The 55,632-nt window shown below is 29.6% G+C and carries 78 protein-coding genes and 6 pseudogenes (1 of these 84 only partly in view); 17 read left to right on the plus strand and 67 right to left on the minus strand.

The genetic code is table 11. From position 1 onward, the window contains the following. From bpSLO_RS04790 to bpSLO_RS04815, 6 genes are all read left to right on the plus strand, one after another. On the plus strand, positions 1-1,095 hold the full coding sequence (locus tag bpSLO_RS04790) for a plasmid maintenance protein (protein ID WP_246989882.1): 1,095 nt from the start codon (positions 1-3) through the stop codon (positions 1,093-1,095). A 9-nt stretch (positions 1,096-1,104) separates the two neighbouring features. After that, positions 1,105-1,665 (plus strand): DUF226 domain-containing protein, encoded by a 561-nt coding sequence (locus bpSLO_RS04795; protein ID WP_246989883.1) that lies wholly within the window; start codon positions 1,105-1,107, stop codon positions 1,663-1,665. Continuing rightward, positions 1,641-2,405, plus strand: coding sequence for a ParA family protein (locus bpSLO_RS04800; RefSeq protein ID WP_246989884.1), 765 nt, complete (start codon positions 1,641-1,643; stop codon positions 2,403-2,405). The genes bpSLO_RS04795 and bpSLO_RS04800 overlap by 25 nt, the downstream gene beginning before the upstream one ends. Positions 2,406-2,488: 83 nt before the next feature. Then, on the plus strand, positions 2,489-3,058 hold the full coding sequence (locus bpSLO_RS04805; protein ID WP_246989885.1) for a chromosome replication/partitioning protein: 570 nt from the start codon (positions 2,489-2,491) through the stop codon (positions 3,056-3,058). Positions 3,059-3,098: 40 nt separating this feature from the next. After that, positions 3,099-3,530, plus strand: a complete 432-nt coding sequence (locus bpSLO_RS04810) for a DUF1640 domain-containing protein (RefSeq protein WP_246989886.1) — start codon at positions 3,099-3,101, stop codon at positions 3,528-3,530. Positions 3,531-3,765: 235 nt separating this feature from the next. Then, complete coding sequence (locus bpSLO_RS04815) at positions 3,766-4,851, plus strand: ERF family protein (protein WP_246989887.1); 1,086 nt, start codon at positions 3,766-3,768, stop codon at positions 4,849-4,851. 67 nt (positions 4,852-4,918) lie between these two features. On the opposite strand, the gene bpSLO_RS04820 is transcribed toward bpSLO_RS04815, so the two are convergent. The 28 genes and pseudogenes from bpSLO_RS04820 to bpSLO_RS04960 all read right to left on the minus strand — a co-directional run bounded on the left by bpSLO_RS04820 (position 4,919) and on the right by bpSLO_RS04960 (position 23,772). Beyond that, the gene (locus bpSLO_RS04820) at positions 4,919-5,272 is read right to left on the minus strand and encodes a BBA14 family lipoprotein (RefSeq protein WP_025407608.1); all 354 of its coding nucleotides are present in this window, start codon (positions 5,270-5,272) and stop codon (positions 4,919-4,921) included. Position 5,273: 1 nt separating this feature from the next. Further along, a complete protein-coding gene (locus bpSLO_RS04825; RefSeq protein WP_246989888.1) occupies positions 5,274-5,609 on the minus strand; it encodes a BlyB family putative holin accessory protein in 336 nt (111 codons plus the stop codon). After that, positions 5,606-5,821, minus strand: coding sequence for a BlyA family holin (locus bpSLO_RS04830; protein WP_246989868.1), 216 nt, complete (start codon positions 5,819-5,821; stop codon positions 5,606-5,608). The genes bpSLO_RS04825 and bpSLO_RS04830 overlap by 4 nt, the downstream gene beginning before the upstream one ends. Positions 5,822-5,886: 65 nt before the next feature. Next, complete coding sequence (locus bpSLO_RS04835) at positions 5,887-6,801, minus strand: DUF685 domain-containing protein (RefSeq protein WP_246989892.1); 915 nt, start codon at positions 6,799-6,801, stop codon at positions 5,887-5,889. A gap of 16 nt (positions 6,802-6,817) precedes the next feature. After that, positions 6,818-7,423: a DUF735 family protein gene (locus tag bpSLO_RS04840; RefSeq protein WP_025407611.1), complete on the minus strand. Its 606-nt coding sequence runs from the start codon at positions 7,421-7,423 to the stop codon at positions 6,818-6,820. A gap of 14 nt (positions 7,424-7,437) precedes the next feature. Next, entirely contained in the window at positions 7,438-8,319 is an 882-nt protein-coding gene (locus bpSLO_RS04845) for a DUF276 domain-containing protein (protein ID WP_025407612.1), read from the minus strand. Further along, positions 8,316-8,648, minus strand: a complete 333-nt coding sequence (locus bpSLO_RS04850) for a hypothetical protein (RefSeq protein WP_025407613.1) — start codon at positions 8,646-8,648, stop codon at positions 8,316-8,318. The genes bpSLO_RS04845 and bpSLO_RS04850 overlap by 4 nt, the downstream gene beginning before the upstream one ends. Before the next feature lie 47 nt (positions 8,649-8,695). Next, positions 8,696-9,238 carry a DUF777 family protein gene (locus bpSLO_RS04855; RefSeq protein ID WP_025407614.1) on the minus strand — a complete coding sequence of 181 codons (543 nt, stop codon included), beginning with the start codon at positions 9,236-9,238 and terminating at the stop codon, positions 8,696-8,698. Positions 9,239-9,241: 3 nt separating this feature from the next. After that, positions 9,242-10,216, minus strand: a complete 975-nt coding sequence (locus bpSLO_RS04860; RefSeq protein WP_041178816.1) for a DUF693 family protein — start codon at positions 10,214-10,216, stop codon at positions 9,242-9,244. A gap of 4 nt (positions 10,217-10,220) precedes the next feature. After that, positions 10,221-10,856: a DUF792 family protein gene (locus bpSLO_RS04865; RefSeq protein ID WP_025407616.1), complete on the minus strand. Its 636-nt coding sequence runs from the start codon at positions 10,854-10,856 to the stop codon at positions 10,221-10,223. 4 nt (positions 10,857-10,860) lie between these two features. After that, positions 10,861-12,198 carry a DUF759 family protein gene (locus bpSLO_RS04870; protein WP_246989874.1) on the minus strand — a complete coding sequence of 446 codons (1,338 nt, stop codon included), beginning with the start codon at positions 12,196-12,198 and terminating at the stop codon, positions 10,861-10,863. Beyond that, entirely contained in the window at positions 12,195-12,431 is a 237-nt protein-coding gene (locus bpSLO_RS04875) for a DUF1322 family protein (RefSeq protein WP_025407617.1), read from the minus strand. The genes bpSLO_RS04870 and bpSLO_RS04875 overlap by 4 nt, the downstream gene beginning before the upstream one ends. 16 nt (positions 12,432-12,447) lie before the next feature. Next, positions 12,448-12,870 (minus strand): DUF1473 family protein, encoded by a 423-nt coding sequence (locus bpSLO_RS04880; RefSeq protein WP_025407618.1) that lies wholly within the window; start codon positions 12,868-12,870, stop codon positions 12,448-12,450. 22 nt (positions 12,871-12,892) lie between these two features. After that, on the minus strand, positions 12,893-13,312 hold the full coding sequence (locus bpSLO_RS04885) for a DUF1463 family protein (RefSeq protein ID WP_025407619.1): 420 nt from the start codon (positions 13,310-13,312) through the stop codon (positions 12,893-12,895). Positions 13,313-13,315: 3 nt separating this feature from the next. Further along, entirely contained in the window at positions 13,316-14,443 is a 1,128-nt protein-coding gene (locus bpSLO_RS04890) for a DUF787 family protein (protein ID WP_025407620.1), read from the minus strand. Beyond that, positions 14,444-14,992 (minus strand): DUF764 family protein, encoded by a 549-nt coding sequence (locus bpSLO_RS04895; RefSeq protein WP_051480059.1) that lies wholly within the window; start codon positions 14,990-14,992, stop codon positions 14,444-14,446. Further along, entirely contained in the window at positions 14,989-15,357 is a 369-nt protein-coding gene (locus bpSLO_RS04900) for a hypothetical protein (RefSeq protein ID WP_025407621.1), read from the minus strand. Before bpSLO_RS04900 ends, bpSLO_RS04895 begins: the two co-directional genes overlap by 4 nt. Then, positions 15,348-15,725: a DUF1506 family protein gene (locus bpSLO_RS04905; protein ID WP_025407622.1), complete on the minus strand. Its 378-nt coding sequence runs from the start codon at positions 15,723-15,725 to the stop codon at positions 15,348-15,350. The genes bpSLO_RS04900 and bpSLO_RS04905 overlap by 10 nt, the downstream gene beginning before the upstream one ends. Then, entirely contained in the window at positions 15,725-16,120 is a 396-nt protein-coding gene (locus bpSLO_RS04910) for a DUF3890 domain-containing protein (RefSeq protein ID WP_025407623.1), read from the minus strand. Before bpSLO_RS04910 ends, bpSLO_RS04905 begins: the two co-directional genes overlap by 1 nt. Before the next feature lie 23 nt (positions 16,121-16,143). Beyond that, positions 16,144-17,121, minus strand: a complete 978-nt coding sequence (locus bpSLO_RS04915) for a hypothetical protein (protein ID WP_246989875.1) — start codon at positions 17,119-17,121, stop codon at positions 16,144-16,146. 9 nt (positions 17,122-17,130) lie between these two features. Next, complete coding sequence (locus tag bpSLO_RS04920; RefSeq protein ID WP_025407626.1) at positions 17,131-17,694, minus strand: DUF228 domain-containing protein; 564 nt, start codon at positions 17,692-17,694, stop codon at positions 17,131-17,133. A gap of 34 nt (positions 17,695-17,728) precedes the next feature. After that, entirely contained in the window at positions 17,729-18,538 is an 810-nt protein-coding gene (locus tag bpSLO_RS04925; protein ID WP_246989893.1) for a DUF228 domain-containing protein, read from the minus strand. Further along, on the minus strand, positions 18,538-19,101 hold the full coding sequence (locus bpSLO_RS04930) for a DUF228 domain-containing protein (protein ID WP_025407628.1): 564 nt from the start codon (positions 19,099-19,101) through the stop codon (positions 18,538-18,540). Before bpSLO_RS04930 ends, bpSLO_RS04925 begins: the two co-directional genes overlap by 1 nt. Before the next feature lie 12 nt (positions 19,102-19,113). After that, positions 19,114-19,776: a DUF1357 family protein gene (locus bpSLO_RS04935; RefSeq protein WP_246989835.1), complete on the minus strand. Its 663-nt coding sequence runs from the start codon at positions 19,774-19,776 to the stop codon at positions 19,114-19,116. A gap of 1 nt (position 19,777) precedes the next feature. Then, positions 19,778-20,996: pseudogene (locus bpSLO_RS04940) on the minus strand (anti-CBASS protein Acb1 family protein). A gap of 170 nt (positions 20,997-21,166) precedes the next feature. Next, a pseudogene (gene bdr / locus bpSLO_RS04945) lies at positions 21,167-21,799 on the minus strand (Bdr family repetitive protein). A 41-nt stretch (positions 21,800-21,840) separates the two neighbouring features. Beyond that, positions 21,841-23,194, minus strand: a pseudogene (locus bpSLO_RS04955) (PBSX family phage terminase large subunit). 11 nt (positions 23,195-23,205) lie between these two features. After that, positions 23,206-23,772, minus strand: a complete 567-nt coding sequence (locus bpSLO_RS04960) for a DUF603 domain-containing protein (RefSeq protein ID WP_246989843.1) — start codon at positions 23,770-23,772, stop codon at positions 23,206-23,208. 166 nt (positions 23,773-23,938) lie between these two features. On the opposite strand from bpSLO_RS04960, the gene bpSLO_RS04965 reads away from it, so the two are divergent. Continuing rightward, the gene (locus bpSLO_RS04965; protein WP_246989846.1) at positions 23,939-24,364 is read left to right on the plus strand and encodes an Mlp family lipoprotein; all 426 of its coding nucleotides are present in this window, start codon (positions 23,939-23,941) and stop codon (positions 24,362-24,364) included. Between the two features lie 466 nt (positions 24,365-24,830). Then, positions 24,831-25,590, plus strand: a pseudogene (locus bpSLO_RS04970) (tyrosine-type recombinase/integrase). A gap of 247 nt (positions 25,591-25,837) precedes the next feature. Here bpSLO_RS04970 and bpSLO_RS04975 read toward each other — a convergent pair. From bpSLO_RS04975 to bpSLO_RS05010, 8 genes are all read right to left on the minus strand, one after another. Continuing rightward, positions 25,838-26,656 carry a DNA adenine methylase gene (locus bpSLO_RS04975; RefSeq protein ID WP_246989850.1) on the minus strand — a complete coding sequence of 273 codons (819 nt, stop codon included), beginning with the start codon at positions 26,654-26,656 and terminating at the stop codon, positions 25,838-25,840. Next, the gene (locus bpSLO_RS04980; RefSeq protein ID WP_246989852.1) at positions 26,653-27,069 is read right to left on the minus strand and encodes a DUF261 family protein; all 417 of its coding nucleotides are present in this window, start codon (positions 27,067-27,069) and stop codon (positions 26,653-26,655) included. Before bpSLO_RS04980 ends, bpSLO_RS04975 begins: the two co-directional genes overlap by 4 nt. Positions 27,070-27,134: 65 nt before the next feature. Then, positions 27,135-27,431 carry a hypothetical protein gene (locus tag bpSLO_RS04985; RefSeq protein WP_246989896.1) on the minus strand — a complete coding sequence of 99 codons (297 nt, stop codon included), beginning with the start codon at positions 27,429-27,431 and terminating at the stop codon, positions 27,135-27,137. A gap of 39 nt (positions 27,432-27,470) precedes the next feature. Continuing rightward, positions 27,471-27,638, minus strand: a complete 168-nt coding sequence (locus tag bpSLO_RS04990) for a hypothetical protein (RefSeq protein WP_246989897.1) — start codon at positions 27,636-27,638, stop codon at positions 27,471-27,473. Continuing rightward, on the minus strand, positions 27,619-27,885 hold the full coding sequence (locus tag bpSLO_RS04995) for a single-stranded DNA-binding protein (protein WP_246989898.1): 267 nt from the start codon (positions 27,883-27,885) through the stop codon (positions 27,619-27,621). The genes bpSLO_RS04990 and bpSLO_RS04995 overlap by 20 nt, the downstream gene beginning before the upstream one ends. Further along, entirely contained in the window at positions 27,860-28,054 is a 195-nt protein-coding gene (locus bpSLO_RS05000; RefSeq protein WP_025407653.1) for a hypothetical protein, read from the minus strand. Before bpSLO_RS05000 ends, bpSLO_RS04995 begins: the two co-directional genes overlap by 26 nt. Before the next feature lie 25 nt (positions 28,055-28,079). Further along, the gene (locus bpSLO_RS05005) at positions 28,080-28,604 is read right to left on the minus strand and encodes a DUF244 domain-containing protein (protein WP_281506684.1); all 525 of its coding nucleotides are present in this window, start codon (positions 28,602-28,604) and stop codon (positions 28,080-28,082) included. Position 28,605: 1 nt separating this feature from the next. Further along, positions 28,606-29,448, minus strand: coding sequence for a YqaJ viral recombinase family protein (locus tag bpSLO_RS05010; protein ID WP_246989899.1), 843 nt, complete (start codon positions 29,446-29,448; stop codon positions 28,606-28,608). A gap of 270 nt (positions 29,449-29,718) precedes the next feature. Between bpSLO_RS05010 and bpSLO_RS05015 the strand changes: the two are divergent. From bpSLO_RS05015 to bpSLO_RS05035, 7 genes and pseudogenes are all read left to right on the plus strand, one after another. After that, positions 29,719-30,791 (plus strand): annotated as a pseudogene (locus tag bpSLO_RS05015) (plasmid maintenance protein). Positions 30,792-30,892: 101 nt separating this feature from the next. Beyond that, positions 30,893-31,084: a DUF226 domain-containing protein gene (locus bpSLO_RS08090; protein ID WP_348648860.1), complete on the plus strand. Its 192-nt coding sequence runs from the start codon at positions 30,893-30,895 to the stop codon at positions 31,082-31,084. 13 nt (positions 31,085-31,097) lie between these two features. After that, positions 31,098-31,196, plus strand: a complete 99-nt coding sequence (locus bpSLO_RS08095) for a DUF226 domain-containing protein (RefSeq protein WP_348648861.1) — start codon at positions 31,098-31,100, stop codon at positions 31,194-31,196. 120 nt (positions 31,197-31,316) lie between these two features. Continuing rightward, positions 31,317-31,520 carry a hypothetical protein gene (locus bpSLO_RS05025; RefSeq protein WP_246989903.1) on the plus strand — a complete coding sequence of 68 codons (204 nt, stop codon included), beginning with the start codon at positions 31,317-31,319 and terminating at the stop codon, positions 31,518-31,520. A 1,147-nt stretch (positions 31,521-32,667) separates the two neighbouring features. Next, positions 32,668-32,823, plus strand: coding sequence for a chromosome replication/partitioning protein (locus bpSLO_RS05030; protein WP_246989901.1), 156 nt, complete (start codon positions 32,668-32,670; stop codon positions 32,821-32,823). 2 nt (positions 32,824-32,825) lie between these two features. Next, positions 32,826-32,925: pseudogene (gene bdr, locus bpSLO_RS08130) on the plus strand (Bdr family repetitive protein); the annotation flags it as partial. 584 nt (positions 32,926-33,509) lie between these two features. Beyond that, positions 33,510-34,601: an ERF family protein gene (locus bpSLO_RS05035; protein WP_246989890.1), complete on the plus strand. Its 1,092-nt coding sequence runs from the start codon at positions 33,510-33,512 to the stop codon at positions 34,599-34,601. Positions 34,602-34,668: 67 nt separating this feature from the next. On the opposite strand, the gene bpSLO_RS05040 is transcribed toward bpSLO_RS05035, so the two are convergent. From bpSLO_RS05040 to bpSLO_RS08135, 28 genes are all read right to left on the minus strand, one after another. Next, the gene (locus tag bpSLO_RS05040) at positions 34,669-35,022 is read right to left on the minus strand and encodes a BBA14 family lipoprotein (protein ID WP_025407608.1); all 354 of its coding nucleotides are present in this window, start codon (positions 35,020-35,022) and stop codon (positions 34,669-34,671) included. A gap of 1 nt (position 35,023) precedes the next feature. Continuing rightward, a complete protein-coding gene (locus tag bpSLO_RS05045) occupies positions 35,024-35,359 on the minus strand; it encodes a BlyB family putative holin accessory protein (protein WP_246989891.1) in 336 nt (111 codons plus the stop codon). After that, positions 35,356-35,571, minus strand: coding sequence for a BlyA family holin (locus bpSLO_RS05050; RefSeq protein ID WP_246989868.1), 216 nt, complete (start codon positions 35,569-35,571; stop codon positions 35,356-35,358). Before bpSLO_RS05050 ends, bpSLO_RS05045 begins: the two co-directional genes overlap by 4 nt. Before the next feature lie 65 nt (positions 35,572-35,636). Then, entirely contained in the window at positions 35,637-36,551 is a 915-nt protein-coding gene (locus bpSLO_RS05055) for a DUF685 domain-containing protein (protein ID WP_246989892.1), read from the minus strand. 16 nt (positions 36,552-36,567) lie between these two features. Next, on the minus strand, positions 36,568-37,173 hold the full coding sequence (locus bpSLO_RS05060) for a DUF735 family protein (protein WP_025407611.1): 606 nt from the start codon (positions 37,171-37,173) through the stop codon (positions 36,568-36,570). A gap of 14 nt (positions 37,174-37,187) precedes the next feature. Next, on the minus strand, positions 37,188-38,069 hold the full coding sequence (locus bpSLO_RS05065; RefSeq protein ID WP_025407612.1) for a DUF276 domain-containing protein: 882 nt from the start codon (positions 38,067-38,069) through the stop codon (positions 37,188-37,190). Beyond that, positions 38,066-38,398, minus strand: coding sequence for a hypothetical protein (locus tag bpSLO_RS05070; protein WP_025407613.1), 333 nt, complete (start codon positions 38,396-38,398; stop codon positions 38,066-38,068). The genes bpSLO_RS05065 and bpSLO_RS05070 overlap by 4 nt, the downstream gene beginning before the upstream one ends. Before the next feature lie 47 nt (positions 38,399-38,445). Beyond that, positions 38,446-38,988, minus strand: a complete 543-nt coding sequence (locus bpSLO_RS05075) for a DUF777 family protein (RefSeq protein ID WP_025407614.1) — start codon at positions 38,986-38,988, stop codon at positions 38,446-38,448. A gap of 3 nt (positions 38,989-38,991) precedes the next feature. Beyond that, positions 38,992-39,966: a DUF693 family protein gene (locus bpSLO_RS05080; RefSeq protein ID WP_041178816.1), complete on the minus strand. Its 975-nt coding sequence runs from the start codon at positions 39,964-39,966 to the stop codon at positions 38,992-38,994. 4 nt (positions 39,967-39,970) lie between these two features. Continuing rightward, positions 39,971-40,606: a DUF792 family protein gene (locus bpSLO_RS05085; protein WP_025407616.1), complete on the minus strand. Its 636-nt coding sequence runs from the start codon at positions 40,604-40,606 to the stop codon at positions 39,971-39,973. A 4-nt stretch (positions 40,607-40,610) separates the two neighbouring features. Next, positions 40,611-41,948 (minus strand): DUF759 family protein, encoded by a 1,338-nt coding sequence (locus bpSLO_RS05090; RefSeq protein WP_246989874.1) that lies wholly within the window; start codon positions 41,946-41,948, stop codon positions 40,611-40,613. Then, on the minus strand, positions 41,945-42,181 hold the full coding sequence (locus tag bpSLO_RS05095) for a DUF1322 family protein (RefSeq protein WP_025407617.1): 237 nt from the start codon (positions 42,179-42,181) through the stop codon (positions 41,945-41,947). Before bpSLO_RS05095 ends, bpSLO_RS05090 begins: the two co-directional genes overlap by 4 nt. Positions 42,182-42,197: 16 nt before the next feature. After that, positions 42,198-42,620, minus strand: a complete 423-nt coding sequence (locus bpSLO_RS05100; RefSeq protein WP_025407618.1) for a DUF1473 family protein — start codon at positions 42,618-42,620, stop codon at positions 42,198-42,200. Positions 42,621-42,642: 22 nt separating this feature from the next. Next, entirely contained in the window at positions 42,643-43,062 is a 420-nt protein-coding gene (locus bpSLO_RS05105) for a DUF1463 family protein (protein ID WP_025407619.1), read from the minus strand. Between the two features lie 3 nt (positions 43,063-43,065). Continuing rightward, positions 43,066-44,193 (minus strand): DUF787 family protein, encoded by a 1,128-nt coding sequence (locus bpSLO_RS05110; RefSeq protein ID WP_025407620.1) that lies wholly within the window; start codon positions 44,191-44,193, stop codon positions 43,066-43,068. Further along, positions 44,194-44,742 (minus strand): DUF764 family protein, encoded by a 549-nt coding sequence (locus tag bpSLO_RS05115; RefSeq protein ID WP_051480059.1) that lies wholly within the window; start codon positions 44,740-44,742, stop codon positions 44,194-44,196. Beyond that, complete coding sequence (locus bpSLO_RS05120; RefSeq protein ID WP_025407621.1) at positions 44,739-45,107, minus strand: hypothetical protein; 369 nt, start codon at positions 45,105-45,107, stop codon at positions 44,739-44,741. Before bpSLO_RS05120 ends, bpSLO_RS05115 begins: the two co-directional genes overlap by 4 nt. Beyond that, positions 45,098-45,475 carry a DUF1506 family protein gene (locus bpSLO_RS05125; protein WP_025407622.1) on the minus strand — a complete coding sequence of 126 codons (378 nt, stop codon included), beginning with the start codon at positions 45,473-45,475 and terminating at the stop codon, positions 45,098-45,100. The genes bpSLO_RS05120 and bpSLO_RS05125 overlap by 10 nt, the downstream gene beginning before the upstream one ends. After that, the gene (locus tag bpSLO_RS05130) at positions 45,475-45,870 is read right to left on the minus strand and encodes a DUF3890 domain-containing protein (RefSeq protein ID WP_025407623.1); all 396 of its coding nucleotides are present in this window, start codon (positions 45,868-45,870) and stop codon (positions 45,475-45,477) included. The genes bpSLO_RS05125 and bpSLO_RS05130 overlap by 1 nt, the downstream gene beginning before the upstream one ends. Before the next feature lie 23 nt (positions 45,871-45,893). Beyond that, a complete protein-coding gene (locus bpSLO_RS05135) occupies positions 45,894-46,871 on the minus strand; it encodes a hypothetical protein (protein WP_246989875.1) in 978 nt (325 codons plus the stop codon). A 9-nt stretch (positions 46,872-46,880) separates the two neighbouring features. Then, positions 46,881-47,444: a DUF228 domain-containing protein gene (locus bpSLO_RS05140; RefSeq protein ID WP_025407626.1), complete on the minus strand. Its 564-nt coding sequence runs from the start codon at positions 47,442-47,444 to the stop codon at positions 46,881-46,883. A gap of 34 nt (positions 47,445-47,478) precedes the next feature. Then, positions 47,479-48,288: a DUF228 domain-containing protein gene (locus bpSLO_RS05145; RefSeq protein WP_246989893.1), complete on the minus strand. Its 810-nt coding sequence runs from the start codon at positions 48,286-48,288 to the stop codon at positions 47,479-47,481. Next, positions 48,288-48,851, minus strand: coding sequence for a DUF228 domain-containing protein (locus bpSLO_RS05150; RefSeq protein WP_246989833.1), 564 nt, complete (start codon positions 48,849-48,851; stop codon positions 48,288-48,290). Before bpSLO_RS05150 ends, bpSLO_RS05145 begins: the two co-directional genes overlap by 1 nt. A gap of 12 nt (positions 48,852-48,863) precedes the next feature. Then, on the minus strand, positions 48,864-49,526 hold the full coding sequence (locus tag bpSLO_RS05155) for a DUF1357 family protein (RefSeq protein ID WP_246989835.1): 663 nt from the start codon (positions 49,524-49,526) through the stop codon (positions 48,864-48,866). 1 nt (position 49,527) lies between these two features. Then, positions 49,528-50,745, minus strand: coding sequence for an anti-CBASS protein Acb1 family protein (locus tag bpSLO_RS05160; RefSeq protein WP_246989837.1), 1,218 nt, complete (start codon positions 50,743-50,745; stop codon positions 49,528-49,530). Between the two features lie 164 nt (positions 50,746-50,909). Continuing rightward, positions 50,910-51,476, minus strand: a complete 567-nt coding sequence (gene bdr, locus bpSLO_RS05165) for a Bdr family repetitive protein (RefSeq protein ID WP_246989839.1) — start codon at positions 51,474-51,476, stop codon at positions 50,910-50,912. A 41-nt stretch (positions 51,477-51,517) separates the two neighbouring features. Then, a complete protein-coding gene (locus bpSLO_RS05170) occupies positions 51,518-52,078 on the minus strand; it encodes a hypothetical protein (RefSeq protein ID WP_348648862.1) in 561 nt (186 codons plus the stop codon). After that, the gene (locus bpSLO_RS08135; protein WP_432432493.1) at positions 52,027-52,200 is read right to left on the minus strand and encodes a DUF603 domain-containing protein; all 174 of its coding nucleotides are present in this window, start codon (positions 52,198-52,200) and stop codon (positions 52,027-52,029) included. The genes bpSLO_RS05170 and bpSLO_RS08135 overlap by 52 nt, the downstream gene beginning before the upstream one ends. 166 nt (positions 52,201-52,366) lie before the next feature. Here bpSLO_RS08135 and bpSLO_RS05180 point away from each other — a divergent pair, with 166 nt between their 5' ends. Together bpSLO_RS05180 and bpSLO_RS05185 are read left to right on the plus strand one after the other, a co-directional pair. After that, entirely contained in the window at positions 52,367-52,792 is a 426-nt protein-coding gene (locus bpSLO_RS05180) for an Mlp family lipoprotein (RefSeq protein ID WP_246989846.1), read from the plus strand. Positions 52,793-53,257: 465 nt separating this feature from the next. After that, the gene (locus bpSLO_RS05185) at positions 53,258-54,016 is read left to right on the plus strand and encodes a tyrosine-type recombinase/integrase (protein WP_246989879.1); all 759 of its coding nucleotides are present in this window, start codon (positions 53,258-53,260) and stop codon (positions 54,014-54,016) included. Between the two features lie 248 nt (positions 54,017-54,264). Here bpSLO_RS05185 and bpSLO_RS05190 read toward each other — a convergent pair whose 3' ends face one another. The 3 genes in view from bpSLO_RS05190 to bpSLO_RS05200 are tightly spaced (at most 19 nt apart) and all read right to left on the minus strand, a layout consistent with a single transcriptional unit that may run on beyond the window. Then, the gene (locus bpSLO_RS05190; protein ID WP_246989880.1) at positions 54,265-55,083 is read right to left on the minus strand and encodes a DNA adenine methylase; all 819 of its coding nucleotides are present in this window, start codon (positions 55,081-55,083) and stop codon (positions 54,265-54,267) included. Then, positions 55,080-55,496 carry a DUF261 family protein gene (locus bpSLO_RS05195; RefSeq protein ID WP_246989852.1) on the minus strand — a complete coding sequence of 139 codons (417 nt, stop codon included), beginning with the start codon at positions 55,494-55,496 and terminating at the stop codon, positions 55,080-55,082. Before bpSLO_RS05195 ends, bpSLO_RS05190 begins: the two co-directional genes overlap by 4 nt. Before the next feature lie 19 nt (positions 55,497-55,515). Continuing rightward, positions 55,516-55,632 carry the final stretch of a hypothetical protein gene (locus tag bpSLO_RS05200; protein WP_025407651.1) on the minus strand. 225 nt of this gene lie beyond the right edge of the window, so 117 of the gene's 342 nt are visible here — the last part of the coding sequence; its start codon lies off the right edge, out of view; its stop codon occupies positions 55,516-55,518.

Below are 55,632 nucleotides of genomic sequence, written 5' to 3' on the forward strand. Positions count from 1 at the left end.
ATGGAGAGCATAAAAAAAATTACCAACAAACACCAACACAAATTAATAGTTTTAGTATCTACATTAGATTACGTGAACTTGAACCTTAAAAAATACACTCAAAGCAACATACTTTATTACTTTAATAACAATATGAAAAAAAATGACCAAAAACCTATCAAACTTAAAACTCTACAAAGTTATCTATATAAATTAGAAAAAGAATTTAAAGTGACAATTAATTATCACAGACATTTGGGAGTTAATATGGGAACTGAAGTTCATTATAAACTTAAATACTCTAAAAAAGAATGTCATCACATAATCAATAAACACTTTAGAGATAAAAAAGAAGAAAGATACAAAAAACGTGTCAGTGCATATATTGAAAAGACTTGCATTAAAAATAGTAGTGTAGAAAAATGGGAGTGTTTTAATAATTCTTATAATAATAAAGAAGAAGATAAAAACATAAAATACATAGAAAGATTACAAGTAGAAAAATACGCTAGGAAATGCAAATTTAAATCAAATGCTTTCTTTTCTATTTTGAATTTAGAAGCGAAAAAAGATTTTAAAATTCAATCATTTAAAGCCATTAAAATAGCTGAAAATTATAGTTACGAAAAAACAAATAGCATTAAACCAAATAACAGTAGGCTTAAGAATAAACAAAAAGAATTAAGTAAGATATTAGATGAGATAAAAGCTAATCTAAAGAATGAGGGATATGACAGCAAACAATTAAAGATCCAAATACAAAACGTGTATGAACAATATAAAAACAAACCCCACTTTATCATAGAAAGAGATAAATACATCGATTTAAAGAAGATAATAGGGAAACTTAAAGAAATAGTTGAATGTGATAATAAAAACGTGAAAGAAAATGAAAGAGACATTAGGAATAACGTATTTAGCATACTTCTTGATCAGTTAAGAGACAAATTGAACACATCGGTTTTGGTACCAATATTAAAGAATTATTTAAGCAAACAGAACAAATTAGAATATAACAAGGTATTTAGTAACCATTACTACTGTGAACTTTTAGAGTTAATGGAAAATAATAAAGATTATTTAAAATCAGGGGAATCTAAAAAAGTTACAAGTTAAGGATTAATTATGGAAAGTGTGTTAGAACGCCTTAAAGAAAAAAAGTTAGAAATTAAGGATAAGAGAGATAAACCTATCTTTATCAAGATAGAAAATAAAAATAGCAAAACTTTATATCATACAAAAATTATGATGGATTTATTTTCATTTGGCATTAATAAAAATCAACAGTACAAATTTTTTATTGCATTTAGAGGATTATTTAATAGAGAAAAGATAGAATTTTTCAGTTTGTTTGCTTTGAGAGATGATGATAAATTCTTGGGTATTTATTATGGTTGTAGAAAACCAATAAAGAATGTAGTTAGAAGATATGAAGAAAATGGTGTCATGAAGGCATCTACATTTTCAAAAGTTTATTACATAGAATTTAGATTTAAGAAGGGTAGTGTTTTTTGCTATTTAAGAGGAATTTCTTACTTACTTAGAAAAGATAAAACAGATACAAAATATTACAAATCTTTAATTGAAAAACTCACAAACTTAGAGCAACTAGTATATGAATTTTACAGTAAAAAGCTATCAGATGGAGGTCTTATAAACAAATGGATAGAAAAAAAGCAAGAGTAATAACAATCGCATCAATTAAAGGTGGTGTTGGGAAAAGTACAAGTGCTATTATACTTTCTAACCTACTAGCAAACAAGTACAAGGTACTTTTAATCGATATGGACGACCAAGCAAGTATCACAAGTTATTATTCTGATGAACTAGAAAATAAAAATATTGAGGTTTTTAAAATAAATATAGGAGAAGTTATAAAGAATAACTTAGATATTAGTAGAACTATTATTAGTATTGGTAATAATTTGGATTTAATACCTAGTTGTGTAAATGTGGATGATTTAAACACAGATTTTTATTGTGAAAATCGTCATTTGTTTATTGAAGGAATGTTAAAGAATAAGCTAAGTTCTGTAATAACTGATTATAGTTATATAATAATTGATACGAATCCTAAAAGGAATTTTACATTAAAGACATCTTTGATAAGTAGTGATTATGTAATATCTCCTATGACAGCTGAAAAATGGTCTGTCGAAGCATTTGAGGTTTTGAGAGAATTTGTAAAAGAAGTAGCGGGTATACCTGTTTTAATAATTATAACTAGATTTAAAAAGAATATTACACATAAAACTTTATTGAATATTGTAAAGTCTCAAGATGAATTTTTAGGAGTTATAAGTGAAAGAGAAGATTTAAATAAAAGGATAGGATGTAATGAGAAATTTGATTTTACAAAAGATTATATTATTGAATATGTTAAAGTATTAGATTTGTTTTTGTCTAAAACACAGTTGTTGGTTTAGCAAGGAAAAACTGTCCGATGCATCGGACAGTTTTTCTAAAATATAAATTATTTATAAATTAATAGGTTAAAAGGAGATGTGTTATGAGCAAAAAAGTGGTTGATTTAAAAATCAAAAACAGAATGCCCCAAAAGGATCTGAACTATATCCTTGATACAAATAATCAAAATAAAAGAAAAGAAGAGTTTGATAATTTAGTAATCCGATTACAGAATAATATTAAAACAGAAATATATAATAGTATTGACACTATGAAAATCTTAAAAAAGATTAATGAAAATAAACTTTATATAGAAGGTGGTTTTAATTCTTTTAGGGATTTTTTGTCTGCGTTTAGGCTTGCAAAATCTCAAGCTTATCAGTATATAAAATTAGCGATAGCCATTGAATCAGGTTTTATAGAGGAGGAATTTATAACTGTTAATGGGATACAGGCTTCTATAAGATATATACAAACTAAAGGAAGTATATCAATAAAGAAATCAAGACAAAATCCAATAAAGCCATTAAGATTTCAGCTTAAGAATCAAGATAGTTATGATTTTTATAAGCAAAATGCCAAGTTTACAAGTTTCTTAATGGATGAACTTTTTAAAGACAAAAAAGATTTGCTAGAAGAGTTTATGAAAAAATTTAAAAGTTTAAAAGGCTAAGTATGAAGAGTTTTTAAATAAGGGCTTTACTGAAGAAGCTGTGAATTTCATTTTACTTCATAATGATAATTCTAATTTTGAAGTCTTAAGGGAAAAGATGAATTCATTAGAACAACAAATCATTAATGTAGAGAATAACTTAAAAAAGGATATTGAATTTGCTAAGATAGAATTTAAAAGGGATATATCTGATTTAGATAACAAGATGGACAATATAGAGAAAAATTTATTTAAAGAAATACAAAATAACAATGTGATATTGCGAGAAGAAGTGAAAAGCACCATTCTTGTCTTAAGAGAAGAAATGAAAAATAATCATACAATACTGTTAGAAAAGCTTGATATGTCAAATAAAGTTTTATTAGAAAAGCTTAGTGTAGGAAATAGAATGCTCACTATTATTATAGCAGTAGGAATACCAATAGTTATATCTATTGTTATGTCTCTAATAAGTAAGTTCTTTATAGGATAAAAATTTTACTTATAAATAAGGATTGATTTTATTTTAGATTTATTGTATGCTACCTATTGTCAGTAGTGCTATCATTTTAGGACTACCTATAATGTTCGGCATTAATAGCCTTTAGAGCTTAATTAAGAACTCTTAAATAGAATTCTTAATTAAGCTCTAAATTTTTGTTTGTAATTTGACAAAAACTAATATTTGCTGTATATTTGGTTTTATTAATACATTATAGGAGTTAATCATGACAAATAAAATAACAAGAACTAAAATTCAAAATACAAAAACTAAAATGCGCAGAGCAGTTAAGAAACAGAGTAAACAGTCAGTAAGAAAAGTAACAGATATAAGAGTAAATAATCAAAATTCAGTAACAAATGAAAATCAATCAAAGATAAACTTTCTAAAGTCTTTGCATAGTCTACAAATGCATTTAAGTGGTGTTGCTAAGAATCTTAATGGATATGGATATAAGTATCAAGATTTTAATGAGATAATAAGAGAAATAAAGAATGTTATAAAGATCAATAATCTAGACATTGGTTTTATGCAATATCCAACTATAAAGAATTTTGATGGTGATTTAGTTAATGTTATTACAACAACATTTTACAGTCCCAAGAGTGGATATAGCGAGTCATTTGATACACCTATTTACAGCGAAGAATTAACGTCCACTGGAGTAAAGAATCAAAATACATTACCTCAACTTGTAGGTTCATGCATAACATATTTTAAAAGATATGCTCTTGTAGCATACCTTTTAATTGAGAGTGAAGTTGACACTGATGCTAGTTCCTTAGAGCATGTTCAAGAAGCTAATGGAGAAAGAGTTAGTAGTGTGGATGTTTCACCTGTAAATTCTTTAAATAAAGATAAAGATATTAATACTAAAAGAGTAACTAAAGGTGAAACAAAACAGCAATCTGTAAGTCATAAATCTGTAATTAGTCTTGATAAACTTCCTAAACGTATACCCGCTAAGTATCATTATTACAAGAAATTGCTTCAAGCATCTAAAAGGATGCATTCGGTATTAGATGATGCACCTTTTGATAGTTTAGAAATGATAGATAAGTTTTTAATACAATTAAAGAATGATGATGATTCGAGTATACTCAAGTTTTTTGAAACCAAACCAGAGCTTAAAACTATAAAGTATTGGACTGAGCTTATAAATAATTATTTAAAGAGAACAGAGTCTGATCCAGAAGTAATTGAAGGTTTTTCTAAATTTTTAACATATAGAGAGCCAAAATATGGCCAGAGTCCACTCAAATTATTTGGATATATAGCTAGTGATAATAATTTTGGGTATCTATGTGAGTAAACAGGACCTCTATTCCATTTATTTTAAAAGATAAGCCCTTAGGTGAGGGCTTATCTTTTTTATTTATTTAATTTTGTAATTTTGAATATCTTTTGTACACCATTTGGGCAATGGGTTTAATTATACTAATATATTCTTTAAACAGATTGATATTAAACATTAAATCATCAATTGTACTCTCAGATTTCAGTGTTGATGTATCAAAGTAAGTAAACTTAGGATACTTTGGGTCATTAACCTTTTTCTTTGTTCTAGTTAAGAATACTTGTAAGTACATAACATAATCAGATAACTTAGCTTCGTATACACTTAGTTCTTTAATAGTTTGGGTTTTAGGAGGTGTTGGCTCCTCTGTTAGTGACGCAATAGATGTACATGAAAAGATAACTGTTAAAAGGGTTAGTTTTATAAGTTTACTCAAATTATGCCTCCTTTAGCATTTTGATGTAAGTGCTCATTATCTTGTTACGTTTAGCTCTAAGTTGTGATGTGTATTTTGTAAGCTCATCGTGATCATCAGCATTTTCTATGATTTCAATGTTAATCCTTAGTATCTCCTCAATTTCACGTAGTAGTTTAATAGCTTCCCTCCCTTCCATTTGATATATGCTAGCTTCATATAGAACGTAAAAGTAATTAACCACTTTAGTAAAAATATTGATATAAGTGGCGGTATTTTTACCGTGATGATTATTTTTAATAATTTCGGTAAAGTTATTTAAAATATCAACACTTAATTTAGCAGTGCTTAATTTCATAAGTCCTCTCCTTTATCTGTGTCTTTACCTTGTTTTTTTATCTTACTAGCTAAAATAGTTAGTATATCTTTGATTGCTGGCTTGAAGATCAGTCCAAGACTTAAGATAAAGGCACCAATAATAACTAACTTCACTTCATTGATGTTAATCAGTTGAAGTAAAAAATTTAATACATTATTCTCAACTTCATTCAACTTTATGTCTCCTCTCATTTAAATTGGTAGCTACAACTATATATCAATATAGCAAAAACAAAACTAAAAAATACAAATAAAAATTATAGCTTCACGAGTAAAGGAACGCCACTCACATTCTTTTGCATATACCAACCTTCTAGAATATTGGCATCAAAACCTGTACCGCCATGTACACTTGAAAGCTTAAAGATAGTTCGTTTTGAAGAATAGCTATATTTTATGCTTACTTCTTTATCAGATTGTGAAGTTGAATTAGATCTTGCAGTAACTTTGACAATTAAATATATGGGACTATCATCATATGAACTGTCTGTTTGTATAATAATTTCTTCATTGTTAGATGTAGCTGTGGACCCAAGGTCAAAGACATAACGTCCATATTTTAAACTAGACATGTACACAGTGTTTCTATAAAACCCGTCACTATTATAACTAGTTGCTCTTATTGTAGTAGTACTACTTGTACTAAAGCTGTTACTAATACCAGTTAGATATTCTTGTACTGGAATTTTTTTTAAACTAGAGTAATAAAGTCCTATAAAGTAATGACTTTTGCTTAAATTATCTTCAGGCAAGTTAGATTCAAACTTACTTGTAACTTTACTTATAATAGTGTCCATAACACTAGATTCATTATTTTTAAGTTTTTCTATAACTTTATTATATGTCTGTGAAATACTACTAGAGTCATCTTTTAAAAATTTGGTAAGTACTTGACTATAAACTTGGTTTATAAAATTGGTGTCGCTTAGCAATTCATTAGCAATTAGTGTTTTGATAACTTGTTTGAAATCATTCTTTCGATCACCATCATCTAGGAATATTTTTGTATGTAAGTCCTTATGGAAGTTATCAAGAGTAATAGCATGACAACTAGAAAACCCATCATCTAGGACCAAAAGGTCAGTGGGTTTAAGCTTGGTTAATTTATTAAGATTTTTAATCTCAATTGTATCATCGTGTTTTACAATACCTTCAGGTTCTTGACTTGACATAAAATCTCCTTAACTATTATCCTTTAAATTCTTTTATATATTGACCCTCATGGTCTTGTATCTTGAGTACTCTTCCAATAGGGATCAGTTTTTTAATAAGTGCATAAATTGAATGCTCATATCCTTTAGGAAGCAAGGTCATAGTCCAAGCTTTTTTAAAGATTTGCCCATTTTTTTTAGTTCTAAAGATAATTTTTTTATATGGGGAGTTTTTTGGAGTACTACCTACAATAAATACGATAACATTAGTTTTAATATGACTTTTAAGTTTGATGTTAATAACACCAGGCTCTAGAGTAGTAGGAACAATATCAACATTAAGAAAAGCCTTAAATAGTTTTATAAATGATTCATGGGTTCCAATATGACGCAAAGCAAATAGTACACTATCAATATTTTTAGCAAGTGTTTCAAGTGTTTGGTTTGTTGAGTAAATAATTTGTAGTATATCAGATAACCAAAACGCTATGAATCTTGAATTTAGGTGCTCACTAGCATTAATATCTTCGAAATTAGCAATAAGATCTTTAATTTCTTTGATGATTTTATTTATAAATGCTAATTCAGTATTTATAATTTTTTCAACTTGAGTGTCTTTAAGAAATGTCGGTATATTTACCATAATCTATCCTTTTTTTATGAAGAGATATCAATTAGCAACCTATCAGCATTAAAATTTAGATCGAGAATTTCATTTGCTTCAATTTTAATATTCTCATTTTGCTTGAATTCGCTTGTATTAATATCAGTAATTTTTACGTCCAGGTTATCTTTTATGGCAACAGAAACATCAATGCAATGAACACCTTTAATTTCATTAACAGGAGCGAAGAAATCTTGATATTCAAAACTTATTCCCATATCTGTGTAGTTATTATTTTTAATTCGAGTATAAATTTCTCTAATTTTAAAGTCAATGTTCAAGTATATATGATTCTCAAGATTGACTTTGTATTTACTCTTAAGATATGCGTATTTGCGTTTTCCAATTGATACTTTGTAATCAATTTTTTGATTTTGGCTATTAATTCCATCTATGAGAATATCGCCTTCAAAAACAGTACCAACAGGACATGTAAGATAAAGTGTCTCCCAAATTAATGCTTTAAGATTGGAGTCTGTAATTTGACTCTTCTCTTTATTCATCATCGAGTCATCTAATATTAGGTAAATACTAGCCTTACCAGCTGTGCTTTTAATATTGACATTTCTAATTCCATTAAGATTTAGTAATGCACTTTTTATAGCATCATAGGTAGTACTTTTAATGCTTATATGTTTTTGTATCTCCTTCCAATAAGGAGAATCTGGTTTAAGAAGAGAAAATAATTTGTTAACCTCACCTATTAGTTCATATTCTTTTATTGCAAGTGAGTTTGCAATTATATTGTAAATGGATGTAGGGTCATTATTAATTATAATTCCATACGTGTCTCTTAAATATTCACGTTTGGTATTAATTATTTGTTGGATATCCTGTTTTAAAGTTCCAAAGTCAGGATCAAAGAGAATACTCATATTTTAATCTCCATATTCAAAGTGTCGTTTGCAAATTCAAATGTAATGTTTAATTTTTTATTTATAATAGTTGTTTCAATGTTTATAGCATCAATCCTTAGGTCTTGTATGATATTTGAAAGGTAAGTTTTAATTTGTGTTAAAGAGCTTGTCTTAGCAAATCTTGCTGCAAGATCATAGTCAAATCCCCAATGAGGAGCATTTTTAATACTACCCTTTGGAGTTTTAAGGAAAATAAATAAACGTTGCTTTTGTTCATTTATTCCATTAGTTAATGCTAAGTCTTGTTTAAAGACAGAATTAAATTGATTGTCAATCTGTAAATCCAATTTTTAACCCTCAAGGTAGCAAGTATATTGCTTAATTTAACAAAAACCTATTTAAGTAACATATTTATTTTACTTGTAATCTTTGTAAGATTACTATAAAAACTAGGTTCAACTACTGATTGTCCAGTAACCCTTAAATTGTATAGACAAGATACAATCTCTTCCAGCACTGCTCTTAGACTTGTATTATTAGCTTTAATGTCTATGGGATTTTGTATGTCAATTGTAAAGTCATTAACTTTGATAGTAGCATTTTGCATATTAATAGGCCTTAGAATATAGAAATAGTTTTTATCAAAATAATTATCATCATCCTCATTAAAAAGGTTAATACTACTTTGAAGAAGGATAACACTCTCACCTTCTTTAAGAGTAAAGTGCATATTTGATATATTGCGTGTTTTAATCTCTAAATCTGTCTCTCCAGAGAGTAAAACGACACCTTCTTGTGTAGAGGAGTTAAAAGATTTAATTATTCCTAGCTTAGAGATAAAAATATTTCTGTAAGTCCATAGTTTTATCTCTTCTTGTGTTAGTGCTGAACCTTTCATTTGGCTGTTCATTCTGTATATTTCATAATTCAAGTTCATAAGTTATCGAGCTTCTCCTTTGATATTTAAATAATTAGAGTCATCATAAAGCTTCAAGGTAAGTGAGCACTCACCAGTATTGCTTAAAGCAGCACTAGTCTCTATAATGCTACTCTTAACTTCACTCCCCAGCGAATCTAGAAATTTGACCCTATCACCAACTTTTAGTTTGTGTGTATACATAATCTTGGCATTCCAATATATAAGTCTTATATTGCGGGTACTTCCAATAGCAATCTCTTGTTGCGGGATAAAGTGAAGACCAAAATCTTCAAGAAAGATATAATTTGTATCTTTAGCTTCAGGTGTGGCGTTAGTAAAGATATAATTACACTCAACATGAGTGTGCCTGAGAGCTGATTCTTTAATAAGTTGTCTGTGATCTTTAGGTGCAATATCTGTCCTAACACTTTGAACATACTTTTTAGTTATCTTTTCAATAAACTCAAGAGGAGTATTTGCACAAAAACTTTCAGTTATAATTTTTGTTCTATCAGCATAACTCATATTGATTATATGTCTATTAGGAAATGCTATAGAGATGGCATTCTCTACACTCATGCCTTGAAATTGATTTATGTCAAGTTTGCTATTGAAGTAATTACTTTTTGTTGCCAAATGAACTTCAAGATCAACACTAAAATCACCACTATCATAATCAGTACTCATAGGAACACCTAAATACCCTGACATAATAAAATCATAATCTCTAGAGTCTGCGAATTTTTTATAAAATATCTTTACAATATCTCCTTCATTTACATTACGAGTAAAATCAAGAGATAAGTTCCAAAGACTTAGCTTGCTTCTCTTTGCACACACATAATTATTGCTTGAGTAAATATCAGATATTGATATGTCAATGTGTATACCGTCTTCAGTTTTAATTATGATTTTAGGTTTTTCTTCTGATGTGCTAGTTTGACTTATGTTATAAAATTCGATTTTAAAGTCGTATTTGATAAGCCTTTCTTCCATTTCCTTATCCTTTATATACATTAAATGTTTTAAGAACTTCTAATGTGAGACTAATTTCAACCTCATCAAGGTATACTGTGTCTTTAAGGGTAAGAGATGTAATTGCAACTATGCTTCTAAACCCTAGAGTTGGGCTGTAGAGGCTAAATGGTACACTCTCTTCAACTCTGTTAACCAGTTGTTGTTTTGCTAAATTACTAGTATGAGGAAAAATTAACTTTCCAAAAGCCGTATTAGTTGAAAAATTAAGCAGTTCCTTATAAGCACTAGTTAATACAGCATTATTTAGTGTGATAACTTCGCCAGTAAAAGTTGGATTGTAGCTTACATATTCAGCTTTACGTGTGTAATAGTCAATTACAGGATGTTTTGAACATGTTGTGGTGTAAGTTGTGCTAATTAGTTCACTTTTAGGTAAAATGAAGAACCCTTGAGGGACATATCCAAGTCCTTTAAAGTCCATCCTTGGACATAAACTTAAGAAATTATATGCCATAAACACGGTAGAGATTTCATTGAATGTTTCTTTAAGGATATTTGTTATTTGTGATGGTGTAAGATTTAAAGGGTCTAGGGTTGCCTTTAGGGGTGCTGTGTCTTTGTATTTATAAGTAAAATCAGTTGTAAATTGTGATATCATATATTTACCTTGGTGTTTTTATACTTGCGTCTGTTTCTAATTTTGCTTCAGTATCAGTACTTAAGAGTGGTGAATGACTTTTATCTGTTGCAGGTTCGCTGCCAAATACCAATCTGTATATTTTACTAGGCAGTATTAATTTTAAAGTTCTCTTGCCAAGTTTTATAAGCCATTCGTTAATGTCACCGAAAAAACTTTTAAACCCGTCTATTAAGGGGTTAATAACATGTGTTTGAAAATTAAACGTTAAAGCCCAATCGAGTATTTTGTTTAAAGAAGTAACTAACGGTTCTAATACCTTGGCAGTAAGTTTTGAACCTGTGTCATTAAGCTTTTCTAAGCTACTTTTAGCCTCTTCTGTCGAGCTTGAGTAAGTAGGAAATTTAAGTGAGTTCCAATCGTTAATTACTTCCTTTAGTTTATGACTTCTGTAATCAAGGGCCTGGCCTGGTGCTAGTATGTCATATTCCATTGCGGCTCGTTCATTATATTTACCAGTAAACTCTTTAAATGAGCTCATAATGTCATAGAGAGGACCGCTTTTACCTTGCAAGAATTCTACTACTGCTGCAATAGCCGAGTTAGTATCATCAACAACCCCAGTAGATTTAAGCTTTGCAGCAAATTCTACTGCCTTTTTAAGATTATTGTCATTGTTTTGACCTAAAAATTCGAGTTCTTTTCTAATTATCCCAGCCAAGTTTAGGAAATCTTCTCTCTCTAAATCCCTTTCAAAACCGGAAAATCCTTTAAGCATGTGACTTAATGATTTCTTCTCACCTGTTGTAAATACTTTTGAAGTAATTGCATGTGTTTTACTTAATTTTGCATTTTCTTCTAAAGATTTCTTAGCATAACTAAATATTCCCGAAGCACCACTACTAACAGCATTTCCAAGAGCAGTCCCAGCAGCGATTTTTAAAATACTAGCGCCTTTAAGAATACTACTTTGAACGGTTTTGTTAAGTGTTGTTGCTTTGTGCCCCCCACGTTTCAAATCTTCATATTCTAGTCGTCTTCGCTCTTTAGTTGACATTAAGGAATGCTTGAATGCTTTTCGCCTAGCGTCTTCAAATGTGTATCCAAGCTTAATGAGTTTTTTAGTCTTAGTAAGTCTAAACTTTTCTACACTTTCCCTTAAACGTTCATATTTTTTTTGTTTGGCTAGTTCACGTTTCTTCTCATATAAATTGTGTTTTAATATATCCCTAGTACTCTTTAGATGTGATCGCTTAGGTTTAATTAAACGTTCTAGTTTGGCTATATCTTGTTCTAAAGATTTGCGAGTTAATGCGTGATCAAGTACACCTTTAAATTTAATTGTAAATTTTGTATCATTCATAATACACCTTTACTAAGGAACATTTCAAATATTTGCTTTTCAAGTTTAAGTTCAGATATTTTGTTAACTTCCATTAAATCTTTATAATTTAGTGTTTTTACGTCATTTAAAGTGCAAACACCCATGATAATTGGAAAGAAATATTTGTTTTGTTTTATCTCTTCAAGTAGCTTAAAATATTCAAGCTTAGTTTCATGTAATACTTGTATATATTCATTACTACTGCTTTTCATAAGTTTTAAATACCTTCTATATTTTGATATTTTGTATTATCTCTTCATAATTCCAACTATCATCAATGTAATCAAATTGTATAAAGCCACTAGTATTATTTAGATAATGACTTAAGTAAACTAAATTTGGTCTCTTAAAGTCAGGATCTGATTTGAATGTATCAAACTGAATTGAGTAAAGTATGGCTTGAAGATATTCTTTATAGTAAGTAATGTACTCTCTATTTTCATTTAAAATAAAGTAAAATTCATCTAAAAAGCCAGGTTTAATCATTAAATTGGTAATTTCGCTTAAATATTTAATTTCATTTAGTTTATGTATGCCTTCACTTTGTGAAAATCCTAATATAGAGTCCCACTTGTAGACAGGAAGTACTCTTACTTCAAATGTATGTGTTTTGTCTTTAGTTAAAATATTCATTTTGTAACGTGTAATCACAAATCCTCCTTAATTATTAAATTTAATTATCAACTGTGCATCCAACTGCTCTTATCTCAAAAGTAACCTTTTCAGCCTCAGCAGAGTAGCTTCTTGAAGGTTCTTCTGCAAAAAATGCAGAGTTAGATATGATTTTGATGTCTTCCAAGTCATTGAATACTAAATCTAACATTCTTTCATTTTTACTTTTGGACATGTTATAGAATTGGTCTTTTGAAAGCTTTGTTAGCAGTTTGTAATCATAAGTTCCAATTGAAACCTCAATATTGAATATAAAAACAATGGTTCTAGGGTCTCTAAAGCTAACTATGGGAAACCCTCTATCTTCACTGCTAGCTACCGCTCTTGTTGTAGGTTCACTTGTAAGTTCTAACTTACCGCTTTGAATCTCATGCCCGCCAATTGAAAAAACTATGTTTCTTAAATCATAACATTGTGTCATTGTTTAAGTCTCCTTTAAGCTATTTAGATAATTTTGTATATCTTGTGCTGTAATGTTTAAAAGAACGGCGTTCATAGAGTGGTTATAAGTAATCTCTACGGATAATAAAAGCTTTAGCTGAGGTGTTGATGATACTTGAATCTTAAGCTTAGAGTACGCAACAATTAGACCTCCATCAATGAAACGTTTAAGCATACATTCAATAGCTGCACTGTAAGCATTATCTCGCTCTCCTGAGAGTTGCAGTTTTGATAATTTACTATTTTGTCTACCATTAAAATTCCATACTCTAATAAGCTCTGATGTAAATTCATATTTGATATAATGGTAAGTGAAGAGTTCATCAATAGGAGTGCCTGAAAGAGTTACTCCTTCTTTGAAAGCTTTAACACCATCAAGACCAGTTTCATTAAGAAGTGAGTAGAAGTTAATATTTGCCCCTCTAAGTTTAGAAATTGTATCATCATCAGTAATAGGCTCCATGCCGCTAAGTTTGAGTCCATAAGGATTAGCAGCTTGAAATATACTAGCTTCATGTAAGTATTTAGATATAAACCGCAAATGAAGGTTCTCATCACCTTTAGAGTGGATAACAATAATTTTTTCTTTAGAGTTACTACCATTTTTAAATAGTTCTTTGATTTCAGATTCTTTAGTTGCAAATACGAAAAAGTGCTTATCGTCTTTAAAATGTGTATAATCATCCTTGTAAATAGTAAGTCCATCACCACCATCACTGTTACTTGCATAGGTGTTTATAAGTACAATAAATGTATATCTATTATCTCTAAGCTCTGTCTTAATTGCCTTTGCTTCAGTGCCTTCTTTATATATAAGTAGTTTAACTGATTTAAGTCCAGCATCACCTGAAGAAAAGAATGCTTGTATTGCGCTCTTTAAGTACTCCTTTTCCTTACCAAATTCATCCTCTCCATTACTACCTTCTTTCTCAAGTGCATCAATCTGTCTCTCAAAGTTATTTATATTTAAGTTTAATATTTTTACCTTGGGTGTTGTGGTGTTAACTTTAATTTTGGCACATTTGTAAACAAGTAAAGGCGCGTAGTAATTTACATAATTTATATCTAATCTAGAATGTGCCAAATTCACACTAATTGTATCTTGCGGCATTCACTTCTCCTCCCTAATTAGTTGTTCTATTACTTGTACATTAGCTTTAAAAGCTTGACTGCAACAATATGCAGCGTTGCTATAATTAGAATCAATTTTAACAAGTCCACTGTTTTGCATATTTGTTGTAGGGTAAATATATAAGTTGACCCTAATTGAGTATTTATCATCTTCTTCTTGTTCTAGTGTTAACTTACAAGTATTCTCGTAAATAAAATCGCTAAGTAGACTATAAATTTGAAACATGGTGTAATAAGCATCCTTGTCTTTAGAGTTTATAACCTGACTTAAAATGAATATTTGAAAATGCAAACTAAACTCATTTACATTTTTGTAAAATGCACCAGCTCTTGAGCCTAACGTTAGATCGTCCATATTTTCAAATTTAATTGCAATAATGTTTTCACATTGAATAGTGTATTTAGACATGTATGGATGATTGTATGTATTAATTAAATCTAACTTTATCTCTAATTTAGAGATACGTTCTTTAAAAATTTTAAAATAAGAGATTAAGCTTTTGTGTATGTTCTGTGTACTTAATATCACTCATTTATCCTATAGCTAATAGAATTTATCATCTCCCCAGTATCAACCAGAGCAACTTCTGGATGAGGAGAACCTTTATCTCTCTTAGAAGCAATTGTCTTACTAGAGAGTGATGGTTTTACCTTACCGGATATGACATAATTTGTGTAATAAGTAATAAATGCTTCTGCTATAGCTTGCATTCCTTTCTTTGGACTTTGAAGAAAACATGCCTTTATATAAGGTGTATTTATATACTCTCTAAATTTATAATTATCAGCAACAGCATAAAGATGTGACCTTAAAGGCAATTTGCTACTACCCATCTCATGAAGACTTGCAATTTTAGCATTTCGTTTATCAAACCAACCAATCTCTACTTCCATTCTACTTCCTTCAAAATCATAGTAAGATAGCCAACACTAGAGTCGATACTTAGAATTTCATAAAATGTACTTTCATCTGAAATTCTATCTTTAAGTTCAAAATCCAAATTGGACGTAGTATAAAGTTTGTGAAGTGATTTTATATCATAAAGATTAATTTCAGGAACGCTTGCAAGCGTGTCAGCTTTTATACTAAAGAGTACTCCCTTAAACTCACTTGAGTTATTCTTATTGAAAGTTATATCATGCGAGGCTAAATTCTCCAGGTAAGCATAGGTTCCTTTATAAAGTTTTAAAGTCTCTTCATTCTTAAAATAAGAGATTACTCTTGATGCTAACTTTGAAAGTCTATCTCTAATGCTACTCATCACCTTATAAATCCTAAACAACAAGAGGGTATGTTTGTTTGGCTTTTTAGAGAACTAAGTAAAGATTCAAACTGTCTACAAAAACTTAAAGTAGTATTAGTCTCATTACTAGCAGGGTGATATGAAATTTCAAGTTCATTTAGCTTTTCATTTTTGATCCTCTCAAGACCAAATTCACGTATCATCCCTGCTTGACTTAGCCTGCAGCCTATATAGTAACAAAGCAATAGTATCAGATGGGAGGAGCTAATCACACGAGCATTAATTCCTTTAGTTATTATTATCATTTCAAGTAGTTCTGTGTAAGTTTCAAACTGTGTAAATGATAATATTTCTTCATTTAAGTTAAGTAAACTTAAGACTTTACTATGAAGTGTTTGAAGCTCTCCTGACATATCTACTCCTCTCCTACTAATAATTAACTTTGCTTAATATCAACTCTCAAAATAGTATTGTCTGTTGCTAAGAGCCCACCAAGTACAAAATCAAGGTATGAATGTGCAATATCAGTTGAGTCCTTATCAATTTGTCTATTTAGAATTGGTAACGTATATCTACTTAGTTTTAACTTTAGTAATTTTGGACTCATTGGATAAATGAGTATCTGGTTTTTTAGTAAATGACTTGTCTGTATATATACTTCTCTTCTATTATTAACAGCCTTTATGGTCTTAATAAGGAAATCTTCCCATGAAACAGTTGAAGAATAAACATTAGATGATGAGGACGTACTTGGTATTGCATATGGTTCAACAAGTTTCAAACTTGTTAATGGGTCAACTAATACCACCATAGGTGTTGAGAATTCTTTTCCTAGCTCTAATTTTGCAAGTCCTGACTTTATTTTTTCAAAGATCTTATCCATTTTATCTTTATTAGAAGCCTCAACTTCTTCTTTAACTTGATTTGGCATATTAAGTAGCCCGTACATATTAGGAAGTAATACTTGTTGACTCCTACCATCTTTTTTTACTGTGACAGTACCGGTTAAAATAAAATGATCGATAATCTTGATAATCTCATCACTTGTAAGCTTAAATGCTTCTCTAAAGGGAAGCAAACTGTTATTTGGATTTCCAATATATCCGTTATGGGTATAAAAGTTCTCTTCATATTGATTTATATGTCTAAACTTATACTGTAACTTTAGGTAATTAAGCATTATAGTTTCTGAACGAAATCCCATAGTTGAGATAACATTAACTTCATCTATTAATGCTGTAGGATTTTTATTTGCAAACGCATCCCATTTGATACTTTTCACAAAACCAGTTTTAAGATTGATGTATTCAAACTGTTCATCTGCTAACCATTTGTAAAATTCTGGTGTACTTACATCATTAATAACACTTGCAATTTCTTTTGAATAATATTCCAAATCAAATAAATCTGACATAAAATCTCCTTAATTTAAAGCCTTATTTCCATAAGTTACTACACTTACTATGTAAACGTCACTTGACAACTGAATCGAATCTGATGTAGCTATAGCATTGACATTGGTAGATCCACTAGCCTTTTCAAGCTCACCATTTGAATTAAATTTAAGCTTATCTTTTTCCTTAATAGAATTATCTTTAGCAACAAGATACCCTTCAAAATATTCTGTAATTGGTACTACTGTTGCCCTTTGTGTAAAATCATCTATGTTAACACATATACCGTATAAATCATCACCACCCCCAGGTTCAACATGTGGTTCATAGTGTGGCTGGCCTTGGGTAAAAGGATTTACAACAAGTTTTACACCTCGTTTATATGGATAACCTTTAGTTGGATGATTCTCTAATCTAGTCTTGCTGCTTGTTGCAGTTCCACCAGAATTACTAAAATGCAAATTCTTATCTCTAAAATCAGTATTGTTACTAAAAGTAGCTGAATAATTGCTAGGATTCTTCATAAGTCCTTTCAACTTATCTCTTTTAGTTTCATAGTCCTTGACTAATTGTGTGATATTATTAGATGACAATATTTAACCTCCTATTTTGATAATTAAAAATTCTTTAAGATCTATTACCATACACCGTTACTTCAACAAAATGTAATTTGTATTGTCCCTTACGGGTAGCATCATCTGGTGCTAAATCAATGGTAAATGCGTCATCAAGTGCTACGATATTCATCATTCTTTTGCCACCACTTCCTGCTTTTATAAGCATTCCGTTTGAATCAAAATCTAATTTATCTGCTATCTTTATACTTGCATCACTAGCTGATAAATATCCAGTAAAATTATTAGTTATTGGAATTACAGATGCCGTGTCAGTACTCTCATCAACATCAATGCATATACCATACATATCCTCATCATTAGATGGTATGACATAAACAGTATCACTCTCTACTGAAAGCTTAACAGCACGCTTGAATGGCCATCCTTTATATGGATACTTTCCTATAATGTCAACACTACTAGATATTGAGAGGGCATTAGAATCAATAATTTTCATCTTATCTTGAAATCCATTCTCAAAACCACTAAATAAAGCCCTATCTTCATGTTGATTCTTAGTGTATTGTCTAAGCTTTAGGATTGCATCTCTGTATTGAGTCTCAAGTGACGCTACTTGTGCAGGTGTATGTCTTTTGCTGCGGCTTTTAGGCTGACTACTTATTCTCAATGATTCTACATCCTCTAGAGTATCTAGAGTATTTAATGTTTCTACATCTAGTGTTTTTAAAAATTCTATTTGCTCTGAATTTGCCATTTGACTCTCTAATTCATAATCTGAATGCAAAGTATCACTGTCTTGAACTTCTTTATTACCTTTAATACCGCTAGAAGTAGTTATTTTTTCACTTACAGAACTCATTAACTACCCTTCAATGCCCTATTTCCAAATACACTAACATTTATTATGTAGAGACTATCATTTAATTTGTATGCTTTTGATAAAGCTATTGCATTCACTTTAGTGTTATTTGAAGTACTAGCCTTTTCAAGTTCACCATTTGTATTGAAGGACAATTTATCTCCAGCATTAATTGAAGATTGACTATCCTTTTTTACTACTAAGTACCCTTCAAAATATTCCGTAATTGGTACTACTGTTGCCCTTTGTGTAAAATCATCTATGTTAACACATATACCAAAAAGGTCATCACCACCCCCAGCTTCAACACGAGGTTCAAAGTCACCTTCAAAAGATAACTTTACTCCTCTCTTGTATGGATATCCCTTAATTGGATAGTTAACAATTACAGTATCTGAACTTGTACTAGTTCCACCAGAATTACTAAAATGTAAATTCTTATCTCTAAAATCAGTATTGTTACTAAAAGTAGCTAAGTCCCTACTAGGATTCTTCATTAATGCTTTGATTTCTTTAAGTTTATCTTCATATTCTTTTTTAAGTTGCGTGATATTATTAGACACACTAACCTCCCCTTAAGCACTGCGTTTGTTTATTCTTTCGGAAGTCTGTTTTTGTTTATTTATATGAAACTGTATCATACCTTCTGTAATCTCACTTCGATTAATTGGTCTGAAATTTGGATCTGAGATTGATATTGTCTCTCTAAATTTAACACTCCCATTTTTAGAAGAAACATCACTCATACTCACATTACGCTTTCTATGTTTTATATTCACCTTTGCCAAATCTAAAAGCTGTTCCAATATCTTTCCTTCAAGATGTTCTGTTGATTCAACCTTAGCTATAGCTTTTATCTCTTCAGGTAATACATATTTTCGAACAAGCTCTCGGCTTTGGGCTAAGAGTATCTCATCAAGTGAATATCCTTTAGAGAGTAATGCCTCTTTATTAAAGTGATTACTTAAGTATTTACTTGCAAGTGTATCAATCTCATTGATACGTGTTGCTTCCTTTAAGAGTTTATCTTGTAATAATGCACGCTCCTGAACCTCAGCAAGTTCTTTTGATACACGCTCATTAATACTTAAAGCCTTATTATCAGATTCTTTTGTTGCTTTATACGCTTTATATTCTTCATATTCAGCAGCACTTATACTCACCATAACCGGTGTTTTACTTACTGATTCTGTATCAGTAGCGGTCTTTACAGAGTCATTTGTCTTCTCTACTTCCATATTAATCTCCTTTTATTTTTATAAATAATCTGTCTTGTAAATTTGCCTTATCAACTGTACTTAAGGCAGGATTTAGCATTAAAGATACATACTTGTCATACATTTCAAGTAATCTCATATCTCGCTCTATTTTTTCTTCTTCACTTAGCACATACAGTGAATTAAAATGCATCTTAAGATTGAAATACTTAACAAGTTTACTATTAATAGTAACTTCAATTTGTTCTTGAACACTTTTTAAAAAGTCATAATAATTAGACCTATCCCCTTTCCCATCATTTCCAAGCCCCTTGGTTTGCTCATTAAAACTTCTAGTTAATGGCTCTTTTGTGTCAGCACCTATCTTTGCCTTTACTAAGGTTAATGCTTCCTTTAAATAGGTTAAATCATACTTAATAACCTCCAGTGAAGCATCTGGTGTTCCACTGTAAAAAATACCATTATTATTTAAGTTAGATTTAAGCCGTGTAAGCTCTCGCTCTAAATCGCTATTTACACTCTTAAATGTGCTTATATGATTTTGATTTTCATCTACATTGCTTTTAAACAGGTTAGAAAATATACTTGGCTTATAATTAACGCCCTTAGTTAAAAGCTCTAATGAAGTCGTAACATCACTTAGTGCATCTTGTAATGTTACTAATGATTCATCCTTGTAAAACAAAAAGTTATGTTGCTCTATTCTCCGCTCTATTTCTTTATATATTTGTTCAAAAAGATATATATTAAGCAAAAAACTTTGCGTATAACATGGACTGTAGGCTTTAAGTATATAATCATAATTGGAGTGTATGATTACCCTACTCTTATGAATCTTCAAATCTCTATAAGATATCTTCTCATCTGTATTTATTTTGAAAGTGTATGTTATATAATTAAAGTCAGGCCCCTCATCACGAACATTATCGTAGTCAAGATACATAAACCCAATAGGAAGTTCTAGGTTCACACTTAAGTGTAAATCTTCTAGCACGTCAGCAGTTTTAACTAAAATGTATCCAACACCATTAAAACGGTAACTAATTAAACACTGCAATAATGCTTTCTTTCAACTCTATTTTCAAGGTTTCTAAAGCATCATTAACATTAAAAGCAGTATCAATACTATTTAAAGTGATTCCATTCTTAAGAGTGTCTTCTGCTACATTTGAAATGTAGTTTCTAAAAAATATTGAGTAACGGTATAAGTCTCTTGCGTTTATATTGCTATTTAAAATCATGATATCTTTAACTTTTAACCATAAATTAATTATATGGAGAAAATATAACGCAACAATTGACAAAAACTAATTGTTTCTAACAAAATTTAAATAATTTTTGTAAAAAAATGACTAAAAAAAATAATTGACAGAAAGTCAATTAAATAAGGGAAGGCTTTAGATAAATAAATTTACTTTACTAATAATGACATTAATGCTAAAAATATTCCTATATTAAGAGTAATAAGAGTACCAAACATCCAACCATGAAGTCTTAATGTACTCTTAAGTTTAGATGCAGTTTTATCAAGTTTACTATTGAGCTCCATTTGGTTAACATCAATTTTATTATCAAGTTCATTAAATTTGGTATCAATTTTAGTGTTAAGATTATTTTCAACTGTATCTATTTTGTTATCAAGTTCATTAAATTTGTTATCAATCTTGTTATCAAGTTCAATTTTGACAGATTTAATCTCAGATTGTAAAAGAGCTTCGACTTTTTCAAGTTTAAGATTAAAGTTATTCTCTACAGTGTCAATTTTTTTATCGAGTTCATTGAATTTAGAATCGTATTAATTATCGAGATCTCTAATATCAGATTTTAAGTTTGTCTCTACAGATCTAATTTCAGCTTGTAAAAGAGCTGCAACCTTTTCAAGTTTAATATCAAAGTTTTCTTTTAAGAATTCAATATCTTTGTAAGTCAGTTCATTTTTATAATATCTGTAAGACAGATCAATAGCGATATCTCTCTTAATACCGGCTTTAGTAAGTTCAGCTATAACCATTTGTTGAGTAATAACAGGTTGAGCAAGTCCCATAAAAACACTCCTTATGTAATTATTATATAATATTTTAAGTGTTATATGAACCTTATTTTAGTAAAATGTGCTTTAAGAGAACGAGCACCCAAAGTCAATAACATATATGATGCTGACAGGCTATCTAATGAATCATCATCACTCTTACCATCTCCTTTGTACTTATAAATATCAGATATAGCTGACTTACTTGAATAATCCATAATACTAAGTTTAGATGTTGCAAATGGCTCTATTAACGTAGCAATTCTAGTAAATTTATTACTTATAGGTTTAATTGGAGCAATTTTAAAATTATGACTCATACCCGCTCTAAGTTTAAGAAACGTTTTAGTCACATTCCCATGCCCAGAAATATCATCCCTATCTTCAACATATAGTTTGTGTACATTAAGATTTGTAAGTATAGTTTTAATTGTATTTAACATCTTAGGATCACCTACTGGTAACTTTTCTTGAAATATAAACGCATAATAACTTTGATCTACTCGCTCTAGACACACAAATAGCTGTATTATCTCCTCCAATACTGTATGCAGGATCTAAATATGCTATTGGGGAGATAAATTCATGCTTACTTGTAAGATTAACATTAGTAAATATCGCATCACAGGATGCGACCCATTCTCCAAGTAGTACCCTTGCTTTATATGTTGGAATGTCCCTGTAAATTTTTTCTTGGGTTTTAATAAATTCCGCGGGTATTAATTCATTATCATATGTTGTAAAGTTATATGTAGAGTAAATTTCTGTATTATCAATATAATCTGTTTTAAAAAAATGCTCCGGGCTGTCAGGATTGGTATCAAATATAATGGTTTGCATTCCTACTCTAAGCCTTTTTAAACATTCTATTAATGTTTCCTTATGCAGTGTTGTTGCTTCATTAACGTAAATAAGCGCTGAATTAGAGCCTCTAAACCTCTCAAAATCACTTGCCCTATCTCCTCCATACAAATTAACTCTTAGCGAGTCTATTTCAAAATATGATGTATTAGAAAATTTTGGCCTAAAGGGGATCTTAAGCATACTAGCAATATCTTCTAACTCACTCATAACATTAACCTCTAATGATTTTTGGGAATTTCCTATTATAAAATTATTAGTATTTTTTTTATACACATTCCTATTTGTAAGCAGTATTTTTAAGAATAGATAACATGCTAGAAATGTTTTACCACTAGCAATACCACCTGATAGGATTATTTTAGTTTGTCTATGTTTTTCAATAGATTTAAGTACTTCTCGTTGCTTTTTAGTTAAGTGTCTCTCCTCAAACCCTTTAAAATCAACCTCCAATGCTTTCGGTTTAATAAAATCCATTATATCAATACCAAAATCACGCTTGTACTCTCGCTCCATTTCTTTAAATATAGGTAGTTTATATATATCCATTACCATGTCCTTTAAATTTGTAATTTAGAGCGCACATCTGTATCAGTAGCTTTAAGCTTTAGCATTGTCTTGTAACATAGTGACATCTTCTTAAGTTCTCTCTCCCTTTTAAGCTCATCGAGTTTAAGTTTTAACTCTTCAAGCTCACGACTTTCTTCTTCTGAATGTGCTACTTTTTTATTTAAAGTCTTCTTATAAAGATTGCTAATTTGAGACTCTAATTCTTCTATTTTGTAATTATGAGTTTTAAGTTCTAACTCTAAATACCTACTAAATGAATTTATAAATTCTAGTCCCAACATACTTTTAGCCATACTAAACTGACTCTTAAGATCACGTGCTTGGGCCCTACTTTGTGATGCATGAAATAAGATATTCTTCAAAGTATCTTCACGAATAGTAAGCTTAGCAGCACCAGTAATATACTCAGGGTCATCTTTAATCTCTTCCCATTTGCGTCGCATCTTTCCTACATTAACACGACTAACTCCAAGCTCTTTTGCAATACTAGCGTCATTAAGTTTTCCTTCTCTAAAATACACAACATAATCATCTAATGATTTCTTTACCCTACTCATACCTTTTAATATAAGTTAACTAATAGGTTAACAAAAATATATTTAACATAAAATTTATAACAAAACAATAAATTTTACAAAAACAATTAATACTTATAACTACATGCACATTCAAGATGTGTAAATAGAGATATATTTTTAAATCAAAAAAGATAAGGGGATTTATATGAATAAAATTAATTTTATTTTGGTATTGGCACTACTAATTAGTAGTTGTGAATATGAGCATAGAAATGCTACACCTAAGAGTAGAGTTAAAAGAAATTTAGAAGAACAAGAAGAAGTACAAAAAACACCTGAAGAAGTGTTAAGAGAAAAATTAAATGAAACTCAAAAAACAAATCTAGATTTTTTAAAACAAGCTTTGGGTAATGATGATCTTTTTAACAAATTTTTAAATCATGATGAATCTAAAATAAAGGAAGCCCTTGAACATATAAATACTGAACTTGAAAAATGTAATGGAAATGATGGGGGTAAAAGCACTTTTAAAACCGTTGTACAAGGATATTTTAGTAAAATGGATGAAAGTACGCTCAATGGTTTTAAAGAAGGAGCAACAAGCACTTGTCAAGTAGGAGCAGGTGGTTAAAGAACCTCTCATAATCAAAAAGTTAAGAAATAATATTTAAGAAAGAGAGATTTAAGAGAAAAAGGCAACAAATATCCTAGATAAAAAAGCATGAAAAAGAATAAATTAAACTCGTTATAAAAATGGTAAGAGTAACTATAAAAGTAAACCTTTGGTTAACAGAAAGAGTAAAGTTAAATTTTCAAGAACAATATGTCTCATTGCAAAATGGAAAGCCACTAAATAGACAAATAAAGTCTACGGAGAGTAAAATTTGAAGTATTTGTTAAGGTTAGGTTAAAGTATTCTAGATATATTAACCAAACATGTAAAAAAATACCCTCTCTATTTATATAAACAACCTTAGATGAGATATTTTACTATGCAATGGAGACCTTTCAAAATTGACTCTACCTTTAAGTATTTGCTAATATTTTTATAACTAATTTTATCTATTTTTAAACTATTTAGTTAACTTTTAAATTATATGAAAGGGAAACATTTAATTAACTGCAATCTTAACTTAAAAATTAAAGAATTAGAAATGCAAAATGAGCACTTAAGAGAAGAATTAACTCTACTTAAAAGCTCACTTAAAACTAGAAATACTAAAAAATTAAACACTCCTGTAAGATTTTATCTAAATGACAAGACAACTAGACTAGTAAAACGCTCTATAGAGAGACTTAAAGAACAAGACCCAATCTCAGGATGGTTTGTACACTTACTCTCAATTACTGGTTGTAGGGGTGTTGAGATACAAAATGTAAAACTTACTGATATATATAAAGAGACAAGCAGTAATGGTGAAGTATTTTATTCTATTCGTGTTAATGTAGCTAAAAAACGCAGCAATATCTGTATAAGAGAAGTAGTTATTAGTAAGTTTGAATTTGATTCTATTATGAGGGCACATCAAGAATATTTTGGCTCTAGAGACAAAGACAGTAGGCGTACTTATCTATTTCAAAAAAGTAAACTCAAATTTCGTGACAATAAAGTTAGCATAATCAAGATTTCAAAACAATTTAAGGAATTACTAATTAAGGGAGGATTTAAACATCGCAAATCTTTGCATATACTCCGTAATATATTTATAGCATCACTTAAAGTCTAAAGGATATAATTCATTTGAAATTAAAGAGCTTATGAAATACTCATCTACTTCTGAGATTGATAATGTTTATGGACTCTCAAGTGCAAGTAAAATACAGGCTTACAAAGATATCAAAACTAGCTTGAAATAACCCATATTTTTTGCTAATATTTTTCATACACCTAAGGTACTATTTTCCCACTTCAAAAATTTTACCAACTTCAAAATAAATACCTAAAGATAAAATTAGGTATTTATTTTACATAAAAATTATTTGTTAAGCTTTTGTTTTTGATAATTCTTTGGTTTATAATATATATATTCTTTAAACTAAAATTTCATTATGCAGGGAAAAAAAGACTCTAAACTTTTCTAGGGTCTTTTTTCCATATACAAATTTACGCCTGCATTTTAAACATTTCCTTTTGAATATAACGAGTATCACGGAAGTCCATCCTTGACTTATTAGTTTTGTATGAAGTAGCTAGTATTTCATGTTTAGTTTTCTTAAAAATACTAGCTATACCAGTTGAGCGTGCTACATAATTTACAAAAAGATTATGCTTTAAGAAAAGCTCAACTACACTTAAATCATCAAATTCACTTATTGCAAATTGCCAACTATATCTCTTCATCTCTATAATAAGTCTCTCTAGAGAATCTAAATTCCATCCACGATTATCAGCAAGATTGCCACGTGAAATTGAATATGGAGGGTCAAGATATACAAATGTTGAGCTTACCTTATCTCGCCTAGGTAGTGCTGCTAAAAATTTAAAAATATCACGTGACGTAAATATTGCATTATCAAGCATCTCTTTAAATCTAGATTTATAAGTTTGAAGGGTACTTAAAAACAATCTCTTAGCATTACTTCGATTTAACTTCATAGTTACGCCGGATGAAGCATAAAGTGAATACAAACTTCGCAAAACCATGTATTCGATTTTGTCCAGGTTCTCATTAATAATGCTATCATAAATAATTGCATCTCTTACACGCTTGTAGAGCAACTCAGGGTCTTGTCTTAAGATATAAAAAAACTTATATATAAATTTAGAATTATCATTGAGTATATTGTAATGGGCTAATGGCTTTGCAAAAAATACAGCTCCTGTACCAAAAAATCCTTCAATATACTGGGTATGCCTAGGAAAAAGACTTATAATATCAGCACTATAAAGGTATTTACTTCCTTCTCTACTTAGTAGTTTCAATATTTCTTAAATATTCTCCTTGATGTAATTTCATATTCAACACCCCGCTCTTTAAGCATCAGTGAATCATAAAGCACAGATGCCTCATTAGTTGCTATAAAATGATATCCTGGTGTATTTTTAATCTTAACTTCACTTATCTCAAATTCTCCATCTAAACATCTGTAAGCAGGGCCTTCCCACCTCACACTTGTACTAATATCAAACCGTCTAAGCACAGCGCATGGGTTTAGAATATAACAATTACTTCTTATATATCCTAACTTAACAAAGTTATGATAATTCTTATTTATATCAAGAACACTAAACTGCAACTTTTTATACTTTTCTATGTAATAATGAAGAGATAAAAAGTAACATCCCCATTGACGTACTGCTGAAATTAAATTCGGATTATTTTGCGTTATTTTCATCTCTAACCTTCAACCTCCATTAAATCTCTAAGTCTGGCTCCTCAAGAAGACACTCTACACTACTATCATAAAAGTTTAGAATTTGATCTACAAAATATAGAAATATTAAAAAACCTAGCTACAAATATACTCCTCTTGTTAATCTTAAGTATCCCATATCTTGAAGCGAAGTCAGGACTCTTTTTGCAAATGCTTAAAAACACATCTAAACATAACTTAGCATTCCCAATAGTAAGCCCTTCTCTGCAAAGTCTCTCAAATAGCATCTCTCCTTGTCTGTCTTTCCTACAAAGTAAAACATCTTCAAAATCATATTTAGCTCCCATCATATTTTCTATAAGCTCCCTTTTTGATACTACCACCCCATACCTCCTTAACTTTTAATTTACCTTATATAACTACTAAAAAGGAATATCTTCATAAAACTCATCTTGAGATTTAGAATCATTAGTCTCTTGTGTTTTAATTGATGAGTTTAAGATTTGAATATCATTTACCAAAATACTGTATTTACTCTTCCCCTCACCTGTACGCTTATCTCTCCAATTCTCACAAGACAAGGGATCCACTAAGTACAACTTGAACCCCTCGTTTAAGCAAAACAGCAAGACTCTCAGCTTTAGAGCCAAAAATCACACAGTCAAAAAATTGTGCTTGGCTCTCCCATGAACTACGCCTCCTAACACCTCTATTATTAGCCAGAGTAAATTTTAATATAGAAAGACTATTACTAGTATAATTAAGCTCACAGTCTCTTGTTAAACGACCAGACATACTTAAAGAGTTAATATCAAACACCAGAACTCTCCTCATCATAAATCCTACTTAACATCTCCATACGTCTTAAATCACAATCAAGTCTTCTCATATTTTCTAAAAATTCTTGTCTTGAATAATAATCCTGAATGAGTCTCGCTATACTTCGCATGCAAAACTTACATAAAAATCTTAAAGCCTTATAAGTAATTACCAAAAATAAAACCATAAATATAAACCTCATAAAGGTACCCTTAAACAGCATTTAAAATAGGAGTGGACCAATCATTAACTACATTTGAATTACTACTAAAGGTAAAATCCATAACAGAGCTTAAAAACTTAAATCTATCCTTAATAGCTCTCCTACTCATATCTAAATGGAATAGATTCCCATCAAAGTCATAATTTATATGTTCATTTAAAGAAAATTCTTTAACCAGAGCATCTATTTGAAATTTAAGTTTATCTTTAATAGGTTTTGTTAACCTAGACAACTCTAACGCATGATCCTTTTTAGTTGTCTCTTCTACCTTGTCAATTTCAGATTGCAATGCAATAATCTTTTCAAGATGTCTCTTCAAATTCAAATTTTCGTCTTCATCAATCTCAAGATGACTTGCTTTTAAAAATGTTAAAAATTCAAACTTGAAATCCATATCACACAACTCTTGATACACAAAGCTATTCTTTAAAAAATCTTCAATAATAACACTCAGCTCGTCTAAATCAATATTTTTAATATCAATATCACTATTTGATTTTAAAGATTTGGCAATATTACTTACTTCTCTGCTCTAATCTTGAAACCTCAGTCATTACAGCACTAATAAAATTATCATCCCTATTAATTACACAGTTGATAGCCTCATTACCTATGATAATAAATAAATTTCCCCTATCTAAACCTGTACATAAGAGTTGCATTTGTACTTGAACATAATATTTGAAGAAATATTTATTTTCTAAAAAATTACCTGTTTTATTGTATTCAAAAGCTGCACTTTTTAAGTAAAGATTATCACTAAATTTGATCTCAAGTAACTCTGCTTCTCCCGAGCTGCTTACAAACCATCCATCAATTGTTGACCCAACTAATGTCTCACGGCCCTTAAATTTTTTAAAATAATTATATTTGTCAACACCGTTTGCATATTTGTTTTTATGCAACACTTCAATATTGCCTGCGTGCATACGAACAAATTCATCAAATCCTAAAGACTCTAGTATCTTCCCCTTTCTCATGCTTAAATTATCTTCAAATGGAATCTCTCTTCCTATAGCTTTAAGTATCCTATCTCGCATTAATTTTTCTAAAGAATCAGCTCCAATAAACATACTTCCAACTTCACTTGCACCCATATGCTTTAATGCTTCTCTTTGCATACTAAAATCAACCTTACTATTAAACTTAAAACATTCATCTCTTCCAATTTTTGGTAATTTACGTCCTATCTTATTTATTTTACTTAACTGTTTTTGTTTACCTTTAAAATTTTCTTGACTTTGATATGCAAAAGATTCAAATCCTTCAAACATCATCTGCCTGTACAAACCAAATTGTTGCATCCCCACCTCTGATCTTTGTTTTATTTTTGTTATTTTTGTCATTATATTTATCATATTTAACCCCTCATATATTAGGTATTTATAAATAAAATAATATAACAAAAAATTGTTTTTGTCAAAACTTTTTGATATATTATTTTTGTTAAATTCTATAAAAAATACATTTTTATTATAAATAGGTTTACTTTTTATCCGGTATTGCGTTACTATGATTAACAATAATAAACCTAATAAATAATAGGAGCTTAATAATGAAAAGCATAAACAAAACTTACCAACAAACACCAACACAAATTAATAGTTTTAATATCTACATTAGATTACGTGAACTTGAACCTTAAAAAATACACTCAAAGCAACATACTTTATTACTTTAATAGACAATCTAAGACGCAAATGACCTAAAAAACCTATCAAACTTAAAACACTTCAAAAATATCTTTATAAATTAGAAAAAGAATTTAAAGTGTCACAATTAATTATCACAAACATTTGGGAGTTAACATGGGAACTGAAATTCATTACAAACTTAAATACTCTAAAAAAGAATGTCATCACATAATCAATAAACACTTTAGAGATAAAAAAGAAGAAAAATATCAAAAAACGTGTCAAATACTTATCTTAAAAAGACTTGCATTAAAAATGAGAAGTGTAGAAAAATGGGCGTGTTTTATATAATACTTATAATAAAAAAGAAGAAAATAAAAACAACACAAAATACTATAGAAAAATTACAAGTAGAGAAATACGCTAAGAAATGCAAATTTAAATCAAATGCTTTCCTTTCTATTTTGAATTTAGAAGCGGAAAAAGATTTTAAAATTCAATCATTTAAAGCCATTAAAATAGCTGAAAATTATAGTTACGAAAAAACAAATGACATTAAACCAAATAACAGTAAGCTTAAGAATAAACAAAAAGAATTAAGTAAGATATTAGATGAGATAAAAGCTAATCTAAAGAATGAAGGATATGACAACAAACAATTAAAGATCCAAATACAAAACGTGTATGAACAATATAAAAACAAACCCCACTTTATCATAGAAAGAGATAAATACATCGATTTAAAGAAGATAATAGAAAAACTTAAAAAAATAGTTGAATGTGCTAATAAAAACGTGAAAGAAAATGAAAGAGACATTAGGAATAACGTATTTAGCATACTTCTTGAACAATTAAAAGACAAAGTGGACATATCGGTTTTGGTACCAATATTAAAGAATTATTTAAGCAAACAGAACAAATTAGAATATAACAAGGTATTTAGTAACCATTACTACTATGAACTTTTAGAGTTAATGGAAAATAATAAAGATTATTTACAATTAGGAGAATCTAAAAAAGTTACTAAGTTAAGGATTAATTATGGAAAGTGTGTTAGAACGCCTTAAAGATAAAAAATTAGAAATTAAGGATAAGATTGATAAAGCTGAGATCTTTTTACAAAAATAGAGAAAGTAAAAATAGCAAAACATTGTATCATACAAAAATAATGAATGGATTTCTTTTCATTTGGCAGTTGATAAAAATCAAAAGGACAAATTTTTTATTTCATTTAGAGGATTATTTAATCAGAGAAAAAATAACACCTTTTAATTTATTTTCTTTAAAAGATGATGATAAATTTTTAGGTATTTATTATGGTTATAGAAAACCAATAAAGAATATAGTAAGAAGAGTATGAGGAAAATGGAATCGTGAAAACAACCTCATTTTCAAAAGTTTATTACATAGAATTTAGATTTAAAAAGGGTAGTGTATTTTGTTATCTTAAGAGGGATATCTCGTTTAATTAGAAAAGATAAAACAGATACAAAATATTATCAATCTTTAATTGAAAATATTTCACAAACTTAGAAAAACTAAGTATATGAATTTTATGGTAAAAAATTATCAGAAGGAGGGCTAATAAACAAATGGATAGAAAAAACCTTAAAAGTAATTACAATTACAACACATTAAAGGTGGTGTTGGAAAAAGTACAAGTTCAATTATATTTGCTAACACTATTGGCTCAAAAATACAAAGTACTTTTAATCGATATGGATGACCAAGGCATCAGTATCACTAGTTATTATTTTAATGAACTAGAAAATAGGGCAAAATATATCAATTTCTAAAATTAAATATAGACGAAGTTTTAATAGAAAAAATTAGATATTAATAGAATTAATAGTTAATATCAATACTAATTTAGACATAATACCTAGTTATATAAATTTATATTCTCTTAAACAGAAGTATGAATGTGTTAATTGTGAAAAGGACGTTTGCATTTGTTGATTTAAGGAATGTTAAAAAACAAACTATCTTATTTAATAACTGATTTATGAGTTATATAATTATTGATACGAATCCTTATTTAGGAATTTTACATTAAAGACTATCTTTAATATCCACTGATTATATAATATCTCCAATGACAGCTGAAAAATGGTCAATTGAAAGTTTTGATTTATTATCTGCATTACATAAATAAGTATAATTTAAAATTACCTATTTTTTTAATTGTAACTAGATTTAAAAACAATCTTACACATAAAAATTTATTAAATCAATTAGAAAGTCTAATGCTGAATTTTTTAGGCATTATATCAGAAAGAGAAGATTTAAACAGAAGAATAGCATGAAATGTAGAAATTTTGATTTTACAAAAGACTATATTATGTGAATATCAAAATGCTATGAGATTTGTTTTCTTATCAAAAACATTGTTGAATTTTAACAAACATATAAACTGTCCGTTGCAACGGACAATTTTTCAAAGAGTCCTATGAGTAAATTATTTAGAAATTTGTAAGTTCAAAGACGCAATTTATCTAATGATCAATAAAGTGGTTGGTTTAAAGGAATCAAAAACAGAATGCCCAATACTGAATTCAGCTATATACTTAGTACAATTGTAGATGAACATAAAAGATCACTAGAATAGTTTGAGGGAATTTAGTAAGCCGAAGTTACTGATTAATATTAAAAGACGAAATATATGCGAAAATAATTGACACTATGAAGATCTTTAAAAAGAAATTAATGAAAAAGAACTTTATTTAGAAGATGGATTTAAAACTTTTTCAGATTTTATATCAGCGTTTAAGCTTGCAAGAATCTCAGGCTTATCTGGATATAAAATTATGGCTGATAGCCATTGAATCGAGGTGTGCTTATAGAGGAGGAATTTATAATTCAGAATGGGATTCAAAATTGCTTCTTCAGATATATACAAACTACAAATAGTGATATCTATTAAAGAGATCAAGACAAAATCCAATAAAGCCATTAAGATTTCAGCTTAAGAATCAAGATAGTTACGATTTTTATAAGCAAAATGCTAAGTTTACAAGTTTCTTAATGGATGAACTTTTTAAAGACAAAAAAGATTTACTTGAAGAGTTTATGAAAAAATTTAAAAGTTTAAAAGGCTAAGTATGAAGGAGTTTTTAAATAAGGGGTTTACTGAAGAAGCTGTGGAATTTCATTTTACTTCATAATGATAATTCTAATTTTGAAGTCTTAAGGGAAAAGATGAATATTAAAACTCATCATTAAGTGAGAATAACTTAATATATTAATTTGCAAAGATAGAATTTAATAGGGATATATCTGATTTAGATAACAAGAGTGGACAATATATTGACAAATTTATTTTAGATTTACATATATCAATAATGATATTGGAGAAGAAGTGGTAGAGGACCATTCTTGTCTTAAGAAGAAATGAAAATAATCATACAATCTGTTAGAAAAGCTTGATATGTCAAATAAGTTTTATTAGAAAAGCTTAGTGTAGGAAATAGAATCTCACTATTATTATAGCAGTAGGTGTTTTTCAATAGATTATATCTATTGTTATGTCTCTAATAAGTAAGTTCTTTAAAAAATAAAAATTTTACTTATAACTAAGGATTGACTTAATTTTAGATTTATTGTATGCTACCTATAGTCGATAATTCTACATTTTAGGACTACCTATAATTTTCCATTAAAAGCCTATTGAGCTTAATTAAGAACTCTTAAATGAATTTTGCTAATTAAGCTCTAAATTTTTTATAATTATACAAAACCTAATATTTGCTGTATTTTGGTTTTATTAATACTTATAGGAGTTAATCATGACAAATAAAATAACAAGAACTAAAATTCAAAATACAAAAACTAAAATGCGCAGAGCAGTTAAAAAACAGAGTAAACAGACAGCAAGAAAAGTAACAGATATAAGAGTAAATAATCAAAATTCAGTAACAAATGAAAATCAATCAAAGATAAACTTTCTAAAGTCTCTGCATAGTCTACAAATGCATTTAAGTGGTGTTGATAAAAATCTTAATGGGTATGGATATAAGTATCAAGACTTTAATGAGATAATAAGAGAAATTAAGAACGTTATAAAGACCAATAATTTAGACATTGGTTTTGTTCAACTTCCAACCATAAAGACTTTTGGGATGATGGTACAATTAATGTTATTACAACAACATTTTATAGCCCAAACAGTGGCTATTCTGAGTCATTTGATACACCAATTTATAGCGAGAAGTAACTGTCATCTGTATCATCAAAGAATCAAAACACTTTGCCTCAACTTGTGGGTTCATGCAATAACTTATTTTAAAAGGTATGCACTTGTTGCATACCTTTCAATTGAGAGTGAAGTTGACACTGATGCTAGTTCCTTAGAGCATGTTCAAGAAGCTAATGGAGAAAGAGTTAGTAGTGTGGATGTTTCACCTGTAAATTCTTTAAATAAAGATAAAGATATTAATACTAAAAGAGTAACTAAAGGTGAAACAAAACAGCCACCTGTAAGTCATAAATCTGTAATTAGTCTTGATAAACTTCCTAAACGTATACCCGCTAAGTATCATTATTACAAGAAATTGCTTCAAGCATCTAAAAGGATGCATTCGGTATTAGATGATGCACCTTTTGATAGTTTAGAAATGATAGATAAGTTTTTAATACAATTAAAGAATGATGATGATTCGAGTATACTCAAGTTTTTTGAAACCAAACCAGAGCTTAAAACTATAAAGTATTGGACTGAGCTTATAAATAATTATTTAAAGAGAACAGAGTCTGATCCAGAAGTAATTGAAGGTTTTTCTAAATTTTTAACATATAGAGAGCCAAAATATGGCCAGAGTCCACTCAAATTATTTGGATATATAGCTAGTGATAATAATTTTGGGTATCTATGTGAGTAAACAGGACCTCTATTCCATTTATTTTAAAAGATAAGCCCTTAGGTGAGGGCTTATCTTTTTTATTTATTTAATTTTGTAATTTTGAATATCTTTTGTACACCATTTGGGCAATGGGTTTAATTATACTAATATATTCTTTAAACAGATTGATATTAAACATTAAATCATCAATTGTACTCTCAGATTTCAGTGTTGATGTATCAAAGTAAGTAAACTTAGGATACTTTGGGTCATTAACCTTTTTCTTTGTTCTAGTTAAGAATACTTGTAAGTACATAACATAATCAGATAACTTAGCTTCATATACACTTAGTTCTTTAATAGTTTGGGTTTTAGGAGGTGTTGGCTCCTCTGTTAGTGACGCAATAGATGTACATGAAAAGATAACTGTTAAAAGGGTTAGTTTTATAAGTTTACTCAAATTATGCCTCCTTTAGCATTTTGATGTAAGTGCTCATTATCTTGTTACGTTTAGCTCTAAGTTGTGATGTGTATTTTGTAAGCTCATCGTGATCATCAGCATTTTCTATGATTTCAATGTTAATCCTTAGTATCTCCTCAATTTCACGTAGTAGTTTAATAGCTTCCCTCCCTTCCATTTGATATATGCTAGCTTCATATAGAACGTAAAAGTAATTAACCACTTTAGTAAAAATATTGATATAAGTGGCAGTATTTTTACCGTGGTGATTACTTTTAATAATTTCGGTAAAGTTATTTAAAATATCAACACTTAATTTAGCAGTGCTTAATTTCATAAGTCCTCTCCTTTATCTGTGTCTTTACCTTGTTTTTTTATCTTACTAGCTAAAATAGTTAGTATATCTTTGATTGCTGGCTTGAAGATCAGTCCAAGACTTAAGATAAAGGCACCAATAATAACTAACTTCACTTCATTGATGTTAATCAGTTGAAGTAAAAAATTTAATACATTATTCTCAACTTCATTCAACTTTATGTCTCCTCTCATTTAAATTGGTAGCTACAACTATATATCAATATAGCAAAAACAAAACTAAAAAATACAAATAAAAATTATAGCTTCACGAGTAAAGGAACGCCACTCACATTCTTTTGCATATACCAACCTTCTAGAATATTGGCATCAAAACCTGTACCGCCATGTACACTTGAAAGCTTAAAGATAGTTCGTTTTGAAGAATAGCTATATTTTATGCTTACTTCTTTATCAGATTGTGAAGTTGAATTAGATCTTGCAGTAACTTTGACAATTAAATATATGGGACTATCATCATATGAACTGTCTGTTTGTATAATAATTTCTTCATTGTTAGATGTAGCTGTGGACCCAAGGTCAAAGACATAACGTCCATATTTTAAACTAGACATGTACACAGTGTTTCTATAAAACCCGTCACTATTATAACTAGTTGCTCTTATTGTAGTAGTACTACTTGTACTAAAGCTGTTACTAATACCAGTTAGATATTCTTGTACTGGAATTTTTTTTAAACTAGAGTAATAAAGTCCTATAAAGTAATGACTTTTGCTTAAATTATCTTCAGGCAAGTTAGATTCAAACTTACTTGTAACTTTACTTATAATAGTGTCCATAACACTAGATTCATTATTTTTAAGTTTTTCTATAACTTTATTATATGTCTGTGAAATACTACTAGAGTCATCTTTTAAAAATTTGGTAAGTACTTGACTATAAACTTGGTTTATAAAATTGGTGTCGCTTAGCAATTCATTAGCAATTAGTGTTTTGATAACTTGTTTGAAATCATTCTTTCGATCACCATCATCTAGGAATATTTTTGTATGTAAGTCCTTATGGAAGTTATCAAGAGTAATAGCATGACAACTAGAAAACCCATCATCTAGGACCAAAAGGTCAGTGGGTTTAAGCTTGGTTAATTTATTAAGATTTTTAATCTCAATTGTATCATCGTGTTTTACAATACCTTCAGGTTCTTGACTTGACATAAAATCTCCTTAACTATTATCCTTTAAATTCTTTTATATATTGACCCTCATGGTCTTGTATCTTGAGTACTCTTCCAATAGGGATCAGTTTTTTAATAAGTGCATAAATTGAATGCTCATATCCTTTAGGAAGCAAGGTCATAGTCCAAGCTTTTTTAAAGATTTGCCCATTTTTTTTAGTTCTAAAGATAATTTTTTTATATGGGGAGTTTTTTGGAGTACTACCTACAATAAATACGATAACATTAGTTTTAATATGACTTTTAAGTTTGATGTTAATAACACCAGGCTCTAGAGTAGTAGGAACAATATCAACATTAAGAAAAGCCTTAAATAGTTTTATAAATGATTCATGGGTTCCAATATGACGCAAAGCAAATAGTACACTATCAATATTTTTAGCAAGTGTTTCAAGTGTTTGGTTTGTTGAGTAAATAATTTGTAGTATATCAGATAACCAAAACGCTATGAATCTTGAATTTAGGTGCTCACTAGCATTAATATCTTCGAAATTAGCAATAAGATCTTTAATTTCTTTGATGATTTTATTTATAAATGCTAATTCAGTATTTATAATTTTTTCAACTTGAGTGTCTTTAAGAAATGTCGGTATATTTACCATAATCTATCCTTTTTTTATGAAGAGATATCAATTAGCAACCTATCAGCATTAAAATTTAGATCGAGAATTTCATTTGCTTCAATTTTAATATTCTCATTTTGCTTGAATTCGCTTGTATTAATATCAGTAATTTTTACGTCCAGGTTATCTTTTATGGCAACAGAAACATCAATGCAATGAACACCTTTAATTTCATTAACAGGAGCGAAGAAATCTTGATATTCAAAACTTATTCCCATATCTGTGTAGTTATTATTTTTAATTCGAGTATAAATTTCTCTAATTTTAAAGTCAATGTTCAAGTATATATGATTCTCAAGATTGACTTTGTATTTACTCTTAAGATATGCGTATTTGCGTTTTCCAATTGATACTTTGTAATCAATTTTTTGATTTTGGCTATTAATTCCATCTATGAGAATATCGCCTTCAAAAACAGTACCAACAGGACATGTAAGATAAAGTGTCTCCCAAATTAATGCTTTAAGATTGGAGTCTGTAATTTGACTCTTCTCTTTATTCATCATCGAGTCATCTAATATTAGGTAAATACTAGCCTTACCAGCTGTGCTTTTAATATTGACATTTCTAATTCCATTAAGATTTAGTAATGCACTTTTTATAGCATCATAGGTAGTACTTTTAATGCTTATATGTTTTTGTATCTCCTTCCAATAAGGAGAATCTGGTTTAAGAAGAGAAAATAATTTGTTAACCTCACCTATTAGTTCATATTCTTTTATTGCAAGTGAGTTTGCAATTATATTGTAAATGGATGTAGGGTCATTATTAATTATAATTCCATACGTGTCTCTTAAATATTCACGTTTGGTATTAATTATTTGTTGGATATCCTGTTTTAAAGTTCCAAAGTCAGGATCAAAGAGAATACTCATATTTTAATCTCCATATTCAAAGTGTCGTTTGCAAATTCAAATGTAATGTTTAATTTTTTATTTATAATAGTTGTTTCAATGTTTATAGCATCAATCCTTAGGTCTTGTATGATATTTGAAAGGTAAGTTTTAATTTGTGTTAAAGAGCTTGTCTTAGCAAATCTTGCTGCAAGATCATAGTCAAATCCCCAATGAGGAGCATTTTTAATACTACCCTTTGGAGTTTTAAGGAAAATAAATAAACGTTGCTTTTGTTCATTTATTCCATTAGTTAATGCTAAGTCTTGTTTAAAGACAGAATTAAATTGATTGTCAATCTGTAAATCCAATTTTTAACCCTCAAGGTAGCAAGTATATTGCTTAATTTAACAAAAACCTATTTAAGTAACATATTTATTTTACTTGTAATCTTTGTAAGATTACTATAAAAACTAGGTTCAACTACTGATTGTCCAGTAACCCTTAAATTGTATAGACAAGATACAATCTCTTCCAGCACTGCTCTTAGACTTGTATTATTAGCTTTAATGTCTATGGGATTTTGTATGTCAATTGTAAAGTCATTAACTTTGATAGTAGCATTTTGCATATTAATAGGCCTTAGAATATAGAAATAGTTTTTATCAAAATAATTATCATCATCCTCATTAAAAAGGTTAATACTACTTTGAAGAAGGATAACACTCTCACCTTCTTTAAGAGTAAAGTGCATATTTGATATATTGCGTGTTTTAATCTCTAAATCTGTCTCTCCAGAGAGTAAAACGACACCTTCTTGTGTAGAGGAGTTAAAAGATTTAATTATTCCTAGCTTAGAGATAAAAATATTTCTGTAAGTCCATAGTTTTATCTCTTCTTGTGTTAGTGCTGAACCTTTCATTTGGCTGTTCATTCTGTATATTTCATAATTCAAGTTCATAAGTTATCGAGCTTCTCCTTTGATATTTAAATAATTAGAGTCATCATAAAGCTTCAAGGTAAGTGAGCACTCACCAGTATTGCTTAAAGCAGCACTAGTCTCTATAATGCTACTCTTAACTTCACTCCCCAGCGAATCTAGAAATTTGACCCTATCACCAACTTTTAGTTTGTGTGTATACATAATCTTGGCATTCCAATATATAAGTCTTATATTGCGGGTACTTCCAATAGCAATCTCTTGTTGCGGGATAAAGTGAAGACCAAAATCTTCAAGAAAGATATAATTTGTATCTTTAGCTTCAGGTGTGGCGTTAGTAAAGATATAATTACACTCAACATGAGTGTGCCTGAGAGCTGATTCTTTAATAAGTTGTCTGTGATCTTTAGGTGCAATATCTGTCCTAACACTTTGAACATACTTTTTAGTTATCTTTTCAATAAACTCAAGAGGAGTATTTGCACAAAAACTTTCAGTTATAATTTTTGTTCTATCAGCATAACTCATATTGATTATATGTCTATTAGGAAATGCTATAGAGATGGCATTCTCTACACTCATGCCTTGAAATTGATTTATGTCAAGTTTGCTATTGAAGTAATTACTTTTTGTTGCCAAATGAACTTCAAGATCAACACTAAAATCACCACTATCATAATCAGTACTCATAGGAACACCTAAATACCCTGACATAATAAAATCATAATCTCTAGAGTCTGCGAATTTTTTATAAAATATCTTTACAATATCTCCTTCATTTACATTACGAGTAAAATCAAGAGATAAGTTCCAAAGACTTAGCTTGCTTCTCTTTGCACACACATAATTATTGCTTGAGTAAATATCAGATATTGATATGTCAATGTGTATACCGTCTTCAGTTTTAATTATGATTTTAGGTTTTTCTTCTGATGTGCTAGTTTGACTTATGTTATAAAATTCGATTTTAAAGTCGTATTTGATAAGCCTTTCTTCCATTTCCTTATCCTTTATATACATTAAATGTTTTAAGAACTTCTAATGTGAGACTAATTTCAACCTCATCAAGGTATACTGTGTCTTTAAGGGTAAGAGATGTAATTGCAACTATGCTTCTAAACCCTAGAGTTGGGCTGTAGAGGCTAAATGGTACACTCTCTTCAACTCTGTTAACCAGTTGTTGTTTTGCTAAATTACTAGTATGAGGAAAAATTAACTTTCCAAAAGCCGTATTAGTTGAAAAATTAAGCAGTTCCTTATAAGCACTAGTTAATACAGCATTATTTAGTGTGATAACTTCGCCAGTAAAAGTTGGATTGTAGCTTACATATTCAGCTTTACGTGTGTAATAGTCAATTACAGGATGTTTTGAACATGTTGTGGTGTAAGTTGTGCTAATTAGTTCACTTTTAGGTAAAATGAAGAACCCTTGAGGGACATATCCAAGTCCTTTAAAGTCCATCCTTGGACATAAACTTAAGAAATTATATGCCATAAACACGGTAGAGATTTCATTGAATGTTTCTTTAAGGATATTTGTTATTTGTGATGGTGTAAGATTTAAAGGGTCTAGGGTTGCCTTTAGGGGTGCTGTGTCTTTGTATTTATAAGTAAAATCAGTTGTAAATTGTGATATCATATATTTACCTTGGTGTTTTTATACTTGCGTCTGTTTCTAATTTTGCTTCAGTATCAGTACTTAAGAGTGGTGAATGACTTTTATCTGTTGCAGGTTCGCTGCCAAATACCAATCTGTATATTTTACTAGGCAGTATTAATTTTAAAGTTCTCTTGCCAAGTTTTATAAGCCATTCGTTAATGTCACCGAAAAAACTTTTAAACCCGTCTATTAAGGGGTTAATAACATGTGTTTGAAAATTAAACGTTAAAGCCCAATCGAGTATTTTGTTTAAAGAAGTAACTAACGGTTCTAATACCTTGGCAGTAAGTTTTGAACCTGTGTCATTAAGCTTTTCTAAGCTACTTTTAGCCTCTTCTGTCGAGCTTGAGTAAGTAGGAAATTTAAGTGAGTTCCAATCGTTAATTACTTCCTTTAGTTTATGACTTCTGTAATCAAGGGCCTGGCCTGGTGCTAGTATGTCATATTCCATTGCGGCTCGTTCATTATATTTACCAGTAAACTCTTTAAATGAGCTCATAATGTCATAGAGAGGACCGCTTTTACCTTGCAAGAATTCTACTACTGCTGCAATAGCCGAGTTAGTATCATCAACAACCCCAGTAGATTTAAGCTTTGCAGCAAATTCTACTGCCTTTTTAAGATTATTGTCATTGTTTTGACCTAAAAATTCGAGTTCTTTTCTAATTATCCCAGCCAAGTTTAGGAAATCTTCTCTCTCTAAATCCCTTTCAAAACCGGAAAATCCTTTAAGCATGTGACTTAATGATTTCTTCTCACCTGTTGTAAATACTTTTGAAGTAATTGCATGTGTTTTACTTAATTTTGCATTTTCTTCTAAAGATTTCTTAGCATAACTAAATATTCCCGAAGCACCACTACTAACAGCATTTCCAAGAGCAGTCCCAGCAGCGATTTTTAAAATACTAGCGCCTTTAAGAATACTACTTTGAACGGTTTTGTTAAGTGTTGTTGCTTTGTGCCCCCCACGTTTCAAATCTTCATATTCTAGTCGTCTTCGCTCTTTAGTTGACATTAAGGAATGCTTGAATGCTTTTCGCCTAGCGTCTTCAAATGTGTATCCAAGCTTAATGAGTTTTTTAGTCTTAGTAAGTCTAAACTTTTCTACACTTTCCCTTAAACGTTCATATTTTTTTTGTTTGGCTAGTTCACGTTTCTTCTCATATAAATTGTGTTTTAATATATCCCTAGTACTCTTTAGATGTGATCGCTTAGGTTTAATTAAACGTTCTAGTTTGGCTATATCTTGTTCTAAAGATTTGCGAGTTAATGCGTGATCAAGTACACCTTTAAATTTAATTGTAAATTTTGTATCATTCATAATACACCTTTACTAAGGAACATTTCAAATATTTGCTTTTCAAGTTTAAGTTCAGATATTTTGTTAACTTCCATTAAATCTTTATAATTTAGTGTTTTTACGTCATTTAAAGTGCAAACACCCATGATAATTGGAAAGAAATATTTGTTTTGTTTTATCTCTTCAAGTAGCTTAAAATATTCAAGCTTAGTTTCATGTAATACTTGTATATATTCATTACTACTGCTTTTCATAAGTTTTAAATACCTTCTATATTTTGATATTTTGTATTATCTCTTCATAATTCCAACTATCATCAATGTAATCAAATTGTATAAAGCCACTAGTATTATTTAGATAATGACTTAAGTAAACTAAATTTGGTCTCTTAAAGTCAGGATCTGATTTGAATGTATCAAACTGAATTGAGTAAAGTATGGCTTGAAGATATTCTTTATAGTAAGTAATGTACTCTCTATTTTCATTTAAAATAAAGTAAAATTCATCTAAAAAGCCAGGTTTAATCATTAAATTGGTAATTTCGCTTAAATATTTAATTTCATTTAGTTTATGTATGCCTTCACTTTGTGAAAATCCTAATATAGAGTCCCACTTGTAGACAGGAAGTACTCTTACTTCAAATGTATGTGTTTTGTCTTTAGTTAAAATATTCATTTTGTAACGTGTAATCACAAATCCTCCTTAATTATTAAATTTAATTATCAACTGTGCATCCAACTGCTCTTATCTCAAAAGTAACCTTTTCAGCCTCAGCAGAGTAGCTTCTTGAAGGTTCTTCTGCAAAAAATGCAGAGTTAGATATGATTTTGATGTCTTCCAAGTCATTGAATACTAAATCTAACATTCTTTCATTTTTACTTTTGGACATGTTATAGAATTGGTCTTTTGAAAGCTTTGTTAGCAGTTTGTAATCATAAGTTCCAATTGAAACCTCAATATTGAATATAAAAACAATGGTTCTAGGGTCTCTAAAGCTAACTATGGGAAACCCTCTATCTTCACTGCTAGCTACCGCTCTTGTTGTAGGTTCACTTGTAAGTTCTAACTTACCGCTTTGAATCTCATGCCCGCCAATTGAAAAAACTATGTTTCTTAAATCATAACATTGTGTCATTGTTTAAGTCTCCTTTAAGCTATTTAGATAATTTTGTATATCTTGTGCTGTAATGTTTAAAAGAACGGCGTTCATAGAGTGGTTATAAGTAATCTCTACGGATAATAAAAGCTTTAGCTGAGGTGTTGATGATACTTGAATCTTAAGCTTAGAGTACGCAACAATTAGACCTCCATCAATGAAACGTTTAAGCATACATTCAATAGCTGCACTGTAAGCATTATCTCGCTCTCCTGAGAGTTGCAGTTTTGATAATTTACTATTTTGTCTACCATTAAAATTCCATACTCTAATAAGCTCTGATGTAAATTCATATTTGATATAATGGTAAGTGAAGAGTTCATCAATAGGAGTGCCTGAAAGAGTTACTCCTTCTTTGAAAGCTTTAACACCATCAAGACCAGTTTCATTAAGAAGTGAGTAGAAGTTAATATTTGCCCCTCTAAGTTTAGAAATTGTATCATCATCAGTAATAGGCTCCATGCCGCTAAGTTTGAGTCCATAAGGATTAGCAGCTTGAAATATACTAGCTTCATGTAAGTATTTAGATATAAACCGCAAATGAAGGTTCTCATCACCTTTAGAGTGGATAACAATAATTTTTTCTTTAGAGTTACTACCATTTTTAAATAGTTCTTTGATTTCAGATTCTTTAGTTGCAAATACGAAAAAGTGCTTATCGTCTTTAAAATGTGTATAATCATCCTTGTAAATAGTAAGTCCATCACCACCATCACTGTTACTTGCATAGGTGTTTATAAGTACAATAAATGTATATCTATTATCTCTAAGCTCTGTCTTAATTGCCTTTGCTTCAGTGCCTTCTTTATATATAAGTAGTTTAACTGATTTAAGTCCAGCATCACCTGAAGAAAAGAATGCTTGTATTGCGCTCTTTAAGTACTCCTTTTCCTTACCAAATTCATCCTCTCCATTACTACCTTCTTTCTCAAGTGCATCAATCTGTCTCTCAAAGTTATTTATATTTAAGTTTAATATTTTTACCTTGGGTGTTGTGGTGTTAACTTTAATTTTGGCACATTTGTAAACAAGTAAAGGCGCGTAGTAATTTACATAATTTATATCTAATCTAGAATGTGCCAAATTCACACTAATTGTATCTTGCGGCATTCACTTCTCCTCCCTAATTAGTTGTTCTATTACTTGTACATTAGCTTTAAAAGCTTGACTGCAACAATATGCAGCGTTGCTATAATTAGAATCAATTTTAACAAGTCCACTGTTTTGCATATTTGTTGTAGGGTAAATATATAAGTTGACCCTAATTGAGTATTTATCATCTTCTTCTTGTTCTAGTGTTAACTTACAAGTATTCTCGTAAATAAAATCGCTAAGTAGACTATAAATTTGAAACATGGTGTAATAAGCATCCTTGTCTTTAGAGTTTATAACCTGACTTAAAATGAATATTTGAAAATGCAAACTAAACTCATTTACATTTTTGTAAAATGCACCAGCTCTTGAGCCTAACGTTAGATCGTCCATATTTTCAAATTTAATTGCAATAATGTTTTCACATTGAATAGTGTATTTAGACATGTATGGATGATTGTATGTATTAATTAAATCTAACTTTATCTCTAATTTAGAGATACGTTCTTTAAAAATTTTAAAATAAGAGATTAAGCTTTTGTGTATGTTCTGTGTACTTAATATCACTCATTTATCCTATAGCTAATAGAATTTATCATCTCCCCAGTATCAACCAGAGCAACTTCTGGATGAGGAGAACCTTTATCTCTCTTAGAAGCAATTGTCTTACTAGAGAGTGATGGTTTTACCTTACCGGATATGACATAATTTGTGTAATAAGTAATAAATGCTTCTGCTATAGCTTGCATTCCTTTCTTTGGACTTTGAAGAAAACATGCCTTTATATAAGGTGTATTTATATACTCTCTAAATTTATAATTATCAGCAACAGCATAAAGATGTGACCTTAAAGGCAATTTGCTACTACCCATCTCATGAAGACTTGCAATTTTAGCATTTCGTTTATCAAACCAACCAATCTCTACTTCCATTCTACTTCCTTCAAAATCATAGTAAGATAGCCAACACTAGAGTCGATACTTAGAATTTCATAAAATGTACTTTCATCTGAAATTCTATCTTTAAGTTCAAAATCCAAATTGGACGTAGTATAAAGTTTGTGAAGTGATTTTATATCATAAAGATTAATTTCAGGAACGCTTGCAAGCGTGTCAGCTTTTATACTAAAGAGTACTCCCTTAAACTCACTTGAGTTATTCTTATTGAAAGTTATATCATGCGAGGCTAAATTCTCCAGGTAAGCATAGGTTCCTTTATAAAGTTTTAAAGTCTCTTCATTCTTAAAATAAGAGATTACTCTTGATGCTAACTTTGAAAGTCTATCTCTAATGCTACTCATCACCTTATAAATCCTAAACAACAAGAGGGTATGTTTGTTTGGCTTTTTAGAGAACTAAGTAAAGATTCAAACTGTCTACAAAAACTTAAAGTAGTATTAGTCTCATTACTAGCAGGGTGATATGAAATTTCAAGTTCATTTAGCTTTTCATTTTTGATCCTCTCAAGACCAAATTCACGTATCATCCCTGCTTGACTTAGCCTGCAGCCTATATAGTAACAAAGCAATAGTATCAGATGGGAGGAGCTAATCACACGAGCATTAATTCCTTTAGTTATTATTATCATTTCAAGTAGTTCTGTGTAAGTTTCAAACTGTGTAAATGATAATATTTCTTCATTTAAGTTAAGTAAACTTAAGACTTTACTATGAAGTGTTTGAAGCTCTCCTGACATATCTACTCCTCTCCTACTAATAATTAACTTTGCTTAATATCAACTCTCAAAATAGTATTGTCTGTTGCTAAGAGCCCACCAAGTACAAAATCAAGGTATGAATGTGCAATATCAGTTGAGTCCTTATCAATTTGTCTATTTAGAATTGGTAACGTATATCTACTTAGTTTTAACTTTAGTAATTTTGGACTCATTGGATAAATGAGTATCTGGTTTTTTAGTAAATGACTTGTCTGTATATATACTTCTCTTCTATTATTAACAGCCTTTATGGTCTTAATAAGGAAATCTTCCCATGAAACAGTTGAAGAATAAACATTAGATGATGAGGACGTACTTGGTATTGCATATGGTTCAACAAGTTTCAAACTTGTTAATGGGTCAACTAATACCACCATAGGTGTTGAGAATTCTTTTCCTAGCTCTAATTTTGCAAGTCCTGACTTTATTTTTTCAAAGATCTTATCCATTTTATCTTTATTAGAAGCCTCAACTTCTTCTTTAACTTGATTTGGCATATTAAGTAGCCCGTACATATTAGGAAGTAATACTTGTTGACTCCTACCATCTTTTTTTACTGTGACAGTACCGGTTAAAATAAAATGATCGATAATCTTGATAATCTCATCACTTGTAAGCTTAAATGCTTCTCTAAAGGGAAGCAAACTGTTATTTGGATTTCCAATATATCCGTTATGGGTATAAAAGTTCTCTTCATATTGATTTATATGTCTAAACTTATACTGTAACTTTAGGTAATTAAGCATTATAGTTTCTGAACGAAATCCCATAGTTGAGATAACATTAACTTCATCTATTAATGCTGTAGGATTTTTATTTGCAAACGCATCCCATTTGATACTTTTCACAAAACCAGTTTTAAGATTGATGTATTCAAACTGTTCATCTGCTAACCATTTGTAAAATTCTGGTGTACTTACATCATTAATAACACTTGCAATTTCTTTTGAATAATATTCCAAATCAAATAAATCTGACATAAAATCTCCTTAATTTAAAGCCTTATTTCCATAAGTTACTACACTTACTATGTAAACGTCACTTGACAACTGAATCGAATCTGATGTAGCTATAGCATTGACATTGGTAGATCCACTAGCCTTTTCAAGCTCACCATTTGAATTAAATTTAAGCTTATCTTTTTCCTTAATAGAATTATCTTTAGCAACAAGATACCCTTCAAAATATTCTGTAATTGGTACTACTGTTGCCCTTTGTGTAAAATCATCTATGTTAACACATATACCGTATAAATCATCACCACCCCCAGGTTCAACATGTGGTTCATAGTGTGGCTGGCCTTGGGTAAAAGGATTTACAACAAGTTTTACACCTCGTTTATATGGATAACCTTTAGTTGGATGATTCTCTAATCTAGTCTTGCTGCTTGTTGCAGTTCCACCAGAATTACTAAAATGCAAATTCTTATCTCTAAAATCAGTATTGTTACTAAAAGTAGCTGAATAATTGCTAGGATTCTTCATAAGTCCTTTCAACTTATCTCTTTTAGTTTCATAGTCCTTGACTAATTGTGTGATATTATTAGATGACAATATTTAACCTCCTATTTTGATAATTAAAAATTCTTTAAGATCTATTACCATACACCGTTACTTCAACAAAATGTAATTTGTATTGTCCCTTACGGGTAGCATCATCTGGTGCTAAATCAATGGTAAATGCGTCATCAAGTGCTACGATATTCATCATTCTTTTGCCACCACTTCCTGCTTTTATAAGCATTCCGTTTGAATCAAAATCTAATTTATCTGCTATCTTTATACTTGCATCACTAGCTGATAAATATCCAGTAAAATTATTAGTTATTGGAATTACAGATGCCGTGTCAGTACTCTCATCAACATCAATGCATATACCATACATATCCTCATCATTAGATGGTATGACATAAACAGTATCACTCTCTACTGAAAGCTTAACAGCACGCTTGAATGGCCATCCTTTATATGGATACTTTCCTATAATGTCAACACTACTAGATATTGAGAGGGCATTAGAATCAATAATTTTCATCTTATCTTGAAATCCATTCTCAAAACCACTAAATAAAGCCCTATCTTCATGTTGATTCTTAGTGTATTGTCTAAGCTTTAGGATTGCATCTCTGTATTGAGTCTCAAGTGACGCTACTTGTGCAGGTGTATGTCTTTTGCTGCGGCTTTTAGGCTGACTACTTATTCTCAATGATTCTACATCCTCTAGAGTATCTAGAGTATTTAATGTTTCTACATCTAGTGTTTTTAAAAATTCTATTTGCTCTGAATTTGCCATTTGACTCTCTAATTCATAATCTGAATGCAAAGTATCACTGTCTTGAACTTCTTTATTACCTTTAATACCGCTAGAAGTAGTTATTTTTTCACTTACAGAACTCATTAACTACCCTTCAATGCCCTATTTCCAAATACACTAACATTTATTATGTAGAGACTATCATTTAATTTGTATGCTTTTGATAAAGCTATTGCATTCACTTTAGTGTTATTTGAAGTACTAGCCTTTTCAAGTTCACCATTTGTATTGAAGGACAATTTATCTCCAGCATTAATTGAAGATTGACTATCCTTTTTTACTACTAAGTACCCTTCAAAATATTCCGTAATTGGTACTACTGTTGCCCTTTGTGTAAAATCATCTATATTAATGCATATACCAAAAAGGTCATCACCACCCCCAGCTTCAACACGAGGTTCAAAGTCACCTTCAAAAGATAACTTTACTCCTCTCTTGTATGGATATCCCTTAATTGGATAGTTAACAATTACAGTATCTGAACTTGTACTAGTTCCACCAGAATTACTAAAATGTAAATTCTTATCTCTAAAATCAGTATTGTTACTAAAAGTAGCTAAGTCACTACTAGGATTCTTCATTAATGCTTTGATTTCTTTAAGTTTATCTTCATATTCTTTTTTAAGTTGCGTGATATTATTAGACACACTAACCTCCCCTTAAGCACTGCGTTTGTTTATTCTTTCGGAAGTCTGTTTTTGTTTATTTATATGAAACTGTATCATACCTTCTGTAATCTCACTTCGATTAATTGGTCTGAAATTTGGATCTGAGATTGATATTGTCTCTCTAAATTTAACACTCCCATTTTTAGAAGAAACATCACTCATACTCACATTACGCTTTCTATGTTTTATATTCACCTTTGCCAAATCTAAAAGCTGTTCCAATATCTTTCCTTCAAGATGTTCTGTTGATTCAACCTTAGCTATAGCTTTTATCTCTTCAGGTAATACATATTTTCGAACAAGCTCTCGGCTTTGGGCTAAGAGTATCTCATCAAGTGAATATCCTTTAGAGAGTAATGCCTCTTTATTAAAGTGATTACTTAAGTATTTACTTGCAAGTGTATCAATCTCATTGATACGTGTTGCTTCCTTTAAGAGTTTATCTTGTAATAATGCACGCTCCTGAACCTCAGCAAGTTCTTTTGATACACGCTCATTAATACTTAAAGCCTTATTATCAGATTCTTTTGTTGCTTTATACGCTTTATATTCTTCATATTCAGCAGCACTTATACTCACCATAACCGGTGTTTTACTTACTGATTCTGTATCAGTAGCGGTCTTTACAGAGTCATTTGTCTTCTCTACTTCCATATTAATCTCCTTTTATTTTTATAAATAATCTGTCTTGTAAATTTGCCTTATCAACTGTACTTAAGGCAGGATGTAGCATTAAAGCTACATACTTGTCATACATTTCAAGTAATCTCATATCTCTCTCTATTTTTTCTTCTTCACTTAGCACATACAGTGAATTAAAATGCATCTTAAGATTGAAATACTTAACAAGTTTACTATTAATAGTAACTTCAATTTGTTCTTGAACACTTTTTAAAAAGTCATAATAATTAGACCTATCCCCTTTCCCATCATTTCCAAGCCCCTTGGTTTGCTCATTAAAACTTCTAGTTAATGGCTCTTTTGTGTCAGCACCTATCTTTGCCTTTACTAAGGTTAATGCTTCCTTTAAATAGGTTAAATCATACTTAATAACCTCCAGTGAAGCATCTGGTGTTCCACTGTAAAAAATACCATTATTATTTAAGTTAGATTTAAGCCGTGTAAGCTCTCGCTCTAAATCGCTATTTACACTCTTAAATGTGCTTATATGATTTTGATTTTCATCTACATTGCTTTTAAACAGGTTAGAAAATATACTTGGCTTATAATTAACGCCCTTAGTTAAAAGCTCTAATGAAGTCGTAACATCACTCAGTGCATCTTGTAATGCTACTAATGATTCATCCTTGTAAAATAAAAAGTTATGTTGCTCTATTCTCCTCTCTATTTCTTTATATATTTGTTCAAAAAGATATATATTAAGCAAAAAGCTTTGCGTATAACATGGACTGTAGGCTTTAAGTATATAATCATAATTAGAGTGTATGATTACCCTACTCTTATGAATCTTCAACTCTCTATAAGATATCTTCTCATCTGTATTTATTTTGAAAGTGTATGTTATATAATTAAAGTCAGGCCCCTCATCACGAACATTGTTATAGTCAAGATACATAAACCCAATAGGAAGTTCTAGGTTCACGCTTAAGTGTAAATCTTCCAGCACGTCAGCAGTTTTAACTAAAATGTATCCAACACCATTAAAACGGTAACTAATTAAACACTGCAATAACGCTTCTTTCAACTCTATTTTTAAGGTTTCTAAAGCATCATTAACATTAAAAGCAGTATCAATACTATTTAAGGTAATTCCATTCTTAAGAGTGTCCTCTGCTACATTTGAAATGTAGTTTCTAAAAAATATTGAGTAACGGTATAAGTCTCTTGCGTTTATATTGCTATTTGAAATCATGATATCTTTAACTTTTAACCATAAATATATGGAGAAAATATAACGCAACAATTGACAAAAACTAATTGTTTCTAACAAAATTTAAATAATTTTTGTAAAAAAATGACTAAAAAAAATAATTGACAGAAAGTCAATTAAATAAGGGGGGCTTTAGATAAATAAATTTACTTTACTAATAATGACATTAATGCTAAAAATATTCCTATATTAAGAGTAATAAGAGTACCAAACATCCAACCATGAAGTCTTAATGTACTCTTAAGTTCAGATGCAGTTTTATCAAGTTTACTATCAAGCTCCATTTTGTTAACATCAATCTTAGTATCAAGTTCATTAAATTTGGTATCAATTTTAGTGTTAAGATTATTTTCAACTGTATCTATTTTGTTATCAAGTTCATTAAATTTGTTATCAATCTTGTTATCAAGTTCAATTTTGACAGATTTAATCTCAGATTGTAAAAGAGCTTCGACTTTTTCAAGTTTAAGGTTAAAGTTATTCTCAACAGTATCTATTTTGGTATTAAGTTCATCCTTAACACTACTAATCCCATCTTCTAAATGTTTCAACTTTATATCAAAGTTTTCTTTTAAGAATTCAATATCTTTGTAAGTCAGTTCATTTTTATAATATCTGTAAGACAGATCAATAGCGATATCTCTCTTAATACCGGCTTTAGTAAGTTCAGCTATAACCATTTGTTGAGTAATAACAGGTTGAGCAAGTCCCATAAAAACACTCCTTATGTAATTATTATATAATATTTTAAGTGTTATAGGAACCTTATTTTAGTAAAATGTGCTTTAAGAGAACGAGCACCCAAAGTCAATAACATATATGATGCTGACAGGCTATCTAATGAATCATCATCACTCTTACCATCTCCTTTATACTTATAAATATCAGATATAGCTGACTTACTTGAATAATCCATAATACTAAGTTTAGATGTTGCAAATGGCTCTATTAACGTAGCAATTCTAGTAAATTTATTACTTATAGGTTTAATTGGAGCAATTTTAAAATTATGACTCATACCCGCTCTAAGTTTAAGAAACGTTTTAGTCACATTCCCATGCCCAGAAATATCATCCCTATCTTCAACATATAGTTTGTGTACATTAAGATTTGTAAGTATAGTTTTAATTGTATTTAACATCTTAGGATCACCTACTGGTAACTTTTCTTGAAATATAAACGCATAATAACTTTGATCTACTCGCTCTAGAACACAAATAGCTGTATTATCTCCTCCAATACTGTATGCAGGATCTAAATATGCTATTGGGGAGATAAATTCATGCTTACTTGTAAGATTAACATTAGTAAATATCGCATCACAGGACCTACATTAACACGACTAACTCCAAGCTCTTTTGCAATACTAGCGTCATTAAGTTTTCCTTCTCTAAAATACACAACATAATCATCTAATGATTTCTTTACCCTACTCATACCTTTTAATATAAGTTAACTAATAGGTTAACAAAAATATATTTAACATAAAATTTATAACAAAACAATAAATTTTACAAAAACAATTAATACTTATAACTACATGCACATTCAAGATGTGTAAATAGAGATATATTTTTAAATCAAAAAAGATAAGGGGATTTATATGAATAAAATTAATTTTATTTTGGTATTGGCACTACTAATTAGTAGTTGTGAATATGAGCATAGAAATGCTACACCTAAGAGTAGAGTTAAAAGAAATTTAGAAGAACAAGAAGAAGTACAAAAAACACCTGAAGAAGTGTTAAGAGAAAAATTAAATGAAACTCAAAAAACAAATCTAGATTTTTTAAAACAAGCTTTGGGTAATGATGATCTTTTTAACAAATTTTTAAATCATGATGAATCTAAAATAAAGGAAGCCCTTGAACATATAAATACTGAACTTGAAAAATGTAATGGAAATGATGGGGGTAAAAGCACTTTTAAAACCGTTGTACAAGGATATTTTAGTAAAATGGATGAAAGTACGCTCAATGGTTTTAAAGAAGGAGCAACAAGCACTTGTCAAGTAGGAGCAGGTGGTTAAAGAACCTCTCATAATCAAAAAGTTAAGAAATAATATTTAAGAAAGAGAGATTTAAGAGAAAAAGGCAACAAATATCCTAGATAAAAAAGCATGAAAAAGAATAAATTAAACTCGTTATAAAAATGGTAAGAGTAACTATAAAAGTAAACCTTTGGTTAACAGAAAGAGTAAAGTTAAATTTTCAAGAACAATATGTCTCATTGCAAAATGGAAAGCCACTAAATAGACAAATAAAGTCTACGGAGAGTAAAATTTGAAGTATTTGTTAAGGTTAGGTTAAAGTATTCTAGATATATTAACCAAACATACAAAAAAATACCCTATCTATTTACATAAACAACCTTAGGTAAGATATTTTCTATGCAATGGAGACCTTTAAAAATTGACTCTACATGTAAGTATTTGCTAATATTTTTATAACTAATTTTATCTATTTTTAAACTATTTAGTTAACTTTGAAATTACATGAAAGGGAAACATTTAATTAACTGCAATCTTAACTTAAAAATTAAAGAATTAGAAATGCAAAATGAGCACTTAAGAGAAGAATTATCTCTACTTAAAAGCTCACTTAAAACTAGAAATACTAAAAAATTAAACACTCCTGTAAGATTTTATCTAAATGACAAGACAACTAGACTAGTAAAACGCTCTATAGAGAGACTTAAAGAACAAGATCCAATCTCAGGATGGTTTGTACACTTACTCTCAATTACTGGTTGTAGGGGTGTTGAGATACAAAATGTAAAACTTACTGATATATATAAAGAGACAAGCAGTAATGGTGAAGTATTCTATTCTATTCGTGTTAATGTAGCTAAAAAACGCAGCAATATCTGTATAAGAGAAGTAGTTATTAGTAAGTTTGAATTTGATTCTATTATGAGGGCACATCAAGAATATTTTGGCTCTAGAGACAAAGACAGTAGACGTACTTATCTATTTCAAAAAAGTAAACTTAAATTTCGTGACAATAAAGTTAGCATAATCAAGATTTCAAAACAATTTAAGGAATTACTTATTAAGGGAGGATTTAAACATCGCAAATCTCTACATATACTCCGTAATATATTTATAGCATCACTAAAGTCTAAAGGATATAATTCATTTGAAATTAAAGAGCTTATGAAATACTCATCTACTTCTGAGATTGATAATGTTTATGGACTCTCAAGTGCAAGTAAAATACAGGCTTACAAAGATATCAAAACTAGCTTGAAATAACCCATATTTTTTGCTAATATTTTTCATACACCTAAGGTACTATTTTCCCACTTCAAAAATTTTACCAACTTCAAAATAAATACCTAAAGATAAAATTAGGTATTTATTTTACATAAAAATTATTTGTTAAGCTTTTGTTTTTGATAATTCTTTGGTTTATAATATATATATTCTTTAAACTAAAATTTCATTATGCAGGGAAAAAAAAGACTCTAAACTTTTCTAGGGTCTTTTTTCCATATACAAATTTACGCCTGCATTTTAAACATTTCCTTTTGAATATAACGAGTATCACGGAAGTCCATCCTTGACTTATTAGTTTTGTATGAAGTAGCTAGTATTTCATGTTTAGTTTTCTTAAAAATACTAGCTATACCAGTTGAGCGTGCTACATAATTTACAAAAAGATTATGCTTTAAGAAAAGCTCAACTACTCTTAAATCATCAAATTCACTTATTGCAAATTGCCAACTATATCTCTTCATCTCTATAATAAGTCTCTCTAGAGAATCTAAATTCCATCCACGATTATCAGCAAGATTTCCACGTGAAATTGAATATGGAGGGTCAAGATATACAAATGTTGAGCTTACCTTATCTCGCCTAGGTAGTGCTGCTAAAAATTTAAAAATATCACGTGACGTAAATATTGCATTATCAAGCATCTCTTTAAATCTAGATTTATAAGTTTGAAGGGTACTTAAAAACAATCTCTTAGCATTACTTCGATTTAACTTCATAGTTACGCCGGATGAAGCATAAAGTGAATACAAACTTCGCAAAACCATGTATTCGATTTTGTCCAGGTTCTCATTAATAATGCTATCATAAATAATTGCATCTCTTACACGCTTGTAGAGCAACTCAGGGTCTTGTCTTAAGATATAAAAAAACTTATATATAAATTTAGAATTATCATTGAGTATATTGTAATGGGCTAATGGCTTTGCAAAAAATACAGCTCCTGTACCAAAAAATCCTTCAATATACTGGGTATGCCTAGGAAAAAGACTTATAATATCAGCACTATAAAGGTATTTACTTCCTTCTCTACTTAGTAGTTTCAATATTTCTTAAATATTCTCCTTGATGTAATTTCATATTCAACACCCCGCTCTTTAAGCATCAGTGAATCATAAAGCACAGATGCCTCATTAGTTGCTATAAAATGATATCCTGGTGTATTTTTAATCTTAACTTCACTTATCTCAAATTCTCCATCTAAACATCTGTAAGCAGGGCCTTCCCACCTCACACTTGTACTAATATCAAACCGTCTAAGCACAGCGCATGGGTTTAGAATATAACAATTACTTCTTATATATCCTAACTTAACAAAGTTATGATAATTCTTATTTATATCAAGAACACTAAACTGCAACTTTTTATACTTTTCTATGTAATAATGAAGAGATAAAAAGTAACATCCCCATTGACGTACTGCTGAAATTAAATTCGGATTATTTTGCGTTATTTTCATCTCTAACCTTCAACCTCCATTAAATCTCTAAGTCTGGCTCCTCAAGAAGACACTCTACACTACTATCATAAAAGTTTAGAATTTGATCTAAAAATATAGAAATACTAAAAAAACTATCTACAAATATACTCCTCTT

The organism is Borrelia parkeri, from assembly GCF_023035815.1.
GTDB lineage: Bacteria > Spirochaetota > Spirochaetia > Borreliales > Borreliaceae > Borrelia > Borrelia parkeri.

Bases quoted from the DNA above. Each gene is read 5' to 3' on its own strand.
- bpSLO_RS04790 (WP_246989882.1), top strand. From the start codon at position 1: ATGGAGAGCATAAAAAAAATTACCAACAAACACCAACACAAATTAATA.
- bpSLO_RS04795 (WP_246989883.1), top strand. From the start codon at position 1,105: ATGGAAAGTGTGTTAGAACGCCTTAAAGAAAAAAAGTTAGAAATTAAG.
- bpSLO_RS04800 (WP_246989884.1), top strand. From the start codon at position 1,641: ATGGATAGAAAAAAAGCAAGAGTAATAACAATCGCATCAATTAAAGGT.
- bpSLO_RS04805 (WP_246989885.1), top strand. From the start codon at position 2,489: ATGAGCAAAAAAGTGGTTGATTTAAAAATCAAAAACAGAATGCCCCAA.
- bpSLO_RS04815 (WP_246989887.1), top strand. From the start codon at position 3,766: ATGACAAATAAAATAACAAGAACTAAAATTCAAAATACAAAAACTAAA.
- bpSLO_RS04825 (WP_246989888.1), bottom strand. From the start codon at position 5,609: ATGAAATTAAGCACTGCTAAATTAAGTGTTGATATTTTAAATAACTTT.
- bpSLO_RS04830 (WP_246989868.1), bottom strand. From the start codon at position 5,821: ATGAGAGGAGACATAAAGTTGAATGAAGTTGAGAATAATGTATTAAAT.
- bpSLO_RS04835 (WP_246989892.1), bottom strand. From the start codon at position 6,801: ATGTCAAGTCAAGAACCTGAAGGTATTGTAAAACACGATGATACAATT.
- bpSLO_RS04840 (WP_025407611.1), bottom strand. From the start codon at position 7,423: ATGGTAAATATACCGACATTTCTTAAAGACACTCAAGTTGAAAAAATT.
- bpSLO_RS04845 (WP_025407612.1), bottom strand. From the start codon at position 8,319: ATGAGTATTCTCTTTGATCCTGACTTTGGAACTTTAAAACAGGATATC.
- bpSLO_RS04855 (WP_025407614.1), bottom strand. From the start codon at position 9,238: ATGAACTTGAATTATGAAATATACAGAATGAACAGCCAAATGAAAGGT.
- bpSLO_RS04860 (WP_041178816.1), bottom strand. From the start codon at position 10,216: ATGGAAGAAAGGCTTATCAAATACGACTTTAAAATCGAATTTTATAAC.
- bpSLO_RS04865 (WP_025407616.1), bottom strand. From the start codon at position 10,856: ATGATATCACAATTTACAACTGATTTTACTTATAAATACAAAGACACA.
- bpSLO_RS04870 (WP_246989874.1), bottom strand. From the start codon at position 12,198: ATGAATGATACAAAATTTACAATTAAATTTAAAGGTGTACTTGATCAC.
- bpSLO_RS04875 (WP_025407617.1), bottom strand. From the start codon at position 12,431: ATGAAAAGCAGTAGTAATGAATATATACAAGTATTACATGAAACTAAG.
- bpSLO_RS04885 (WP_025407619.1), bottom strand. From the start codon at position 13,312: ATGACACAATGTTATGATTTAAGAAACATAGTTTTTTCAATTGGCGGG.
- bpSLO_RS04890 (WP_025407620.1), bottom strand. From the start codon at position 14,443: ATGCCGCAAGATACAATTAGTGTGAATTTGGCACATTCTAGATTAGAT.
- bpSLO_RS04900 (WP_025407621.1), bottom strand. From the start codon at position 15,357: ATGGAAGTAGAGATTGGTTGGTTTGATAAACGAAATGCTAAAATTGCA.
- bpSLO_RS04905 (WP_025407622.1), bottom strand. From the start codon at position 15,725: ATGAGTAGCATTAGAGATAGACTTTCAAAGTTAGCATCAAGAGTAATC.
- bpSLO_RS04910 (WP_025407623.1), bottom strand. From the start codon at position 16,120: ATGTCAGGAGAGCTTCAAACACTTCATAGTAAAGTCTTAAGTTTACTT.
- bpSLO_RS04915 (WP_246989875.1), bottom strand. From the start codon at position 17,121: ATGTCAGATTTATTTGATTTGGAATATTATTCAAAAGAAATTGCAAGT.
- bpSLO_RS04925 (WP_246989893.1), bottom strand. From the start codon at position 18,538: ATGAGTTCTGTAAGTGAAAAAATAACTACTTCTAGCGGTATTAAAGGT.
- bpSLO_RS04935 (WP_246989835.1), bottom strand. From the start codon at position 19,776: ATGGAAGTAGAGAAGACAAATGACTCTGTAAAGACCGCTACTGATACA.
- bpSLO_RS04960 (WP_246989843.1), bottom strand. From the start codon at position 23,772: ATGAGTAGGGTAAAGAAATCATTAGATGATTATGTTGTGTATTTTAGA.
- bpSLO_RS04965 (WP_246989846.1), top strand. From the start codon at position 23,939: ATGAATAAAATTAATTTTATTTTGGTATTGGCACTACTAATTAGTAGT.
- bpSLO_RS04980 (WP_246989852.1), bottom strand. From the start codon at position 27,069: ATGAAAATAACGCAAAATAATCCGAATTTAATTTCAGCAGTACGTCAA.
- bpSLO_RS04995 (WP_246989898.1), bottom strand. From the start codon at position 27,885: ATGATGAGGAGAGTTCTGGTGTTTGATATTAACTCTTTAAGTATGTCT.
- bpSLO_RS05000 (WP_025407653.1), bottom strand. From the start codon at position 28,054: ATGGTTTTATTTTTGGTAATTACTTATAAGGCTTTAAGATTTTTATGT.
- bpSLO_RS05010 (WP_246989899.1), bottom strand. From the start codon at position 29,448: ATGATAAATATAATGACAAAAATAACAAAAATAAAACAAAGATCAGAG.
- bpSLO_RS08090 (WP_348648860.1), top strand. From the start codon at position 30,893: ATGAATGGATTTCTTTTCATTTGGCAGTTGATAAAAATCAAAAGGACA.
- bpSLO_RS05025 (WP_246989903.1), top strand. From the start codon at position 31,317: ATGGATAGAAAAAACCTTAAAAGTAATTACAATTACAACACATTAAAG.
- bpSLO_RS05035 (WP_246989890.1), top strand. From the start codon at position 33,510: ATGACAAATAAAATAACAAGAACTAAAATTCAAAATACAAAAACTAAA.
- bpSLO_RS05045 (WP_246989891.1), bottom strand. From the start codon at position 35,359: ATGAAATTAAGCACTGCTAAATTAAGTGTTGATATTTTAAATAACTTT.
- bpSLO_RS05050 (WP_246989868.1), bottom strand. From the start codon at position 35,571: ATGAGAGGAGACATAAAGTTGAATGAAGTTGAGAATAATGTATTAAAT.
- bpSLO_RS05055 (WP_246989892.1), bottom strand. From the start codon at position 36,551: ATGTCAAGTCAAGAACCTGAAGGTATTGTAAAACACGATGATACAATT.
- bpSLO_RS05060 (WP_025407611.1), bottom strand. From the start codon at position 37,173: ATGGTAAATATACCGACATTTCTTAAAGACACTCAAGTTGAAAAAATT.
- bpSLO_RS05065 (WP_025407612.1), bottom strand. From the start codon at position 38,069: ATGAGTATTCTCTTTGATCCTGACTTTGGAACTTTAAAACAGGATATC.
- bpSLO_RS05075 (WP_025407614.1), bottom strand. From the start codon at position 38,988: ATGAACTTGAATTATGAAATATACAGAATGAACAGCCAAATGAAAGGT.
- bpSLO_RS05080 (WP_041178816.1), bottom strand. From the start codon at position 39,966: ATGGAAGAAAGGCTTATCAAATACGACTTTAAAATCGAATTTTATAAC.
- bpSLO_RS05085 (WP_025407616.1), bottom strand. From the start codon at position 40,606: ATGATATCACAATTTACAACTGATTTTACTTATAAATACAAAGACACA.
- bpSLO_RS05090 (WP_246989874.1), bottom strand. From the start codon at position 41,948: ATGAATGATACAAAATTTACAATTAAATTTAAAGGTGTACTTGATCAC.
- bpSLO_RS05095 (WP_025407617.1), bottom strand. From the start codon at position 42,181: ATGAAAAGCAGTAGTAATGAATATATACAAGTATTACATGAAACTAAG.
- bpSLO_RS05105 (WP_025407619.1), bottom strand. From the start codon at position 43,062: ATGACACAATGTTATGATTTAAGAAACATAGTTTTTTCAATTGGCGGG.
- bpSLO_RS05110 (WP_025407620.1), bottom strand. From the start codon at position 44,193: ATGCCGCAAGATACAATTAGTGTGAATTTGGCACATTCTAGATTAGAT.
- bpSLO_RS05120 (WP_025407621.1), bottom strand. From the start codon at position 45,107: ATGGAAGTAGAGATTGGTTGGTTTGATAAACGAAATGCTAAAATTGCA.
- bpSLO_RS05125 (WP_025407622.1), bottom strand. From the start codon at position 45,475: ATGAGTAGCATTAGAGATAGACTTTCAAAGTTAGCATCAAGAGTAATC.
- bpSLO_RS05130 (WP_025407623.1), bottom strand. From the start codon at position 45,870: ATGTCAGGAGAGCTTCAAACACTTCATAGTAAAGTCTTAAGTTTACTT.
- bpSLO_RS05135 (WP_246989875.1), bottom strand. From the start codon at position 46,871: ATGTCAGATTTATTTGATTTGGAATATTATTCAAAAGAAATTGCAAGT.
- bpSLO_RS05145 (WP_246989893.1), bottom strand. From the start codon at position 48,288: ATGAGTTCTGTAAGTGAAAAAATAACTACTTCTAGCGGTATTAAAGGT.
- bpSLO_RS05155 (WP_246989835.1), bottom strand. From the start codon at position 49,526: ATGGAAGTAGAGAAGACAAATGACTCTGTAAAGACCGCTACTGATACA.
- bpSLO_RS05160 (WP_246989837.1), bottom strand. From the start codon at position 50,745: ATGATTTCAAATAGCAATATAAACGCAAGAGACTTATACCGTTACTCA.
- bdr (WP_246989839.1), bottom strand. From the start codon at position 51,476: ATGGGACTTGCTCAACCTGTTATTACTCAACAAATGGTTATAGCTGAA.
- bpSLO_RS08135 (WP_432432493.1), bottom strand. From the start codon at position 52,200: ATGAGTAGGGTAAAGAAATCATTAGATGATTATGTTGTGTATTTTAGA.
- bpSLO_RS05180 (WP_246989846.1), top strand. From the start codon at position 52,367: ATGAATAAAATTAATTTTATTTTGGTATTGGCACTACTAATTAGTAGT.
- bpSLO_RS05185 (WP_246989879.1), top strand. From the start codon at position 53,258: ATGAAAGGGAAACATTTAATTAACTGCAATCTTAACTTAAAAATTAAA.
- bpSLO_RS05195 (WP_246989852.1), bottom strand. From the start codon at position 55,496: ATGAAAATAACGCAAAATAATCCGAATTTAATTTCAGCAGTACGTCAA.